Annotated in this window: 54 protein-coding genes, 2 pseudogenes and 1 riboswitch (2 of these 57 running past the window's edge); of the genes and pseudogenes, 27 read left to right on the plus strand and 29 right to left on the minus strand. The window is 68.3% G+C overall.

Going from position 1 to position 55,897, the window contains the following annotated elements; genetic code table 11:
- Both G6N37_RS15195 and G6N37_RS15200 read right to left on the minus strand, forming a co-directional pair.
- On the minus strand, positions 1-2,427 hold the 5' portion of the coding sequence (locus G6N37_RS15195; protein ID WP_163681535.1) for an MMPL/RND family transporter. The gene continues 483 nt to the left of window position 1, outside the view; only the first 2,427 of its 2,910 coding nucleotides appear in the window; it begins with the start codon at positions 2,425-2,427; its stop codon lies beyond the left edge, outside the window.
- A complete protein-coding gene (locus tag G6N37_RS15200; protein WP_067926027.1) occupies positions 2,424-2,816 on the minus strand; it encodes an MmpS family transport accessory protein in 393 nt (130 codons plus the stop codon). The genes G6N37_RS15195 and G6N37_RS15200 overlap by 4 nt, the downstream gene beginning before the upstream one ends.
- Before the next feature lie 222 nt (positions 2,817-3,038).
- Here G6N37_RS15200 and G6N37_RS15205 point away from each other — a divergent pair, with 222 nt between their 5' ends.
- The 3 genes from G6N37_RS15205 to G6N37_RS15215 all read left to right on the plus strand — a co-directional run bounded on the left by G6N37_RS15205 (position 3,039) and on the right by G6N37_RS15215 (position 6,190).
- Positions 3,039-3,626, plus strand: coding sequence for a TetR/AcrR family transcriptional regulator (locus G6N37_RS15205; RefSeq protein WP_102419644.1), 588 nt, complete (start codon positions 3,039-3,041; stop codon positions 3,624-3,626).
- A 338-nt stretch (positions 3,627-3,964) separates the two neighbouring features.
- Positions 3,965-5,812: a fatty acyl-AMP ligase gene (locus G6N37_RS15210; protein WP_068055130.1), complete on the plus strand. Its 1,848-nt coding sequence runs from the start codon at positions 3,965-3,967 to the stop codon at positions 5,810-5,812.
- Positions 5,813-5,992: 180 nt separating this feature from the next.
- Positions 5,993-6,190 carry a DUF4193 family protein gene (locus G6N37_RS15215; RefSeq protein WP_232075554.1) on the plus strand — a complete coding sequence of 66 codons (198 nt, stop codon included), beginning with the start codon at positions 5,993-5,995 and terminating at the stop codon, positions 6,188-6,190.
- 185 nt (positions 6,191-6,375) lie between these two features.
- Here G6N37_RS15215 and G6N37_RS15220 read toward each other — a convergent pair whose 3' ends face one another.
- From G6N37_RS15220 to G6N37_RS15230, 3 genes are all read right to left on the minus strand, one after another.
- Entirely contained in the window at positions 6,376-6,609 is a 234-nt protein-coding gene (locus G6N37_RS15220) for a hypothetical protein (protein ID WP_068055090.1), read from the minus strand.
- A 48-nt stretch (positions 6,610-6,657) separates the two neighbouring features.
- The gene (locus tag G6N37_RS15225) at positions 6,658-6,798 is read right to left on the minus strand and encodes a hypothetical protein (RefSeq protein WP_156751819.1); all 141 of its coding nucleotides are present in this window, start codon (positions 6,796-6,798) and stop codon (positions 6,658-6,660) included.
- A gap of 84 nt (positions 6,799-6,882) precedes the next feature.
- A complete protein-coding gene (locus tag G6N37_RS15230) occupies positions 6,883-8,358 on the minus strand; it encodes a DUF4185 domain-containing protein (RefSeq protein ID WP_102419642.1) in 1,476 nt (491 codons plus the stop codon).
- Between the two features lie 348 nt (positions 8,359-8,706).
- On the opposite strand from G6N37_RS15230, the gene G6N37_RS15235 reads away from it, so the two are divergent.
- The 4 genes and pseudogenes from G6N37_RS15235 (at position 8,707) to G6N37_RS15250 (ending at position 13,574) form a co-directional block, all read left to right on the plus strand.
- The gene (locus tag G6N37_RS15235) at positions 8,707-10,110 is read left to right on the plus strand and encodes an MFS transporter (RefSeq protein WP_102419641.1); all 1,404 of its coding nucleotides are present in this window, start codon (positions 8,707-8,709) and stop codon (positions 10,108-10,110) included.
- A 226-nt stretch (positions 10,111-10,336) separates the two neighbouring features.
- Positions 10,337-11,575, plus strand: coding sequence for an acetyl-CoA acetyltransferase (locus tag G6N37_RS15240; protein WP_102419640.1), 1,239 nt, complete (start codon positions 10,337-10,339; stop codon positions 11,573-11,575).
- Positions 11,565-13,092: pseudogene (locus tag G6N37_RS15245) on the plus strand (carotenoid oxygenase family protein). Before G6N37_RS15240 ends, G6N37_RS15245 begins: the two are co-directional and overlap by 11 nt.
- Positions 13,092-13,574 carry a VOC family protein gene (locus G6N37_RS15250; RefSeq protein WP_067926053.1) on the plus strand — a complete coding sequence of 161 codons (483 nt, stop codon included), beginning with the start codon at positions 13,092-13,094 and terminating at the stop codon, positions 13,572-13,574. The pseudogene G6N37_RS15245 and the gene G6N37_RS15250 overlap by 1 nt, the downstream one beginning before the upstream one ends.
- Before the next feature lie 5 nt (positions 13,575-13,579).
- Here G6N37_RS15250 and G6N37_RS15255 read toward each other — a convergent pair whose 3' ends face one another.
- From G6N37_RS15255 to G6N37_RS15285, 7 genes are all read right to left on the minus strand, one after another.
- Positions 13,580-14,014, minus strand: a complete 435-nt coding sequence (locus G6N37_RS15255; RefSeq protein ID WP_102419638.1) for a hypothetical protein — start codon at positions 14,012-14,014, stop codon at positions 13,580-13,582.
- Between the two features lie 64 nt (positions 14,015-14,078).
- Positions 14,079-14,552, minus strand: coding sequence for a type II toxin-antitoxin system Rv0910 family toxin (locus tag G6N37_RS15260; protein WP_067926058.1), 474 nt, complete (start codon positions 14,550-14,552; stop codon positions 14,079-14,081).
- A gap of 4 nt (positions 14,553-14,556) precedes the next feature.
- Positions 14,557-14,745, minus strand: coding sequence for an antitoxin (locus G6N37_RS15265; protein ID WP_163681539.1), 189 nt, complete (start codon positions 14,743-14,745; stop codon positions 14,557-14,559).
- Positions 14,746-14,813: 68 nt separating this feature from the next.
- Positions 14,814-17,186 (minus strand): cation-translocating P-type ATPase, encoded by a 2,373-nt coding sequence (locus G6N37_RS15270; protein ID WP_163681541.1) that lies wholly within the window; start codon positions 17,184-17,186, stop codon positions 14,814-14,816.
- Positions 17,183-18,769 (minus strand): serine hydrolase, encoded by a 1,587-nt coding sequence (locus G6N37_RS15275; protein ID WP_163681543.1) that lies wholly within the window; start codon positions 18,767-18,769, stop codon positions 17,183-17,185. Before G6N37_RS15275 ends, G6N37_RS15270 begins: the two co-directional genes overlap by 4 nt.
- 38 nt (positions 18,770-18,807) lie before the next feature.
- Entirely contained in the window at positions 18,808-19,920 is a 1,113-nt protein-coding gene (locus G6N37_RS15280; protein WP_163681544.1) for an MBL fold metallo-hydrolase, read from the minus strand.
- Between the two features lie 5 nt (positions 19,921-19,925).
- On the minus strand, positions 19,926-20,657 hold the full coding sequence (locus G6N37_RS15285) for an enoyl-CoA hydratase (protein WP_163681547.1): 732 nt from the start codon (positions 20,655-20,657) through the stop codon (positions 19,926-19,928).
- Between the two features lie 27 nt (positions 20,658-20,684).
- On the opposite strand from G6N37_RS15285, the gene G6N37_RS15290 reads away from it, so the two are divergent.
- The gene (locus G6N37_RS15290; RefSeq protein WP_163681549.1) at positions 20,685-22,157 is read left to right on the plus strand and encodes an acetyl-coenzyme A carboxylase carboxyl transferase subunits beta/alpha; all 1,473 of its coding nucleotides are present in this window, start codon (positions 20,685-20,687) and stop codon (positions 22,155-22,157) included.
- Positions 22,158-22,199: 42 nt separating this feature from the next.
- Here G6N37_RS15290 and G6N37_RS15295 read toward each other — a convergent pair whose 3' ends face one another.
- Positions 22,200-22,751: a TetR/AcrR family transcriptional regulator gene (locus G6N37_RS15295; protein ID WP_163681551.1), complete on the minus strand. Its 552-nt coding sequence runs from the start codon at positions 22,749-22,751 to the stop codon at positions 22,200-22,202.
- A gap of 102 nt (positions 22,752-22,853) precedes the next feature.
- Between G6N37_RS15295 and G6N37_RS15300 the strand changes: the two genes are divergently transcribed.
- From G6N37_RS15300 to G6N37_RS15320, 5 genes are all read left to right on the plus strand, one after another.
- The gene (locus G6N37_RS15300) at positions 22,854-23,996 is read left to right on the plus strand and encodes an FAD-dependent oxidoreductase (protein WP_163681553.1); all 1,143 of its coding nucleotides are present in this window, start codon (positions 22,854-22,856) and stop codon (positions 23,994-23,996) included.
- Positions 23,997-24,205: 209 nt separating this feature from the next.
- Complete coding sequence (prrA, locus tag G6N37_RS15305; protein ID WP_090418020.1) at positions 24,206-24,916, plus strand: two-component system response regulator PrrA; 711 nt, start codon at positions 24,206-24,208, stop codon at positions 24,914-24,916.
- 14 nt (positions 24,917-24,930) lie between these two features.
- Positions 24,931-26,271, plus strand: coding sequence for a HAMP domain-containing sensor histidine kinase (locus tag G6N37_RS15310; protein ID WP_163681555.1), 1,341 nt, complete (start codon positions 24,931-24,933; stop codon positions 26,269-26,271).
- A 64-nt stretch (positions 26,272-26,335) separates the two neighbouring features.
- Positions 26,336-26,599: a DUF2630 family protein gene (locus G6N37_RS15315; RefSeq protein ID WP_083167449.1), complete on the plus strand. Its 264-nt coding sequence runs from the start codon at positions 26,336-26,338 to the stop codon at positions 26,597-26,599.
- Positions 26,596-28,170 carry a phytoene desaturase family protein gene (locus tag G6N37_RS15320; protein ID WP_163685080.1) on the plus strand — a complete coding sequence of 525 codons (1,575 nt, stop codon included), beginning with the start codon at positions 26,596-26,598 and terminating at the stop codon, positions 28,168-28,170. Before G6N37_RS15315 ends, G6N37_RS15320 begins: the two co-directional genes overlap by 4 nt.
- Positions 28,171-28,387: 217 nt before the next feature.
- On the opposite strand, the gene G6N37_RS15330 is transcribed toward G6N37_RS15320, so the two are convergent.
- Both G6N37_RS15330 and pdxH read right to left on the minus strand, forming a co-directional pair.
- The gene (locus G6N37_RS15330) at positions 28,388-29,680 is read right to left on the minus strand and encodes a citrate synthase (RefSeq protein ID WP_163681564.1); all 1,293 of its coding nucleotides are present in this window, start codon (positions 29,678-29,680) and stop codon (positions 28,388-28,390) included.
- Between the two features lie 129 nt (positions 29,681-29,809).
- Positions 29,810-30,469, minus strand: a complete 660-nt coding sequence (gene pdxH, locus G6N37_RS15335; protein ID WP_163681566.1) for a pyridoxamine 5'-phosphate oxidase — start codon at positions 30,467-30,469, stop codon at positions 29,810-29,812.
- Positions 30,470-30,540: 71 nt separating this feature from the next.
- Here pdxH and G6N37_RS15340 point away from each other — a divergent pair, with 71 nt between their 5' ends.
- On the plus strand, positions 30,541-31,662 hold the full coding sequence (locus G6N37_RS15340) for a citrate synthase 2 (RefSeq protein ID WP_163681568.1): 1,122 nt from the start codon (positions 30,541-30,543) through the stop codon (positions 31,660-31,662).
- 132 nt (positions 31,663-31,794) lie between these two features.
- A complete protein-coding gene (locus tag G6N37_RS15345; RefSeq protein WP_163681571.1) occupies positions 31,795-32,253 on the plus strand; it encodes a VOC family protein in 459 nt (152 codons plus the stop codon).
- Here the strand turns inward: G6N37_RS15345 and G6N37_RS15350 are convergent.
- Positions 32,250-33,947, minus strand: coding sequence for a 4Fe-4S binding protein (locus tag G6N37_RS15350; RefSeq protein ID WP_163681573.1), 1,698 nt, complete (start codon positions 33,945-33,947; stop codon positions 32,250-32,252). The genes G6N37_RS15345 and G6N37_RS15350 overlap by 4 nt on opposite strands.
- Before the next feature lie 20 nt (positions 33,948-33,967).
- Positions 33,968-34,993 carry an AurF N-oxygenase family protein gene (locus G6N37_RS15355; protein ID WP_163681575.1) on the minus strand — a complete coding sequence of 342 codons (1,026 nt, stop codon included), beginning with the start codon at positions 34,991-34,993 and terminating at the stop codon, positions 33,968-33,970.
- 244 nt (positions 34,994-35,237) lie between these two features.
- Here G6N37_RS15355 and serC point away from each other — a divergent pair, with 244 nt between their 5' ends.
- On the plus strand, positions 35,238-36,356 hold the full coding sequence (gene serC / locus G6N37_RS15360; protein ID WP_163681577.1) for a phosphoserine transaminase: 1,119 nt from the start codon (positions 35,238-35,240) through the stop codon (positions 36,354-36,356).
- 118 nt (positions 36,357-36,474) lie between these two features.
- Positions 36,475-37,251 carry a septation protein SepH gene (gene sepH / locus G6N37_RS15365; RefSeq protein WP_163681579.1) on the plus strand — a complete coding sequence of 259 codons (777 nt, stop codon included), beginning with the start codon at positions 36,475-36,477 and terminating at the stop codon, positions 37,249-37,251.
- Positions 37,252-37,277: 26 nt separating this feature from the next.
- Here sepH and G6N37_RS15370 read toward each other — a convergent pair whose 3' ends face one another.
- Genes G6N37_RS15370 through G6N37_RS15380 form a run of 3 tightly spaced genes read right to left on the minus strand, consistent with a single transcriptional unit; the run spans position 37,278 to position 38,853 of the window.
- Complete coding sequence (locus G6N37_RS15370; RefSeq protein ID WP_163681580.1) at positions 37,278-37,550, minus strand: DUF2537 domain-containing protein; 273 nt, start codon at positions 37,548-37,550, stop codon at positions 37,278-37,280.
- On the minus strand, positions 37,547-38,425 hold the full coding sequence (locus tag G6N37_RS15375; RefSeq protein WP_163681582.1) for a TrmH family RNA methyltransferase: 879 nt from the start codon (positions 38,423-38,425) through the stop codon (positions 37,547-37,549). Before G6N37_RS15375 ends, G6N37_RS15370 begins: the two co-directional genes overlap by 4 nt.
- Entirely contained in the window at positions 38,422-38,853 is a 432-nt protein-coding gene (locus G6N37_RS15380) for an Rv0880 family HTH-type transcriptional regulator (protein ID WP_163681585.1), read from the minus strand. Before G6N37_RS15380 ends, G6N37_RS15375 begins: the two co-directional genes overlap by 4 nt.
- Before the next feature lie 194 nt (positions 38,854-39,047).
- Here G6N37_RS15380 and G6N37_RS15385 point away from each other — a divergent pair, with 194 nt between their 5' ends.
- Both G6N37_RS15385 and G6N37_RS15390 read left to right on the plus strand, forming a co-directional pair.
- Complete coding sequence (locus G6N37_RS15385) at positions 39,048-39,323, plus strand: DUF2530 domain-containing protein (protein ID WP_163681587.1); 276 nt, start codon at positions 39,048-39,050, stop codon at positions 39,321-39,323.
- Positions 39,324-39,354: 31 nt separating this feature from the next.
- Positions 39,355-39,810: an SRPBCC family protein gene (locus G6N37_RS15390; RefSeq protein WP_163681589.1), complete on the plus strand. Its 456-nt coding sequence runs from the start codon at positions 39,355-39,357 to the stop codon at positions 39,808-39,810.
- A 233-nt stretch (positions 39,811-40,043) separates the two neighbouring features.
- Here the strand turns inward: G6N37_RS15390 and G6N37_RS15395 are convergent.
- Positions 40,044-40,826, minus strand: a pseudogene (locus G6N37_RS15395) (DUF3027 domain-containing protein); the annotation flags it as partial.
- A gap of 130 nt (positions 40,827-40,956) precedes the next feature.
- Between G6N37_RS15395 and G6N37_RS15400 the strand changes: the two are divergent.
- Positions 40,957-42,609, plus strand: coding sequence for an MFS transporter (locus G6N37_RS15400; protein WP_163685082.1), 1,653 nt, complete (start codon positions 40,957-40,959; stop codon positions 42,607-42,609).
- Positions 42,606-43,094 (plus strand): DUF2771 domain-containing protein, encoded by a 489-nt coding sequence (locus G6N37_RS15405; RefSeq protein WP_163681593.1) that lies wholly within the window; start codon positions 42,606-42,608, stop codon positions 43,092-43,094. Before G6N37_RS15400 ends, G6N37_RS15405 begins: the two co-directional genes overlap by 4 nt.
- Positions 43,095-43,112: 18 nt before the next feature.
- Here the strand turns inward: G6N37_RS15405 and G6N37_RS15410 are convergent, their stop codons facing one another.
- The 3 genes from G6N37_RS15410 to G6N37_RS15420 all read right to left on the minus strand — a co-directional run bounded on the left by G6N37_RS15410 (position 43,113) and on the right by G6N37_RS15420 (position 46,587).
- On the minus strand, positions 43,113-44,117 hold the full coding sequence (locus tag G6N37_RS15410; RefSeq protein ID WP_163681595.1) for a glutathione S-transferase family protein: 1,005 nt from the start codon (positions 44,115-44,117) through the stop codon (positions 43,113-43,115).
- 28 nt (positions 44,118-44,145) lie between these two features.
- On the minus strand, positions 44,146-46,074 hold the full coding sequence (locus G6N37_RS15415; protein ID WP_163681597.1) for an acyl-CoA dehydrogenase family protein: 1,929 nt from the start codon (positions 46,072-46,074) through the stop codon (positions 44,146-44,148).
- A 105-nt stretch (positions 46,075-46,179) separates the two neighbouring features.
- Positions 46,180-46,587, minus strand: coding sequence for a cold-shock protein (locus tag G6N37_RS15420; protein ID WP_083167539.1), 408 nt, complete (start codon positions 46,585-46,587; stop codon positions 46,180-46,182).
- A gap of 163 nt (positions 46,588-46,750) precedes the next feature.
- On the opposite strand from G6N37_RS15420, the gene G6N37_RS15425 reads away from it, so the two are divergent.
- The 4 genes from G6N37_RS15425 (at position 46,751) to G6N37_RS15440 (ending at position 49,831) form a co-directional block, all read left to right on the plus strand.
- A complete protein-coding gene (locus G6N37_RS15425; RefSeq protein WP_163681599.1) occupies positions 46,751-47,152 on the plus strand; it encodes a YccF domain-containing protein in 402 nt (133 codons plus the stop codon).
- A complete protein-coding gene (gene moaA, locus G6N37_RS15430) occupies positions 47,149-48,225 on the plus strand; it encodes a GTP 3',8-cyclase MoaA (RefSeq protein ID WP_163681601.1) in 1,077 nt (358 codons plus the stop codon). The genes G6N37_RS15425 and moaA overlap by 4 nt, the downstream gene beginning before the upstream one ends.
- Before the next feature lie 4 nt (positions 48,226-48,229).
- Positions 48,230-48,508, plus strand: coding sequence for a MoaD/ThiS family protein (locus G6N37_RS15435; protein ID WP_163681603.1), 279 nt, complete (start codon positions 48,230-48,232; stop codon positions 48,506-48,508).
- Between the two features lie 237 nt (positions 48,509-48,745).
- A riboswitch (cyclic di-AMP (ydaO/yuaA leader) is annotated at positions 48,746-48,943 on the plus strand.
- Between the two features lie 12 nt (positions 48,944-48,955).
- Positions 48,956-49,831 (plus strand): transglycosylase family protein, encoded by an 876-nt coding sequence (locus G6N37_RS15440; protein WP_163681605.1) that lies wholly within the window; start codon positions 48,956-48,958, stop codon positions 49,829-49,831.
- Positions 49,832-49,908: 77 nt separating this feature from the next.
- On the opposite strand, the gene G6N37_RS15445 is transcribed toward G6N37_RS15440, so the two are convergent.
- The 4 genes from G6N37_RS15445 to G6N37_RS15460 are packed head-to-tail and all read right to left on the minus strand — an operon-like array spanning position 49,909 to position 51,546.
- Positions 49,909-50,334 (minus strand): molybdenum cofactor biosynthesis protein MoaE, encoded by a 426-nt coding sequence (locus G6N37_RS15445; protein ID WP_163681607.1) that lies wholly within the window; start codon positions 50,332-50,334, stop codon positions 49,909-49,911.
- Complete coding sequence (locus tag G6N37_RS15450) at positions 50,331-50,813, minus strand: MogA/MoaB family molybdenum cofactor biosynthesis protein (protein WP_163681609.1); 483 nt, start codon at positions 50,811-50,813, stop codon at positions 50,331-50,333. Before G6N37_RS15450 ends, G6N37_RS15445 begins: the two co-directional genes overlap by 4 nt.
- The gene (moaC, locus tag G6N37_RS15455; protein ID WP_163681611.1) at positions 50,813-51,337 is read right to left on the minus strand and encodes a cyclic pyranopterin monophosphate synthase MoaC; all 525 of its coding nucleotides are present in this window, start codon (positions 51,335-51,337) and stop codon (positions 50,813-50,815) included. Before moaC ends, G6N37_RS15450 begins: the two co-directional genes overlap by 1 nt.
- A gap of 8 nt (positions 51,338-51,345) precedes the next feature.
- Entirely contained in the window at positions 51,346-51,546 is a 201-nt protein-coding gene (locus G6N37_RS15460; protein ID WP_156744849.1) for a hypothetical protein, read from the minus strand.
- Positions 51,547-51,664: 118 nt separating this feature from the next.
- Here G6N37_RS15460 and G6N37_RS15465 point away from each other — a divergent pair, with 118 nt between their 5' ends.
- Positions 51,665-53,917 carry a helicase-associated domain-containing protein gene (locus G6N37_RS15465; protein WP_163681613.1) on the plus strand — a complete coding sequence of 751 codons (2,253 nt, stop codon included), beginning with the start codon at positions 51,665-51,667 and terminating at the stop codon, positions 53,915-53,917.
- 41 nt (positions 53,918-53,958) lie between these two features.
- Positions 53,959-55,608, plus strand: coding sequence for a DNA repair helicase XPB (locus G6N37_RS15470; RefSeq protein ID WP_163681616.1), 1,650 nt, complete (start codon positions 53,959-53,961; stop codon positions 55,606-55,608).
- 104 nt (positions 55,609-55,712) lie between these two features.
- Here G6N37_RS15470 and G6N37_RS15475 read toward each other — a convergent pair whose 3' ends face one another.
- Positions 55,713-55,897, minus strand: partial view of a thiolase family protein gene (locus G6N37_RS15475; RefSeq protein WP_163681618.1) — the end only. Its footprint extends 961 nt past the window's final position; the window shows 185 of its 1,146 coding nt (coding positions 962-1,146); its start codon lies off the right edge, out of view; its stop codon occupies positions 55,713-55,715.

Genomic DNA, 55,897 nt, shown 5'->3' on the forward strand with positions numbered 1-55,897 from the left:
CACCGCGCCGACGATCACCGCCGCCGCAATAATGGCCCGGGTGATGATCAGCATGATCAGGAAGATCAGCGCGAGCGCGGCGATACCCGCGATCATCAGATCGTACTTCGTGCCGTCGGCCATGTCTTTGAAGGTCGATGCGGTGCCGCCCAGGTAGATTCGTGCCCCCTCCAGCGGTGTGCCCTTGAGCGCCTCTTTGGCGGCTTGCTTGATGGCATCGATCTTCTCGATGCCCTCTGGCGACATCGGATCACCCTCGTGGGCGATGATGAATCGCACCGCGTTCCCGTTCGGGGACACGAATTGCTTGATGCCACGCTTGAAGTCCGCGTTGTCGAAGGCTTCCGGCGGCAAATAGAAGGAGTCGTCGTTCTTTGCTGCGTCGAACGCCTCCCCCATCGCCTGGGAATTCTGCTGCATCTCGGCGGTCTGCTGCTGCATCCCCTTCTGTGTCTGGTACATCGTCAGCATCATCTGCTTGACCGATTTCATCGCGTTGATCATGGCCGGCATCAACGCAACCATCTGCGGCATCAGGGAATTCAGCCGCTCCATGTCCGGGATCAAGTCCTGGATACTGTCGGTCATCGAGTCGATGCCGTCGAGCGCGTCGAACATCGAACGCAACGCCCAGCAGACCGGGATGTCGTAGCAGTGGCGCTCCCAGTAGAGGTAGCTGCGTAGCGGCCGGAAGAAGTCATCGAAATTCGCCAGCTGGTCGCGCACTTGGGCGAGCGTGACGGACATGTCCTTCATCTTGGTCACCATGTTGCTGGTGGTCTCGGCCATCTGGACCGTGATGCCTTGCATCTTCTCCATCGTGTCGATGTTCGTCTGCATGACTGCGGCTTGTTTGAGCATGTCGGCCGTCCGGTCACCTTGGTATTGCTCATTGAGCTTGCTCAACATGCTCTGCTGGGACAGGGCGTAGGGGATCGTGCTGTGGTCGATGGGCTGCCCGTCGGGCCGCGTGATCGTCTGGACGCGCCCGATCCCGGGCACCTTGAACACCGCCTTGGCGATCTTGTTGATCACCAGAAAGTTGGCCGGGTTCCGCAGATCGTGATCCGTCTCGATCATCAGCATCTCCGGGTTGAGCCGGGCCGGGGCGAAGTGCCGCTCGGCTGCTGCGTAGCCCTGGCTCGACGGGATGCTCGCCGGCAGAAACTTACGGTCGTCATAACTCGTTTTGTAGCTGGGCAAAGCGATCAGCCCGATCAGCGAGATCGCCAGGCTGGCAGCCAGAATCGGTCCGGGCCAACGCACCACCGCGGCACCGATCTTGCGCCAGCCGCGCGAGCGCAAAGCACGTTTGGGATCAAGCAGGCCAAACTTGCTTGCCACCACCACTAACGCTGCTCCGAAGGTCATCGCGAACGCGACCATCACGAGCATGCCAATGGCCAACGGCACACCGAGTGTCTGGAAGTACGGCAGCCGAGTGAAGCTCAGGCAGAACGTGGCCCCCGCAATCGTGAGCCCGGAGCCGACGATGACGTGGGCCGTGGTGCCGAACATGGTGTAGTACGCCGATTCTCGATCCTGCCCGAGGCTGCGCGCCTCCTGATAGCGGCCGATCAGGAAGACCGCGTAATCGACCGCGATGGCGATGGCCAGCGTCACCACGAGGCTGGTGGCGAATGTCGAGAGCCCGATGATGTTGTGATAGCCCAGGAATGCGATCGTCCCGCGGACGGTTGCGACGCTGATCCCGAGCGTTGCCATGATCAGCAGGGTCGTGATGATGGAGCGGAAGAACGCCAACAGCATGACCACGATGACCACCATGGTCAGTTTTTCCACGGACTTCATGCTGCTGTGGCCGATCGCTTGCTGCTCGGCGGCCAACGCCGCACCGCCGGTGAGATAGGCCTTCACGCCGGGGGGTGCCGGGATCTGGTCGATGATCTTGTGCACGGCTGCCACCGAGTCGTTGGCCTTGGCCTCGCCCTGGTTGCCAACCAGGTTGATCTGCGCGTACGCGGCCTTTCCGTCGCCGCTTTGCACGCCCGAGGCGGTCAGCGGGTCGCTCCAGAAATCCTGGACGTGCTCGACGTGCGCGGTGTCGGCGCGCAAGGCGGCGACCAGCTTCCCGTAATACTCACGCGCCTGCGGACCCAGCCGGTCCTTACCTTCGAGCACAATCATCGCCGAGCTGTCGGAACTGTATTCCTCGAACACCCGCCCGATCCGTTGCATGGCCACAGCCGCGGGCGCGCCCTTCGGGCTCATCGACACCGAGCGCAACTCACCGACCTTCTCGAGCTGCGGAGTCGAGACGTTCAGGAAGACGGCCAACCCAATCCAGGCAACGATGATCGGCACCGAGAGCTTGCGCATCACCAGCGCGATGCCCCCGAAATGCGCGCGAGGGTGGACCGGCACCCGGAGCTCCTCGGTCACCGCCTCCGACACCGGCGCGCTCATGCCGACTTCACGATGCAGTACGTCTGGGCGTTGTACCCGTCGACTACGCGCTCAGCGCGCAGTTGGTCATCGACATAGACGCGACAGCCGAGGGAGTCGGCATCACCTTGTGCGACCAGCGTCGCGGAGACCGATGGATCTGTTGTGGACAGGGTCAACGACCAGGGCAGGGCGACGTTACTCACCCGCTGCGGAAGCGCTTTGAGGTCGGTGTAGTTGATGTCGACGACCGCACCGGCGGGACCGGAGACCTCGTAACGCACCACCTTTGGGTTGAATCGCTTGGCGTCTCCGGCGAAGTTCATCGGCGCCACCAGCACCGGGTCCGAGCCGAAGATGCTCCGGATCCGGCTGACGGCCACACCACCGAGGGCGATGACCACCACCATCGTCAACGGCAGCCAAACACGTTGGAGCACTTTCAATTCAACCCCTCCCTACGGCCGCATGCCTCCCTCAGCAACAGCCGGTCGGCAGTCTGAACCTATACGATCGTTTGAGTTCAATCAACCGAAGGGTAGAGTATGTGAGCGGGACAACGTCGCCGCCGTCAGGGTGGTCCAAGTCACCATGCGTTCTGGGGGTAACCTGCACGAAAGGAGGCGTTCGGAATGGCCAAACCAGTGGCTGCTCGCGGTTTCGCGCGCGAGCGCGTGCTTGACGCGGCCCTTGAGCTGTTCGCCCAACATGGCATTCGCGGCACTTCCATCCAAATGATCGCCGCGCGGCTCGGCGTTACCAAAGCCTCGGTCTACTACCAATTCCAGTCCAAGGACGACATCGTTCTTGCAGTCGCCGAGCCGATATTCGATGACCTCGCACACATTCAGCGCATCGCCGACATGCTCCCCACGCCGCAAGCGCGCCGCGATGTCGCCCTGAGCGGTGTCGTCGACCTTGTCATCCGACACCGCCAAGTGGCCAACGTCGTCTACGGCGATCCGGTCATGACCGAGCTGATCAACACCCACCCAGATCTCCACCACATTGTCGACAGCTTCACCGATCTGCTGCTCGGCGCTCGAAGAACCGACTCCGATCTGGTGGCCATGACAATGCTCACCGCCGGGATCTATGGATGTGCGGCCGACTCGCGCCTGCGCGGCATCACCGACGACGACCTGCGGGATATGTTGCAGGATATCGTCAAGATCTTCACCGCTGCGCTATCGGCGCACTGCCAAACTGGGCCCCGGTAGCAAGTGGCGCAATAGCGCCGCGCGGCTTTCATCGGCTCAATCCGATCGGCCTCGTGGGTCGGCCCTCACATCCGCTCGGCACCAATAAGAACATTTGTCAGAATCGCCTGCAGCAGCGCAAAGTTCACTCAATCAGTTCGGACGTGACGGGAAATCGATTCCAACCAGATCGCGCCCCGCATATCCGCCACCCTCCACCAGTGCTGGGTCCACCAACCGAAGACGCGTGCTGTCACAAACGCCGCGCGGCAGTGGGTGTGATGGTTTTCACTGCTCTCCGAGAGGGTGCAGATCCTTAGCGCAGCTATATTCTGCTCGTCGTGGTCGACGATCCATTGGTGCGCAACGGCATTGGCAGTGAAGTTGGCGATCTCGCGGAATATGTTCTTGCCGATGGCACTATTGTGCTGCCCGAGGGCGTGACCCTGACTTCATTCCTCGACCGCAACCGGGCGGCTTTCGGCGACCAGCGTTCCTATCGCTTCATCGACTACGCCAGGGTGCGCGACGGCCTCGCCGTCGACCTGAGTTGGAACGATCTATGGTCACAAGTGCGCGCGATTGGCGCCCGGTTGCAACACGTCACCTCGCCCGGTGACCGGGTGGCGATCGTTGCACCGCAAGGTTTGCACTACGTTGCTGCCTTCTTCGCCGCAATCCACGCCGGCAACGTCGCGGTCCCACTTTTCGCGCCGACTCTGTCCGGACACGCCCAGCGGTTAGCGGCAGTGCTGGCAGACGCTCGACCCGCCGCAGTGTTGACCACCACCGCGGCCGCCGAGCCGATCCGCACGTTTATCAGGACGCTGCCACCACAAGCACGTCCGCGATTGATCGCCGTCGATGCAGTCCCAGAATCACTGGGCGCGACATTTTTCGACGTGACCCGTGACAGCGATGATGTGGCGTATCTGCAATACACATCAGGGTCGACGCGCACGCCGGCCGGGGTGGAGATCACCCACCGCGCCGTGTGCACCAACGTCATACAGATGATCCTCGCGGGCGGACTTGACCTCAAAATCCGTAGCGTGAGCTGGCTGCCCCTGTATCACGACATGGGTCTGATAATGATCATGTTCCCCGCACTGTTCGGAGAGTCCATCACGCTGATGGACCCCATGGCCTTCCTCCGGCGGCCCTACCGATGGATCAAGCAGCTGGGCGCTGAGGCCCGGTACGGGCGGACGTTTGCGGCCGCTCCGAACTTCGCCTTCGAACTGACCGCCGAACGTGGTCTCCCCCCACAAGGCGAGACCCTCGACCTGAGCAACGTCGTCTGCCTGCTCAACGGATCCGAGCCGGTGACGATGTCGGCCATCGACAAATTCACCAACGCCTTCGCCCCCTACGGTCTGCCGGCCGCGGCGATCAAGCCGTCCTACGGAATGGCGGAAGCAACCCTCTCGGTGGCCAGCATCGCCCAAGACGCCAAGGCGAGTGCAATCTGTTTGGATCGTGAGCAGCTCGGCGCCGGCCGGGCGATTCCCGTCGCCGCGACAAGCCCAGGCGCCGTCTCCCACGTCTCGTGTGGCCAACCGATCCCCAATCAGTGGGCGGTGATTACCGACACCGACGGGGCCGAAGTTCCCGACCGCATGATCGGGCAAATCTGGTTGCACGGTAATAATATTGGCCGCGGGTACTTCGGCCGCGCAGATGAAACACAGCGCGTATTCGCCAATAAGCTGCAATCGCGACTCCAACACGGCAGCCACGCCGAGGGGGCCCCCGACAACGGATACTGGCTGGCAACCGGAGACCTCGGCGTTTACATCGACGGCGAACTGTATCTCACCGGGCGGATCAAAGACCTCATCATCATCGACGGCCGCAACCACTACCCCCACGACATCGAAACCACGGTCAGCGACGCCTCGGCCGCCATCCGCAGCGGGTACGTCGCCGCGTTCTCCGTTCCCCGCGAGGCGATTGAATCGTCCGATGACCGCACCGGAGAACAGGTCGTCATCGTGGCCGAACGCGCAGCCGGTGCCGGGCGCGCGGACCCTGCCCCGATCCTCAACGCTGTGCGCGCCGCGATCGCACGACAGCATCACATCCGTGTCGCCGACATCAAACTCGTAGCCGCTGGTGCGATTCCCCGCACCACAAGCGGCAAGCTCGCGCGCAACGCCTGCCGGGCCGATTACCTCGCCGGGCGGTTCCACCCCAGCCAAGAATGAGCTCAGACGCATTCAGTTCTCACTTCTTCTGAAGGCGAATCTCCATGGCAACCGACTACGACCAACCACGCTCCAACCCTGAAGACCCAGAAAAGGATTCACTCGGCGTGCTGCGCCTCGCACGCGAAGCTGCCAGGATTCGCTTTTCAGCGAGGACATCGACACCGCCGAACCCTCGAGCTGCCGGGCGCCGACCTCTCCCGTGACGCACTCCAAACCCAGGTTCTCCCTCAACAAGTCGATGAATCTACTTGTGCCCATTGCTATCTGGTGCAGCACAAACGCCGATTGGCCAGCAACATCCATGCCCAACCCATATGCACCGATTGCGACCAACCACCACCCTCACACCCAGGGGCCTCACCGAAACGCCGCTGACGTCCGCACTACTTCGAGCCAAGCCGGGACCTGTCGCGCCGGCGATATCCCCGACCGCATGCCCTCCCGCCGTTCCACGATGGTGCGCGCGGCGCTGGCCAAGATCAGCGCCGATCTTTTCGCCGATCCTGGCCGGTAACAGGCGACGCATGACGGTCAAAGTGGGCGCCACTCACGGCGACAGCTCATGGCTTGATCCCATAACCCTCGCCATCGTCGGCCAGGTAGGTGACCACATACCACCGTCGATGCGGCTCCACGCTGTTGTCGTACTCCTCGGTCGCGGTCGCCCGCTCGAGCCGAACGTCCGTCAGTCCCGGATTGTGCACGCGGACATAGTCTTCGAGCTCGGCGAGCAACGCGTCGCCCGTCAGTGTCGTATCCGCGAGCGCCTTCGCCTCGCGCTTGGCCCAACTCACGCGTTACATCTTGCCCCGGCCAATGCGGCCGGCGGCCGACCCGTGGGGTTAGGTTGCCATCCGACCGTCGAGCACAATGCCCAACCGAACGGCGCCGCCCCTGCGGTGCACGCCCTCGATACGGACCTCGATGTCTGGCCGCCGCGGCTTGCTGGCGGTCGACGTGGCCGGGTTGTCGAAGGTGATCATCGGCGATCTCCTCTCTCGCTAGGCCCCCGCTCTATTCAGGGTGCGACACGTATACCGACTATTGGGGGTGCGACACGATCACGATTAGGGCAAGACGGTGTGCATCAGCATCACGTCGTACGCCGACCACAGCGACAGGTTGAAGTACAGGTCGCGCCCCGACGACCACGGGTGGATCATCGGCGCGTAGATGCCACCCGGCATCGAGAACGACGACACCAGCGGTTGCTCCGGGCTCCACGGCCCCTGCGGGGTCGGGGCGGTGCGTGCCACCACGTCGTTGCTGCCGCCGTTGGTGTAAAGCACCAGATACTGCTTGAGGTAGTTGTTGTACTGGGCCGACATCTCGCCCACCGGCCCCGGGAAGATCGGTGTGGCCGCACCCGGATTGTTCGGGACCCAGCGGCCGCCCTCGTCGCCGTTCCAGTACTGGTACTTGGTGAGGTCGGGCAGCTGACCCGGGGGCACGCGCGACAGGAAGGCCGCGCCACCGCGTCCCGATGGGGTCCCGAACTGGTAGAGGTAACCGTCGTTGCCCTTCATGAACGCACCCATCTGGAAGTTCTCGTTGCCAGGAGTGAACCCGGCTCCCGGGATGGCGTCCGCTGAGGCGGTGCGGATCGAGGTGGGAAAGATCCCCCAGTTCTGGCCGTTGTCGTTGGACCGCGCGATCGCCGAGTAGTTCGTCGACCATTCGCCGTCGCGGCCCCACTGCCGGATGGACATGTAGCTCATGTACTGCGTCCGGCCGATCGCGATGCCGGCGGTGGGAATGATCCCGGTCTCGTGGGCAGCCTTGTGGATGGTGTTGACGACCTGCTTGGACAGGCTCGGCGCCCACACCGGTGAACCCGAGTACCGGTCGTTGGGGACGCCTTCGGCGATGTGGATGCCGTGCGACAGATCATGGTCCGAGCTGCGGAAGAGTGTGTTGTAGCGCCACTGCTGGCCCTTGACCTTGCAGTAGCCGAAGGTGTCACCGAAGGCCATCAGCACCTGGCGGTTCGCCGGATCCCCGTTGTCCCAGGCGATTCCGAGGTCGGTACCGGAGATGCTGAACCGCTGCAGAGTCTTGTTCGGGCCGTCGGGCCCGGTCACCCAGTCGACCAGCGACGTCGGCGCCCCCGCGATCGAGGGGGGCGGCGCCGGCGCGGGTTGCGGCGGCGGGACCGGGGCCGCGTTCGGCTGCAACTGACCGGCGTTCGGCGGCTGTGCGAGGCCGGGGGCCGGCGGATTGGGACCGGGCGGTAACACCTCCGCCTGCGGCCTCATCGGGGCGACCTGCCGAGGGATCGCCGGCTTGAGGAACGACGAGATCAGCGGGCCCAGTTTGGGCAGCGGCGCCTGGTCGTTGGCGTGGCTGGGTCTGCGCCCGGTGGGTGGCTGGACGACCGGCTGGGGTGCGGGCATCGCCGGCGGCGCGGCGGGTGGGTCGACGTTCGCTTCCGGCGCGCCGCATGGGGTGGCATTGGCCGACGGTGCGGGACCGACCACGTAGACGAGTCCGACAGCGGCCGCCGACGCCATCGATAGCGACACACTTCGAAGAATCGCCGACATGTAACACCTTTCGAGCGGCGGGACACCGCATTGACGTCCGCAGTTGGCTCATGTGACGATAGTGATCAGCGCGGCAGTTGTGACTAGTGATGCGACGATAGGTACGCATCCGTGACCGTGTCGCAACGCAGCCCGCCCCCGGTCATCACCCGCCCGATCGCAGTGACCGCGCAGGCGCGTGCCTGACCGCCACGGAGCATCTCGCCGAACACCGTGCGATGGGCCCCTGGGGCCAGGTACGCTCCCATCCGCCAGCACACCCGTCATCGCCGTCGGCTAGCGCTGCGGCCAACCCCGGCAAACACGGCCCGGCTGCCCGGGTGCGCGGCCCGCCAAGGAGGGCGACCGATGACTGTGCGTAATGATCTGCGCGGCAAGCTGATCCAAAGCCCAGCGTATCTTCGCCGCGTGGTCGCCGCGTCCATGGCGGGCACGGTGGTGGAATGGTACGAATTCTTCCTCTACGGCACCGCCGCCACCCTGGTCTTCAGCAAAGTGTTCTTCCCCCGGGGCGGCAACGAGCTCGACGCGATCCTGGCCGCCTTCGTGACCTATGCGGTGGGCTTCGCCGCCCGCCCCCTCGGCGGCATCGTCTTCGGCCAGTTCGGCGACCGGTACGGCCGAAAAAAACTGCTGCAGCTCAGCCTGCTGCTGGTCGGCGTCTCCACGTTCGCGATGGGCTGCCTGCCCACCTTCGCCCAGATCGGCTACTGGGCCCCGGCGTTGCTGGTGGTGCTGCGCTTCCTGCAGGGCTTCGCCGTCGGCGGCGAGTGGGGCGGGGCGATCCTGCTGGTCGCCGAGCACAGCCCGAAGTCCCACCGCGGGTTCTGGGCCAGCTGGCCGCAGGCCGGCGTCCCCGGCGGGAACATGCTCGCCACCGTGGTGCTGCTGGTGCTCACCTCGACGCTCTCGGATGCGGCGTTCCTGGGCTGGGGCTGGCGCGTGGGGTTCTGGCTGTCCGCGGTCGTGGTCCTGATCGGTTACTACATCCGCACCAAGGTGACCGACGCGCCGATCTTCTACGAAGCGCAGCGTCAGGACGACCGCATCAACGCCAGCCGCCTCGGAGTTATCGAGGTGCTAAAGCGCTATCCGCGTGGCGTTTTCACCGCCATGGGCATGCGCCTCGGCGAGAACACCATGTACTACCTCGTCGTCACCTTCTCCATCACCTATCTGAAGGTCCACGTGCACGCCGACACCAAGACGATCCTGTGGTGGCTGCTGGCCGCGCACGCCGTCCACTTCGCCGTCATCCCGCTGGCCGGCAGCCTCAGCGATCGATTGGGCAGGCGGCCAATCTATTTCATCGGCGCGCTCTGCGCGTGCACCTGGGGCTTCTTCGCGTTCCCGATGATGAACAGCGGACGCAACGCCGTCATCATGTCGGCGATCGTCATCGGTCTGGTCTTTCACGGCCTGATGTACGCGGTCCAGCCGGCGGCCATGGCCGAGATGTTCCCCACCCGCATGCGGTATTCGGGGGTTTCCCTCGGTTACCAGGTCACCTCGATCTTGGCCGGTTCGCTGGCGCCGATCATCGCGGTTCGCCTGCTCGAGACCTACCGGTCCGCGGTGCCCATCGCGTGGTACCTGGCCGCAACCGCCGCGGTGAGCGCCCTGGCCGTCCTCGCCGCCGCCGAGACCAAGGGCATCGACTTGGCCGCCCTCGACTCCGCCGACGCCCGCAGACAACGGACCGATGCGGCGCTCCGATCGGACGGCAGCGAGCTCGTCGAGGGCGCCATCTGAACCCGTGTGCGACGCCGTCACGCGTAACCCGCATGTTTGTCCGCCGCGGTACGGGGCAATGTTCCATGAGAGGCGCACGCGTCGGCCGGCCTTCGCGTTCGCCTAGGTCCCGTCGGTTCAGCCCGAGAGCCGACGGGGCCGCCCTCATTTTGCGGGCCCTCCTTAACCATGACCCGCTCGCGGATACGACCCAACGACGAGGCCGTCCAGGAGTAGCCTGCGGCGTATGGATGGCTCAGCCGGCATCTGGATCCTGGGCGGCCGCCAAACCGATTTCGCCCGCAACCTCACCAGAGAGGGCCGCGACTTCGCCGCCCTGACCGCCGAGATCGTCGAGGCCACGCTGGCCTCGGCCAAGATCAACGCCGCCGACATCGAAGTGGTCCACGTGGCGAACGCCTTCGGTGAGATGTTCGCCCGCCAGGGTCACCTCGGGGCGATGCCCGCGACGGTCTGCCCCGATCTCTGGGACACCCCGGCCTCCCGGCACGAGGCCGCGTGCGCGTCGGGCAGCGTCGCCGCCCTGTCCGCGATGGCCGATCTGCGGTCCGGTGCCTATGACACCGCGCTGGTGGTGGGCATCGAGCTCGAGAAGACCGTGCCCGGTGACACCGCGGCGCAACACCTGGGAGCGGCAGCGTGGACGGGTCACGAGGGGGCCGACGCGCGGTACGTGTGGCCGTCGATGTTCGCCACGGTCGCCGACGAATACGACCGACGCTACGGCTTGGACGACGCACATCTGCGCGCCATTGCGCAGCTGAACTTCGCGAACGCCCGGCGTAACCCCAACGCTCAGACCCGGGCATGGACGGTCCCGGACCCCATCACGGACGACGACACCACCAACCCCGTCACCGAGGGCCGGTTGCGGCGCTTTGACTGCAGCCAAATGACCGACGGTGCCGCAGGATTGGTGTTGGTCGGGGATGCCTATCTGCGCGATCACCCGGATGCGCGCCCGATCGGCCGCATCGAGGGTTGGGGGCACCGGACGGTGGGGCTGGGCCTGCGGCAGAAGCTGGACCGAGCCGCGGACGACCCCTACATCCTTCCGCACGTGCGGGCCGCGGTGCACGATGCGTTGCGGCGCGCCCGGCTGACGCTCGACCACGTCGACGGCTACGAGGTGCACGACTGTTTCACGCCCAGCGAGTACCTGGCCATCGACCACATCGGGTTGACCGGCCCCGGTGAGTCCTGGAAGGCCATCGAAAACGGCGAGATCGAGCTCGGCGGCCGGCTCCCCATCAATCCCAGCGGCGGCCTCATCGGCGGCGGCCACCCGGTCGGGGCCTCCGGCGTGCGCATGCTGCTCGACGCGGCCAAACAGGTCAGTGGCGCGGCCGGCGAGTATCAGGTCGACGGGGCGAGGACGTTCGGCACCCTCAATTTCGGCGGCAGCACCGCCACCACCGTGAGTTTCGTTGTCGCCACGGCGGAAGGCGCGCGACATGGACGTTGAGCTCGTCGGCAAGTTCTTGTCCACACTGCCCGAAGACGACGACCACCCCTACCGCACCGGGCCGTGGCGTCCCCAGACCACCGAGTGGAACACCGACGACCTCACCGCCGTGGAAGGGCAGATCCCGCACGACCTGGATGGCATCTACCTGCGGAACACCGAAAATCCGCTGCACCCCGCCCTGAAGACGTATCACCCCTTCGACGGCGACGGCATGCTGCACATCGTCGGATTCCGCGATGGAAAAGCCTTCTATCGCAACCGCTTTGTGCGCACCGACGGCTTCCTGGCGGAGAACGAGGCCGGTGAGCCACTCTGGCCGGGGCTGGCCGAGCCCGTGCAGTTGGCCAAGCGCAAGGACGGCTGGGGCGCTCGCACCCTGATGAAGGACGCGTCGAGCACCGACGTCATCGTGCACCGGGGCGTCGCGCTGACCAGCTTCTACCAGTGCGGCGACCTCTACCGCGTCAATCCGTGGTCGGGTGAAACCCTGGGCAAGGAGACCTGGAACGGGCGCTTCCCCACCGAGTGGGGTGTGTCCGCGCACCCGAAGGTGGACAGCAGAACCGGTGAACTGCTGTTCTTCAATTACAGCAAGCGCGACCCGTACATGCGCTACGGCGTGGTCGACGAGAACGGCGAGCTCGTCCACTACGTCGACATCCCCCTGCCCGGGCCGCGGCTGCCGCACGACATGGCATTCACCGAGAACTATGTGATTCTCAACGACTTTCCGTTGTTCTGGGACCCCGTCCTGCTCGAGCAGGACGTGCACCTGCCGGGCTTTCACCCCGACCTGCCGTCGCGTTTCGCGGTCCTGCCCCGCCGCGGCGGAACCGGGGACATCCGATGGTTCGAGGCGGACCCCACGTTCGTGTTGCACTTCGTCAACGCCTACGAGGACGGTGACGAGATCGTGCTCGACGGCTTCTTCGAGGGCGACCCTTCGCCGATTGACCACGGTGGCACCAAGTGGGACAAGCTGTTCCGGTTCCTGGCGCTGGATCGGCTGCAATCCCGGCTGCACCGGTGGCGTTTCAACCTGGCCACCGGCGCCGTGCGCGAGGAGCGGCTGTCGGAGTCGGTCACCGAGTTCGGGACCATCAACCCCGACTACGCCGCAAGCGACTACCGCTACGCCTATGCCGCCACGGGCAAACCGGGCTGGTTCCTTTTCGACGGGCTGGTCAAACACGATCTGCGCACCGGTAGCCAACAGGAATTCTCCTTCGGCGACGGCGTCTACGGCAGCGAGACGGCGATGGCGCCGCGGCGCGGTGCCACCGGCGAGTGCCACCGGCGAGGACGACGGCTACCTGATCACCTTGACCACCGACATGAATACCGACGCCTCGTATTGCGTGGTTCTCGACGCCGCGCGCGTGGCCGACGGCCCGGTATGCAGAATTCAACTGCCGGAGCGCATTTCCAGCGGCACCCATGCGACGTGGGCGCCCGGCGAGCAGCTCCGGCGCTGGGACACCGCGGAGTCGGCGGCGACCGCGGTCGGGCTGTGATGGACGTCCACAAGCCCCGCCGGACCACGCACTGGCCGATGCAGCTGGCGTCGATCGGCGGCATTCGCTTCGCGCGCCGGTCGTCGAACTTCCAAGAGGCGGTGCGGTTTTACCGCGAGCTGGTGGGGTTGCCGCTCTACGAGACGTTCGGCGACAGCTACGGCAGCAACGGCGCGATCTTCGGCCTGCCCAGCTGGAACCTGACCCTGGAGATCGTGGAATCCGTCGAGCCCGTCGCGGTGGACCCCCACGAACAGCTGTGCCTGTACTTCCCCGACCGGCAGGCGCAGCAGGCGGCGATCGTCCGCCTGCAAGCGGCGGGCATCGAACCGGTCGAACAGCATCCGTACTGGGAGGCGACGGGCGCGATCACCTACCGCGACCCCGACGGCCGCGAAATCGTGTTCGCCCCGTTCGTGTTCGGCGTCAACGAGCCCGCCGACAGCTCCGCGTCGGGGACACACGAGTTCCCGTCGCCGTAGAGACCTCAGCGACCGGACCGACCGGAAGCCAGCGCCGCGACGACGGCGGCGATCGAACACACCACCGCACAGACCGCCGCGATCGCGGCGACGTAGAGGCCGTATTGGGCCGACACCGGCGGATTGACGTTGAGCTTGTAGTACCACACCGTCAGGGCGACGATGAGCAAGGAAATCACCAGCGCCGCAACCGAAGCGAGCCGCACCGCCAGGCCGCGACCCACCATCGCCCCGGTCACCAGCAGCGCCGAGGACAACAGCACGATGAGCTGGCCGGCGCCGAACCCCCGCGGAAGTTCCAAGTTGCCGTGAGCGCCCCCGATGCCGCTGGCCCAGCCCCCGCCGTTGACCGCCGTCGTCAGCCAGGGCAGCCACGCGCTGGCCGAGATCACCAGCGCGAAAAGCGCCACCAGCCAACCAGGGCGCAGCCGGCGAGTCATGTCAGCGAGATTAGCCGACCGGGGACCGGCCCCGTGGGCGTCACGCTAGCGTGGCGCTGCTCGGTCAGCGGTGGCCGCCGCCGGAACCGTTCATGCCGGGGTCGGGCCGAGTGAACACCGTGACGAAGTTCTGCAGCGACGTGTCGATGTCGCCGCGCAGCGCGGCGGCGACGATCATGCCGATCGGCCCGAACAGTGCCGGGCCACCGAGGTGGACGTCGAAGCTGACGACGGAGCCCTCCTCGGCGGGCTGAACTTTGGCCATGAGTTTGACCTTGACGCCACCGACGCCGTCGCCGTTGAGCGTCATGCCCTCCGGTGGCTTGTACCGAACGACCGTCCACCTGATCCGGTTGTACATGCCCTTGACTTCGACGATCGACTCCACGACCGTGCCCTTGTCGATGTCGTCGGGCAGTGTGCTGCGCCACACCCGGTGGATGGTCAGCCAGTCCTTGTACCGGGACAGGTCGGAGGCATGCTTCCAGGCCACCTCGGGTGGCAGCGGGACGTCGATGGATCCGGAGAGTTTCGCCATGAGCTCAGTCCTGGTGGTCGCCTTGTGCCGCCGATTCGGCCGCCTTCTTGGCCTGTTCCTGCACTTTGTGGATGGTGTCGGAGTACTTGCCCTGCGTCTTGTCGTCGACGAATTCGCCGGCCTTGTCGATCGCCGTCTCGACCTTGTCGGCGTTCTGCGACAACAGTTCTTTGGCCTTGTCCAGGAATCCCATGTACCCGTCCTTTCCCCGCCGAAATCCTACTTGCCCGGTGAAAGCCGGCCGGCGGGCGATCCGAGTGGTCAGCGCCACAACCGCGGGTGCACGCCCAGGATCCGGGCGCGGATCCACCACATCGCCTCGACCGCGGCGGCACCCAGGACGCCGACCCCCACGGCGGCCGACGTCACCGCCACATTGGACGGGTCGAGCAAGAATGCCTTGCGGGCCAGCGGCAGGCTGAAGATCACCACGTAGGCCAGGCCGGACCCGGCGACCAGCGCGATCCGCCACCACTGGTAGGGGCGCGCGACCACCGCGAGCACCCACAGCGCCGTCATCAGCAGCGTGATCAGCGCCGCGGTGGACGCCTGCTCCTGTTGCTGGAACGTCGCGTGCCGGCCGTGGTAGGCCAGCAGGTAGGAGGCGAAGGTTGCGGTGCCGACGATCAGCCCGGAGGGCAGCGCCGAACTGAGCACCCGCCGCACGAAGCCGGGATTGGCGCGTTCGTTGTTGGGGGCGAGCGACAGGATGAACGCCGGGATCCCGATGGTGAACCACGCGGCGATGGTGACGTGGATCGGCTGGAACGGGTACAGCAAGGGATCGGCCTTGAGCGGCTTGGCGAACAGGCACTCGATGCCGACCAGCAGCGCCAGCAGCACCGAGTAGACGGTCTTGGTCAAGAACAGGTTGGCGACCCGCTCGATGTTGCCGATCACCCGACGGCCCTCGCCGACGACATACGGGAGGGTGGCAAACCTATTGTCCAGCAACACGATCTGCGCGACGGCTCGCGACGCCGGGCTGCCGGCGCCCATCGCCACACCGATGTCGGCATCTTTGAGCGCCAGCACGTCGTTGACGCCGTCGCCGGTCATCGCGACGGTGTGCCCGTGCGACTGCAGGGCGTGCACGATCGCCCGCTTCTGGTCCGGCCGCACCCGGCCGAAGGTCGTGTAGGTGTCCAGCGTGTCGGCCAGTTGCGTGGCGTCCGACGGCAGCCGGCGCGCGTCCATCGTCTCGCCGCGCAGCCCGAGCTTTCCGGCGACCGCGCCGACCGACACCGCGTTGTCGCCGGAGATCACCTTCACCGAAACACCTTGCTCGGCAAAGTAATCCAGCGTTTGCGCGGCGTCCGGGCGCACCCTCTGCTCGAGGACCACCAGCGCGACGGGTGTGACGCGGCCCGGCGCGCCCGGGTGGTCGACGGCCACGTCACCGGTGCCCACGAGCAGCACCCGCAACCCCTGCGCGCCGATCCGCTCGGCTTGTTCGGCAGCCGCCGACGCCGGCTCGAGCAGCACATCCGGCGCCCCGATCACCCAGTTGCCGCGCTCGCCGAAGGACACCCCGCTCCACTTGGTGGCCGACTTGAACGGCGCGGTCGCCGTGGCGATCCAGTCGGGTGGCCGTTGATAGGCCTCGGCGATCGCCTGCATGCTGGCGTTGGGTCGCGGGTCGGCGGCGGCCAACGCCGCCAACGCGTCGGTGACCGTGTGCTGCTGTGCCGCTTCGAGTTCCTCGACACGCGCGACGCGCATGCCGTTTTCGGTCAGGGTGCCCGTCTTGTCCGCGCAGACCACGTCGACCCGGGCGAGCCCCTCGATGGCGGGCAGCTCCTGCACCAGGCATCGACGCTGGCCGAGCCGGATCACCCCGACGGCGAACGCGACCGACGTCAGCAGCACAAGGCCTTCGGGCACCATCGGCACCAGCGCACCCACCGTCCGCAGCACCGACTGCCGCCAGCCCACGTGGGTGGTGAACATTTGGGTGTAGATCGTCAGCAGACCGGCTGGCACCAGCAGGTAGGTGATGAACTGCAGGATCCGGTTGATGCCGTTGCGCAGTTCGGATTTGACCAGGGTGAACCTGCTGGCCTCCTCGGCGAGCCTGGCGGCGTAGGCCTGCGGCCCGACCTTCGTGGCGCGGTAGGCACCCGACCCGGCGACGACGAAGCTCCCCGACATCACCACATCGCCGGGGGCTTTGGCGACCGGGTCGGCCTCGCCGGTCAGCAGCGACTCGTCGACCTCGAGACTCGTCTCCTCGACGATCTGACCGTCGACCACGACTTGGTCGCCCGGTCCCAGTTCGATGATGTCGTCGAGCACCACTTCGGCAGGCAACCGGGTTTGGGTCCCGGAATGCCTGCGCACCAACGGTTTCGCCTGCCCGACGATGGCCAACGCGTCCAGCGTCCGTTTGGCCCGGATCTCCTGGACCATGCCGATGACGCTGTTGGCGACGATGAGCAGGCCGAACATCCCGTTGATCAGCGAGCCCGTCGCGAGCACGATCAGCAGCAACACCCCCAGGATCGCGTTGATCCGGGTGAAGACGTTGGCCCGCACGATGTCCGGGATGCTGCGGGTGGCGCGCTCCCGGACCGCGTTGCTCTTGCCTTCGGCGACCCGCTGCGCAACCTCGGCGTCGGTCAGTCCGGCGATCATCGGGTGAACGTTCCCAGCTTGTCCGAGTCGTAGTACTCCAGGTTCAAGGTAGTGGCCGGCGAACCGGAAAACGTGGCCTTGGAAATCGTTCCGGGTGGGGCGTTTTCGTCGGTCAATCCGAAGGTGAAGGTGTCGCCGTCCCAATGCGTCAGGGTGACCATCCGGTTCTTCGGGCCCATCGCAATGTGCAGCGCGCCGTCATGCTCGGTGACGACGGCCGGGCCCCAGTAGTCGCTGGCGTAGACGCCGGCGTAATCGCCGAGCGGCCTGGCCGGGGCCGGGTTGGCCGGTGGCTGCTTGCCGACCAGCGAGCCCTCCGGATTGTTCAGCCAGCCGATCGCCTTCTGGTACAGGGCTCCCCAGTCCTCGCGGATTTGGCCGTACTCGACGAGATCCATGAATTCGGCGGTCAGCGTTTCGGGGATGCCGTAGGGCGCGCCATTCGTCAGCGCGACGATGCCCAGGTCCTCCGAGGGCATGACCACGAAGTTCGTCGCGGCCCCCAGATCGAAGGCGCCGGAATGGCTGTATTCGGTGCGCCCCGAGGAATCCACCGAGGCGTTGAACCCGTATCCGTAGAACCCGGTGCGCGCCTTGGGTGTGGTCGCGGGCGCCGAGACCATCTGCGGGCTGGTGGCGGCCAGCAGGGATTCCGGTGAGGCGATCCGCCGGCCGTCGTAAGTTCCGTTGCCCAGCAACATCATCAACCAGCGGGCCATGTCGTTGACCGACGAGCTCACGCCGCCCGCGGGCGACTGGGGATCCGGGTCCCGCTGGAATCGAGCCTCCCACTTGCCGGCCGTCTTGACGTGATTGACCGCGCGGTTGGGCCTTGCGACGAAGTCGGCGAAGCGCGAGCTGGTCGACGTCATTCCCAGGGGGCGGTAGAGCACCTCGTCGGACAGGTCCTCCCACGACTTGCCCGCGGCGGCGGCCACCGCCTCGGCGGCGGCGGTCACGCCGTAGTTGGTGTAGGCATAGCTGATCCGAAAGGGCCCCAGCGGCAGGTACTTCAGCCGTTCGAGGGTCTGACGACGGTCGTAGCCCAGGTCTTCCAGTTTGTCACCGGCGTGGTCGGGCAGCCCGGAGCGATGCGAGTACAGGTCGCCGACGGTGACATGGCTGGTGACGTAGGGATCGCCGAGGATGAACCACGGCAGCTTGGACGCCACCGGGGTGTCCCATGCGACGACGTTGTCGCTGACCTCGTGCGCGACCACCGTCGAACCGACCGATTTGGACACCGAGGCCAGCTGGAAGACGGTGTCGGCGTCCACCCGGTTGTCCTGCCCCTGCCCCTTGGTCGCGTCCTTGACGCCGAATCCCTTGGCGTACAGCACCTTTCCCCCGTGCACGATGGCGACGGCCATTCCCGGGACGCCGGTGCTCTTCATCAGGTCGCCGACCAGGCCATCGACCTTTGCGACCGCCTCGTCGATGCGCCCGGCGGGAATCGCCACACCGGACACCTCGTTGGGCGGTGCGTCGGAGAGCGCGGGCGGGCTGGACACCGGTTGCGCGGGCCCACATCCGGTCATGCCCAGCAGCACGGTGACAGCGGCCGCGGCCGCGCGTTTCGTCATGGCGGAACTCTAGCCCGCTACGGGTGCCGGGCCCCGGATCAGAGCCGCCACCAGGGATTCGATTTCACCGCAGCGGAGGGATCGATGCGTTGGCCGGGGGCGGGAACCGCCACCTCGACCCGTGCCGGCGCCGCGGCCGCGAGCAGACGTTCGACCGGCTCGGCCCACGGATGGGGGGCCAGCCGGAAGGTGCCCCAGTGGATCGGCACGAGCAGCCCCGCGTCGGTGAGGTCCAGATGCGCCCGGACCGCCTCCTCGGGGTTCATGTGGACGTCCGGCCACGCGGTGTTGTAGGCGCCGATGGGCAGCAGCGTCAGGTCGAACGGTCCGTGGTCGGCGCCGCTCTGCGCGAAGCTCTTGGTGTAGCCGGTGTCGCCGCCGAAATACGCGCGGTGGTTCGGGCCGATGAACGCCCACGACGCCCACAGTGTGGTGTTGCGGTCCAGGAATCGGCCCGAAAAGTGCCGGGCCGGAAGGCAAGTCACGATGAGCTCGTCGACCCGGCCGCTCTCATGCCAGTCGAGCTCGATGATGCGATGCTCCGGTATCCCCCAGGCGCGCAGGTGCGCGCCGACACCGAGCGGCACGAAGAACGGCGCCCGCTGCGTGCGGGCCAACGCGAGCACGGTGTCGATATCGAGGTGGTCGTAGTGGTCGTGGCTGATCACCACCGCGTCGACGGCGGGCAGCCCTTCCAGTTGCACCGGCGGCGGGTGGAGCCGCTGCGGCCCCACGATGTCCGACGGTGAACAGCGATTGCTCCACACCGGGTCGGTGAGCACCCGGTAACCGTCGATTTCCAGCAGCGCCGTGGAGTGGCCGAACCAGCTGACGGCGAGCCGGCGGGGATCGCCGTCGAAGAGCGCCGGCGCGGCCAACGGGATCGGCGCCGCCGGCCGGCTCACGCCACGGTTGCCGATCAGGTCCCACGCGACGAGCCGCATCTCCTCGCGATTCATCGCGATATCGGAGCCGGGGTCGAGGTTGACGAAGACGCCGTCGCGGCAGTTCGGTGATCCCTGCGTCACCGCCCTGATCGCGGCGGGGTGGGCGCCGAGCGCCGCCGGTGCGCCGTGCAGCGCCCTCACCAGCCAGCTGCCGGCCGCCAGCGACGCCGTGCCGGCGGCCAGCCGCAGCGCCCCCCGCAGCATGGCTCTCAGGCCCCCTGGAACTTCGGCGGTCGCTTCTCGATGCGGGCGACCTGGGCTTCGATGACGTCCTGGCTGCCCCAGGCCTTGTCGAAGAGCTCCTTGTGCACGGGCCAGGGCTCCTCGATGGAACCGTCGTCGTTGAGCACCCGCTTCGCGTGCTGAATCGCCAGCGGCGCCAGGCCGGCGATCTCGGTCGCCCAGGCCTGCGCATCGGCGAGCGTGCCCGCTCGGTTGGCCAGCCCGGTCTGCAGCGCCACCTCGGCGGTCAGCTTCTCGGCGGCCAGCAGCATCGCGCGGGCCCGGCCGTGACCGACCAGCGACGCCAGCCGCCGAATGCTCCAGTTATCAAGCGCCAGGCCGTATTTCGCCGTCGGAAACTGGAAAAACGCCTCCGGCGCGACGACCCTTAGATCGCATTGCATGGCCAGCTGCAGCCCGGCGCCGATGGCGGGGCCGTTGATGGCGCCGATCACCGGTATCGGCGTGGCGTCCAAGACCTTGTGCAACTCGACGAGCCGGTCGGGATAGTCGGCGGCGAAGGCGTCGCCGCTGAGGTCGGCGCCGGCGCAGAACACGGTGCCCTGGCCGGTCAGGACGATCGCGCGGGTCGCCCCGTCGCCCGCCTTCAGCACGGCCTCCCGCAACTCCTCGACCAGCTGCGAATTCAGGGCGTTGCGGCGCTCGGGACGCTGCAACTCGATGGTCAGCACGGCTTCGGCCTGGGTAACACCGATCATGGCTGCCACCCTATATAGCCTCGTGTCGTGAGTCGTATTACGGCTGCTCAGCTGCGCGACGCGGTGCTGGACGAGGGCTCCTTCATCCGATGGGACAGCGAGCCGGTCGCCGTGCCGGTCGGCGAGGAATATTCCCGGGAGCTGGCCGCCGCGCGGGCGGCCACCGGCCTGGACGAATCGGTGCTGACCGGCGAGGGCCGCATCGTCGGGCGCCGGGTGGCGGTGGTGGTCTGCGAGTTCGGCTTCCTGGGCGGCTCGATCGGGGTGGCGGCCGCCGAACGGATCACCGCGGCGGTGCGGCGGGCGACCGCCGAGCGCCTGCCGCTGCTGGCCTCGCCGAGCTCCGGCGGCACCCGCATGCAGGAGGGCACGGTCGCCTTCCTGCAGATGGTGAAGATCGCCGCCGCCGTCCGGCTGCACACGCAGGCCCACCTGCCCTACCTCGTCTACCTGCGCAACCCGACGACCGGCGGGGTGTTCGCGTCATGGGGATCGCTGGGCCACGTGACGGTCGCCGAGCCGGACGCCCTCATCGGCTTCCTCGGGCCCCGGGTGTACCAGCTGCTCTACGGCGAACCCTTCCCCGAAGGAGTCCAGACGGCCGAGAACCTGCGGCGCCACGGCGTGCTCGACGACGTCGTTCCGCTCGAGGGGCTGCGGCGGATGCTCGACCGCGCGCTCACGGTCATCGCCGACCCGCCCGGGCCCCTGCCCCCGGCGGCCCCGCCCGAACCGGTACCCGACGTCCCGGCGTGGGACTCGGTGGTGGCGTCGCGACGCCCGGACCGGCCCGGTGTCGGGCTGTTGCTGCGCCACGGCACCACCGACCGGGTGCTGTTGTCGGGGACCGGGCACGGAGATGCGGCGACCACCCTGCTGGCGCTGGCCCGCTTCGCCGGCCAGCCCGCGGTGGTGCTCGGGCAGCAGCGGGTGACGGGCGGGATGGTGGGCCCCGCGTCGCTGCGCGAGGCCCGGCGGGGCATGGCGCTGGCGGCCGAGCTGCGGCTGCCCTTGGTGCTGGTGATCGACACCGCGGGCCCCGCGCTGTCGGCCGAGGCCGAACAGGGCGGGCTCGCCGGACAGATCGCCCGGTGCCTGGCCGAGCTGGTGACCCTGGACACCCCGACGGTCTCGGTGCTGCTCGGCCAGGGCAGCGGCGGGCCCGCGCTGGCGATGGTGCCCGCCGACCGGGTGCTGTGCGCGCTGCACGGGTGGCTGGCTCCGCTCCCGCCGGAAGGCGCGAGCGCGATCGTCTTCCGCGACACCGCGCACGCCGCCGAACTCGCTGCGACACAGGGCATCCGGTCGGCGGACCTGCTGGCGTCGGGCATCGTCGACGCCATCGTGCCGGAGCATCCCGACGCGGCCGACGAACCGGTCGAGTTCTGCCAGCGACTCTCGCGCGCCATCGCGGCCGAGGTGCACGGGCTGCGCGCGCTGCCCGCCGGCGAGCGGCTGGCCACCCGGTTGCAGCGCTACCGGCGCATCGGCGTGCCCTGAGCTCCACGCCGTAAAACGTGACCGCGGTTTATCTCTCGCGAGTCATCCCTGCGGCAGCCCGAGGTAGCGCTGAATGGTCGGGCCGAGCCAGTCGACGATCTCGTCGCGGGTCATCTCTACGACCGGAGGAAGACGTAACACGAAGCGGCACAACGCCATTCCCAGGATCTGCGTGGCAATGAGGCCGGCGCGCACACCGACTTCCGCCGCGGGCACGAGCGAGCTCACCAGCGGCCGGATCTGGTTCCCGAAAATCTCGTGCATCCGTTGTGCGGCTTCGCCGTTGGTGGCGCTGGACCGCAGCAGGATCACCAGCGCCTCGTCGCCCTCCCAGCGTTCGAGAAAGTGCCGCACCAGCGACCGTCCGACCTGCGTCGGGTCCGTCGCGGCGAAGTCGGGAAACCGGAGGTCGAACTCGGCCGCCGCGGCGAACAACTTGTCCTTGCTGCCGTAGTACCGCATGACCATCGCCGGGTCGATCCCCGCGTCCGCGGCGATGGCCCGGATCGTCGCCCCCTGGAACCCGACCGCGCCGAACCGCTCGCGGGCCGCCGCCAGGATCGCCGCCTTGGTTTCGTCCGATGATCGCCTCATGTCAACAATTGTAGGCCAACAACTGTTGACATAGTGCAAGCGGCGCGCCAGCATGGAGTTATGCCAACAAGCGTTGACTAACCCCTTAGAGAGGAGCCCGCCATGAAAGACACCGACGTCCTGGTGGTCGGCGCAGGCCCTACCGGCCTCACGCTCGCCGCCGCGCTGCTCGTCCGCGGGATTCGCGTGACTCTGGTCGACCAGGTGGCGGAAGGCGCCAACACCTCGCGCGCCGCCGCCGTCAACGCCCGCACCCTCGAGGTGCTCGGAGAGCTCGATGTGGCCCGGCGCATGGTCAAGGCGGGCCTGATCGCGCCGCGATTCACCATGCGGGAGGGCGAGCGCATCCTGTTCCCCGTCGACTTCAGCGAGCTCCCGACGGAGCATCCGTACACCCTGATGCTCTCCCAGGCCGACACGGAGCGCCTGCTGCTCGAGCGACTCCAGGAGCTGGGCGGTGACGTGGTGCGCCCCAAGGCGCTGCGCCACATCACCCAGGACGCCAGCGGTGTGACCGCCACGTTCGACGACAACGACACCGTCAGGGCCCGCTACGCCGTCGGGGCGGATGGCATGCACAGCACCGTTCGTGCCGAAGCCGGAATCGGCTTCGCCGGTGGGGAATTCGCCGAGTCCTTCACGCTCGCCGACGTGCGGGTGACCGGCGAGGCGCCCCGCGACGAGGTGATCCTGTTCTACGCCAAAGACGGACTGACGGTGCTGGCGCCGCTGCCCGGCGACCTCTTCCGCGTCGTCGCGCCGACCGCCGACGCGCCGCAGCTGCCGTCGGCGCAGTTCGTGCAGGCGCTGCTGGACACCCGGGGCTTCGGGCCGGGGCGGACGGTCGTCACCGAGCTGGTGTGGGGGTCGCGGTTCCACATCCATCACCGCGTCGCCGACAGCTACCGGGCGGGCCGATTGTTGCTGGCCGGCGACGCGGCCCATGTGCACAGCCCGGCCGGGGGCCAGGGCATGAACCTCGGGATCACCGACGCGGTGGCGCTGGCCGATGCGCTCGCCGAGGTCCTGCAGGGCGGCCCGGACGCCGCGCTGGACGCCTACAGCGCCACGCAGCGCCGACGCGCCGAGCGGGTGCTACAACTGACCGGACGGCTGACCCGGGTCGCGACGCTGCCGCGTCCGCTGCGCCCCCTGCGCAACACGGGAATGCGCCTGGCCGCCGAGGTTCCAGCGGTGCGACGGCAGCTGGCCGTGCGGTTGAGCGGGCTCGCAACGGAGCGATGAAAGCCGCGCGGCGCCAACGGAACCGCCGGGCCCGCTAACGCCCCTCGCCTGACACCGCGCCCCAGCGGACGCGAATAGCAAACCCCCGCAACATGTTTCGGTGCCGACCAGAGGACATCACCGGCCAGTCGCGGCGCAGCGTCGAAAACGTAACCTTTTGGGCACCGGCGGCCCGGCCACGGCGCCGCCGCGATCGGCAATCAGGCAAAATGGGCGGCATGGACACTGCTGGGACCTCACCCCGCGTCTTGGTCGTCGACGACGACTCCGACGTGCTCGCCTCGCTGGAACGCGGCCTGCGGCTGTCCGGATTCGAGGTGTCGACCGCGGTCGACGGCGCGGAAGCCTTGCGCAGCGCCACCGAGACCCGGCCGGATGCGATCGTGCTCGACATCAACATGCCCGTGCTGGACGGCGTCAGCGTCGTGACGGCGCTGCGGGCCATGGACAACGACGTCCCGGTCTGCGTGCTGTCCGCGCGCAGCTCGGTCGACGACCGGGTGGCCGGCCTCGAGGCCGGCGCCGACGACTACCTGGTCAAACCCTTTGTGTTGGCCGAGCTCGTCGCGCGGGTGAAGGCGCTGCTGCGCCGCCGCGGCGCGACCGCGACCTCCTCCTCGGAAACCATCACCGTGGGCCCGCTGGAGGTGGACATCCCCGGCCGGCGGGCCCGGGTCAACGGCGTCGACGTCGACCTGACCAAGCGGGAGTTCGACCTGCTGGCGGTGCTGGCCGAGCACAAGACCGCGGTGCTGTCCCGCGCGCAGCTCTTGGAGCTGGTGTGGGGCTACGACTTCGCCGCCGACACCAACGTCGTCGACGTGTTCATCGGGTACCTGCGCCGCAAGCTGGAGGCCAATGGCGGTCCCCGGCTGCTGCACACCGTCCGAGGAGTTGGGTTCGTACTGCGCATGCAGTAGCCAGTCGAGCGGCCATGAATGTTCTGTCCCGAATTTTGACGCGTACGCCCTCGCTACGGGCCCGGGTTGTGGTCGCGACGGTCATCGGCGCCGCAATTCCCGTGCTCATCGTCGGCGTCGTCGTCTGGGTGGGCATCACCAACGACCGCAAGGAGCGGCTGGACCGCCGGCTCGACGAGGCCGCGGGATTCGCGATCCCCTTCCTGCCGCGCGGTCTCGACGAGATTCCGCGCTCCCCCAACGACAACGACGCCATCATGACGATCCGCCGGGGCGACCTGGTCAAGTCGAACTCCGACGTGACGCTGCCCCAGCTGGGCGTCGACTACGCCGACGCCTATGTCAAAGGCGTGCGATACCGGGTGCGGACGGTGGAGATTCCCGCGCCAGAGCCCACGTCGCTGGCCGTCGGCGCGACGTACGACGCGACCCTCGCCGAGACCAACAACCTGCACCGCCGGGTGCTGCTGATCTGCAGCTTCGCCATCGTCGCGGCGGCGGTGTTCGCCTGGTTGTTGGCCGCTTTCGCCGTGCGGCCCTTCAAACAGCTCGCGCAGCAGACCCGGTCGATCGACGCCGGCGACGAGGCGCCGCGCGTGGAGGTACACGGCGCCACCGAGGCCGTCGAGATCGCCGAAGCCATGCGGGGCATGCTGCAGCGCATCTGGAACGAGCAGAACCGGACCAAGGAGGCGCTCGCTTCGGCCCGCGACTTCGCCGCCGTGTCCTCGCACGAGCTGCGCACGCCGTTGACCGCGATGCGCACCAACCTCGAGGTGCTGTCCACCCTGGACATGACCGACGACCAACGCAAAGAGGTGCTGAGCGACGTCATCCGCACCCAGTCGCGGATCGAGGCCACCCTGAGCGCCCTCGAGCGGCTGGCCCAGGGCGAACTGTCGACGTCCGACGATCACGTGCCGGTCGACATCACCGAGCTGCTCGACCGCGCCGCCCACGACGCGATGCGCATCTACCCCGACCTCGACGTGTCGCTGGTGCCGTCGCCGACGTGCATCATCGTCGGGTTACCGGCCGGGTTGCGCCTGGCGGTGGACAACGCGATCGCCAACGCCGTCAAGCACGGTGGTGCCACCCGCGTGCAGCTCTCGGCGGTCAGCTCGCGCGCCGGGGTGGAGATCGCCATCGACGACAACGGCAGCGGCGTGCCCGAGGACGAACGCGACGTGGTGTTCGAGCGGTTCTCCCGCGGGTCGACCGCCTCGCATTCGGGGTCGGGGTTGGGGCTGGCCTTGGTGGCCCAACAGGCCCACTTGCATCGCGGGACCGCTGCACTGGAAAGCAGTCCGCTGGGTGGCGCGCGACTGGTGCTGCGCCTCCCCGGACCGAGCTAGCGGCGGGTGCCGGGGCGACGGCGCCCAGGGCTTCGGCCGCCGCCGGGTCGGGCACACTGGAGCGATGGGCAACGGCAAGAAACCGACCGACAGCGACACCCTGGCACACATCCGCGACCTGGTCGCCGAGGAGAAAGCCCTGCGGGCGCAGCTACAACAGGGCGACATCTCCGAATCGGACGAGCATGATCGCCTGCGCCGGCTGGAGGTCGAGCTCGACCAGTGTTGGGACCTGCTGCGGCAACGGCGGGCGTTGCGCGAGACCGGCGGCGACCCGCGCGAGGCCGAGGTGCGCCCGCCCGACGAGGTCGAGGGTTACCTGAGCTGAGCCCCCAATCGGGAGACGTCGACGTCGTCGTCATCGGTGGCGGTCACAACGGCCTGGTCGCGGCGGCTTACCTGGCGCGGGCGGGCATGCGGGTGCGCTTGCTGGAGCGGCTGGGACACGTCGGCGGCGCCGCAATCTCGGCGCAGGCCTTCGAGGGTGTCGGGGTGCGGCTCTCGCGGTACTCCTATCTGGTCAGCTTGTTGCCGCCCCGCATCGTCGAGGACCTGGGCGCCGCCGTACGGCTGGCCCGACGCCGGTATTCCTCCTACACGCCCGACCCGGCCACCGAGGGCCGCCGCGGGCTGCTGATCGGGGCGGACGGTGCCACGTTCGCCGCGATCGGCGCCGGCCCCGATGAGCCGGCGTTCGCCGCCTTCTATCGACGCTGCCGGCTGGTGACCCAACGGCTGTGGCCGACGCTGCTGGAACCGCTGCGCACCCGCGAGCAGACCCGCCGGCACGTCCTGGGAAGCGGTGATCACCAGGCGGCGGCCGCGTGGCGCGCCCTGATCGACGAGCCGATCGGAAATGCCATCACCGCCGCCGTCGGCAACGACGTGGTGCGCGGGGTGATCGCGACCGACGCGCTGATCGGAACGTTCGCGCGCCTCGGCGACCCGTCGCTGATCCAAAATGTCTGCTTCCTGTATCACCTGCTCGGCGGCGGGACGGGCGACTGGGACGTTCCCGTCGGCGGGATGGGCGCGCTGACGGCGGCCCTCGCAGCGGCCGCCGCCGGTCACGGTGCCCAAATCAATACCGGCGCAGAGGTTTACGCCGTCGAGCCGGACGGCGTCGTGCGCTATCGCGCCGGCAACAAGGAGCACCTGCTCCGCGCCCGGTTCGTCCTCGCGGGTGTCACGCCGGCGGCACTGGCCGGCCTACTGGGCGAACGAACCGCGCCACCCGCTCAGGGCGCACAGGTCAAAGTGAACATGGTGCTGCGGCGCCTACCCCGGTTACGCGACGACAGCGTCACCCCCGAACAGGCCTTCGCCGGGACGTTTCACGTCAACGAGGCATGGACGCAACTGGATACCGCATATTCGCGGGCGGCCGCCGGCGAAGTGCCCACTCCCCTGCCGTGCGAGGCGTACTGCCATTCGCTGACCGACCCGAGCATCTTGTCGGCCGGACTGCGTGATGCGGGGGCGCACACGATGACCGTGTTCGGTTTGCACACGCCGCACTCGCTGTTCGACGGCAGCTACTCCGGCGCCCTGCGGGACCGGCTGTCCGATGCGGTGCTGGCGTCGCTGGATTCCGTTCTGGCCGAACCGATTCAGGACGTCTTGATGAGCGACGCCCACGGCCGGCCGTGCATCGAGACGACCACGACCCTGGACTTGCACCGCACACTGGGGATGACGGCGGGCAACATCTTCCACGGCGGCTTGTCGTGGCCCTTCGCCGAGGACGACGACCCGCTGGACACCCCGGCGCGGCAATGGGGGGTGGCCACCGCGCACGAGCGGATCATGCTGTGCGGCTCGGGCGCCCGCCGCGGCGGCGGGGTGTCGGGCATCGGCGGGCACAACGCCGCCATGGCGGTGCTGGCGTCGCTCGGTTAGCCAATCGGTGGCGACCCGCTTCGCCCGGCTGGCGCCGCGCTCGCGATCGCCACTAACCCGACGGTGGCGACCCGCTTCGCCCGGCTACGCCGCGCTCGCGATCGCCACTAACCCGACGGTGGCGACCCGCTTCGCCCGGCTACGCCGCGCTCGCGATCGCCACTAGCCCGACGGTGGCGACCCGCTTCGCCCGGCTACGCCGCGCTCGCGATCGCCACTACCGCGCGTCGATGGTCGTGTAGTCGCGTTCGGTGTAGCCGGTGTAGATCTGGCGCGGGCGGCCGATCTTGCTGTCACCCTCGTCGTGCATCTCCCGCCAGTGCGCGATCCAGCCCGGCAGCCGGCCCAGCGCGAACAGCACGGTGAACATCCGGACCGGGAAGCCGAGGGCCCGGTAGATCAACCCGGTGTAGAAGTCCACGTTGGGGTAGAGCTTGCGCTCGATGAAGTAGTCGTCGGTGAGCGCCGCCTCTTCGAGCTCCTTGGCGATCTCCAGCAGCGGGTCGCCGCCGAGCTTGGCCAGAATCTTGTCGGCCTGTTCCTTGACGATCCGTGCCCGCGGGTCGTAGTTCTTGTAGACGCGGTGGCCGAAGCCCATCAGCTTGACGCCCTCTTCGCGGTTCTTCACCTTGCGGACGAACTCGCTGACGTCATCGCCACTTTCGCGGATCTGCTCGAGCATCTCGAGCACCGCCTGGTTGGCGCCGCCGTGCAGCGGCCCCCAGAGCGCGTTGATGCCACCGGAGATCGAGGTGAACAGGTTGGCGCGCGACGACCCCACCAACCGGACCGTCGACGTCGAGCAGTTCTGCTCGTGGTCGGCGTGCAGGATGAGCAGCATGTCCAGCGCCCGCACCACCTCGGGGTCGGCCTGGTAGGGCTCGGCGGGCAGCCCGAACGTCATCCGGAGGAAGTTCTCCACCAGCGACTGCGAGTTGTCCGGATAGAGGAACGGCTGGCCGACGGACTTCTTGTAGGCGTACGCGGCGATGGTGGGCAACTTGGCCAGCAGGCGGATGGTCGACAGCTCGACCTGGGCGTTGTCCATCGGGTCGAGGGCGTCGGGATAGTAGGCACTCAACGCGTTCACCACGCTGGAGAGCACCGGCATGGGGTGCGCATTGCGCGGGAAGCCGTCGAAGAAGCGCTTCAGGTCCTCGTGCAGCATGGTGTGCAGCTGGATCCGCTTGGTGAACTCCGCGAGCTGGTCCTTGTCCGGCAGCTCGCCGTAGATCAGTAGGTAGCTCACCTCGATGAAGGTCGACTTCTCGGCAAGCTGCTCGATCGGGTAGCCGCGGTAGCGCAGAATGCCGGCGTCGCCGTCGATGTAGGTGATGGCGCTCTTGCAGGCGGCGGTGTTGACGAAGCCGTTGTCGAACGTGGTGTGCCCGGTCTTGGACAATAGCGAACCGAGCGCGATCCCGTCAGCGCCCTCGGTGGCGCGAACGATCTCCAGGTCGATCTCGCCCCCTGGGTACTTCAGAGTTGCGGTGTCGTCGGTGTCGGCCACGAGAACCCCTTTGCGCTCTGGCTGGTATGGCTGCCCTGACTAGGTGCTTATAGGTGAAGGTAGTCGTTGTTGCGTTCGCGTGCCTGCCCGGGGTCGGCTCCGTCGCGTCGCAGCGACCCGCGGGGTCGGCTAGGGCTGGAGCCGCTCGATCCGGCCGCCGGTGACCCGGATCCGGTTATGCAAGCGGTTCTCCCGGCCTTGCCAGAATTCGACCGACTCCGGAGCAAGGAGATAGCCGCCCCAACCCGGTGGCACCGGCACGCGCTCGCGGTCGGCGAAGCGCGCGGTCACCTCTGCGAGCTGGTCGAGCAACGCCGCGCGCGACGCGATCGGACGGGACTGGTGCGACGCCCACGCGCCCAGTTGAGAGCCGCGCGGCCGCTTGGACCAGTAGTCCTCGGTGGCCTCCGGCGTGACCTTGGTCACCGGACCGCGAAGGTGAACCTGCCGGCCCAGCTGATACCAGGGGAACGTCACCGACGCGTACGGCGTCGCCGCCAGCTCGGCGCCCTTGGCCGAGTCATAGTTGGTGAAAAATGTGATCCCGGACGCGTCCACGCTCTTGCACAACACCGTCCGGCTGGTCGGCCTGCCGTCGGCGACGGTGGCCAGCACCATGGCGTTGGGCTCGGCGACGCCGGCCCGCTCAGCGTCGTCGATCCAGTTGCGCAACAAGGCAACCCAACCGTCGTCGAGCCAATCGGTGTCGAGATCGGGACTGCCGTCCTTTTCCGCCGACCCGTATTCCACGCGCATGCGCTGTAGGCGTTCGGAGTCTGGTCCTGCCATCGCGCCAACGCTACCGGGGCTTGCTACCGGCCGGTAGCGTCGGCCCGAGAGTGGGGTGCGAGAATTTTCCTATGACTGTGGTCCCCGAAGACTTCGTCCCCGGCCTCGAAGGCGTCGTCGCCTTCACCACCGAGATCGCCGAACCGGATAAAGACGGCGGCGCGCTGCGCTACCGCGGCGTCGACATACAGGACCTGGTGGATCAGCAGGTCACCTTCGGTGACGTCTGGGGTCTGCTCGTCGACGGCAAGTTCGGCCACGGCCTGCCGCCGGCCGAGCCGTTCCCGCTCCCCATCCACACTGGCGACGTGCGGGTGGACGTGCAGGCGGGCCTGGCGATGCTGGCGCCGATCTGGGGGTACCGGCCCCTGCTCGACACCGACGACGCCACCGCCCGCGACCAGCTGGCCCGGGCCTCGGTGATGGCCCTGTCCTACGTGGCGCAGTCCGCCCGCGGCATTTACCAGCCCGCTGTCCCGCAGCGGGTGATCGACGAATGCGACACCGTCACAGCTCGTTTCATGACCCGCTGGCAGGGCGAGCCGGACCCGAGGCACGTCGAGGCGATCGACGCCTACTGGGTCTCGGCCGCCGAGCACGGGATGAACGCGTCCACGTTCACCGCGCGGGTGATCGCCTCGACCGGCGCCGACGTAGCCGCGGCGTTGTCCGGGGCGATCGGGGCGATGAGCGGGCCGCTGCACGGTGGAGCGCCTGCGCGGGTCCTGCCGATGATCGAAGAGGTCGAGCGCACCGGTGACGCCCGCGGTCTGGTCAAGAAGATCCTGGACAGCGGCGACAAGCTGATGGGCTTCGGGCACCGTGTCTACCGCGCAGAGGACCCGCGGGCGCGCGTGCTGCGCGCGACCGCCGAGCGGCTGGGGGCGCCGCGCCACGAGGTCGCGGTCGCGCTGGAGCAGGCCGCCCTGGCCGAGCTGCGCGAGCGCCGCCCGGACCGCGCCATCGAGACCAACGTCGAGTTCTGGGCGGCGGTGATCCTGGACTTCGCCCAAGTGCCGGCCAACATGATGCCGGCGATGTTCACCTGCGGGCGCACCGCGGGCTGGTGTGCGCACATCCTCGAGCAGAAGCGGCTCGGCAAGCTGGTGCGTCCGTCGGCGATCTATGTGGGACCGGGTCCGCGCAGCCCGGAGTCCGTCGAAGGTTGGGACCGCAGCCTCACCCACGCCTGAGGCGGCCCCAGTTGTCGGTGCCCGGCGATTAAATGATGTCGCCGCGATGAGTTTGTGTCGCGGGGGAAGTCATAACTCGCGAGCCTGCCCGTCCCGGGCGGGCCTGGGAGACCGACAGCAAGGAGAATCACAATGGCGATCACCGTCGAACCGGCCCTGTCCCCGCACCTTGTGGTGGATGACGCCGCCGCAGCGATCGACTTCTACGTCAAGGCGTTTGGCGCCGAGGAGCTGGGGCGCGTGCCGCGCCCAGACGGAAAGCTCGTCCACGCCGCGCTGCGCATCAACGGCTTTCTGGTCATGCTCAACGACGATTTCCCCGAGATGTGCGGCGGCAAGTCGATGACACCGACGTCACTCGGCGGCACCCCGGTGACGATTCACCTGACCGTCACCGACGTCGACGCCAAGTTCCAGCGCGCGCTGGACGCGGGCGCCACCGTGGTCGCCCCGTTGGACGATCAGTTCTGGGGCGACCGCTACGGTGTGGTCGCCGACCCGTTCGGCCACCACTGGTCGATGGGCCAGCCGGTCCGCGAGGTCGGCTACGACGAGATCCAGGCCGCGATGGCAGGGCAGGGCGCGGGTTAGCCGAGCAGCCGGTCCAGCAGCCCCCGCCGCGCCGGCGGTGCCGGCGCGGCGGCGGCAGCTGCGGCCAGCATGTCGGCGACCTGGGTGAATTTGCTCCTCGGCCGCCCGTCGGCGCCGCCGCGCGCGAGCTCGGCGGCGTCGATGGCCTGCCAGCCGCGGGCATCGACGGCGTCGGGCTGCCGGGCCCGCACCAGCTCGGCCAACGCGTCCGGTCCGGCCACCGGGTCGCTCAGCTCGCCGGCGTTGAAATCCGCTACCAGGGCGTGCACGGTCTGCAACGAACACGACTTGTTGGTGCCGATGAACCCGCTCGGCCCCCGCTTGATCCAGCCCGCGACGTAGGCACCTGACACCGGCACCCCTGAGTCGGGATCGACGACGCGGCCACCGTCGTTGGGGACGACGGCCGCCGAGTCGTCGAACGGCAGGTCGCGAATCGGCTTGCCGCGGTATCCAATTGACGTCAACACCAGGCCCGCGCTCAGTTGGCACAGCTCGTCGGTGCCGGTGCGGGTGAACTCCACGCCGGTGGCGCGGTGCTCACCCAGCACACGGTTGGGGGTGAGCTGATAGGCCAACCTGACTCGCGGGCGTCCACCGTGTCGGGCCGGTGCCGCATCGTCACCGAGTGTGCTCAGGATGTCCAGCTTGCGCTTGGTCAGGCTGTCCGTGACGGTCGCGAGATCGGCCGCGACCAGTTGGTGGTCGGCCGCGCTGAGCACGACGTCGGACGAGCCCGTGAGTCCGATCAGTTCGGGCAGCGTGAATGCCGACTGGGCGGGGCCGCGCCGCGCGGCGACCACCACTTCACGGACCGCGGAGGCTCGTATCGCCGCCAGGGCACGATCGGAGATGTCGGTGCGGGCCAGGTCGTCAGGATTGGCGGTGAGCACACGGGCCACATCCAGTGCGACGTTTCCGTTGCCGATGATCACCACCCGCTCTTGGCCGAGATCGACTGGGACATCGGCGAAGTCGGGATGGCCGTTGATCCACGCGACTAGTTCGGTAGCGGTTCCGGTGCCCGGCAGGCCCATGCCCTCGATCTCCAGGCGGCGGTCATCGGGGGTGCCGACGGCGTACACCACGGCGTGGTGGTGGGCCAGCAGATCGGCGTGACTGAGGTGGGTACCGACCTCGACGTTGAGGTAGAAGCGGAATCGGCGATCACCGGCGACCCGATCGAACAGCCGGGTGACCCGTTTGGTGTTCTGATGATCGGGAGCCACCCCTGCGCGCACCAGCCCGTAGGGAGTGGGCAGCTTCTCAAAGACGTTGACCCGCACTCGATCCTGGGTGAGCAGCTCGTCGGCGGCATACATCGCCGCCGGCCCGGATCCCACGATGGCCACGGTCAGCGGCCGACGGCCCGCCCGTACCTGCGCGGCCGGAATCACCGGGGCCAGCTTCGACGTCGGGGGCAACTTCTCACCGGCCGGCCGCGGCGGGTAGAAGGACGCGTTGATCTCGACGAACGGCAGCTGCTTGGTATCCAGCCGGGTGTCCGGCGCGATCGCGCCGACGGGGCAGGCGCTCACGCACGCACCGCAGTCCACGCAGGCAACCGGATCGATGTAGAGCATTTCCGAGGTGGCGAAGCCGGGCTCGTCGGGCGTGGGGTGAATGCAGTTCACCGGGCACGCGAAAACACAGGACCCGTCGTTACAGCACGACTGGGTAATAACGTGCGGCATAGGCGATTACCCGTGCGGTCCTAGGCGGCCGGCGCCGCGGCCAGGTGCTGGCGCTGCGGCTCGCTGCGGTAGCGCGACGGCTTGCCGTCGATTTTGCAGAGCCGCCACATGAGCCGCGCCGAGCGCGTCTCCATCAGGCCGGTGTCGTGGGCCAGCATCCGGACGTCGGCGAACATGTCGCTCAACCACTTTCGTGATTCCGGCGACCGGAAGAACAGCTCCTTCTTGACGTCACGCGGGATGTCGAACTCCTGCCAGAACGCCTTGGGTGGCACCACAATGGCCCGGCACAGCATCTTCATCGTCAGCGGCAGATACAGCGCCGTCCAGAACCTTTGCCGCTTGGTCAGCTGCGGCACCCGCCTACGCAGGAACTCGTGGGCAAACGAGATGTGTCGCGCCTCTTCGGCCACGTGAATGGCCATCACCCGCTCCATGATCGGGTGCAGCGACTTCCCTTCGCGGAGAATGTTTTTCTGTGTGTGGTCGATGGGTTCCTCGCCGGCGAGCACCCCGATGAAGAACGCCACCGGCAGCGGGCCGGCCACCAGTGGAACCAGCGGCGAGAGCCACTTGAGCGTCCGCGGCATGCCCGGCACGTCGGCGCCGACGCGGTTCACCATCTCCTGGAACATCATGGTGTGGTTGCACTCTTCGACCGATTCGTGCAGGCAGTACCGGTATTCCGGGGAGCCGTTCGGCACCCAGAACGTGTAGTTCATCAGCCCGCGGATCAGGATCGACTCGAAGTGCAGGCCGACCTTGGCGACGTTGGCCTGGCGCCACATCCCGATCTTGATCTTGCGTTCGTCGGGCTGTGCCAGGTACCAGGGGTGGCGCCCCAACGGGTCGGTCGCCGGCAAAATCCACCGCGGATCGTTCTGTGTGACAGCGAATTCCGGTGCGTCCCAGTCGATGTCGGTGTACGGGTTGAAGTTTCGCCGCACCGACCCCTCGGACAGTGTGGCAAGCGTGTTGACGTATTCGGTGTCGTCGCGCACTTCCATATTGCGGCGCCAGCGCCGAACCATGCGTGTCCTGGCCATATCCAAGCCTCCCCAGCGAGGTTTACATTTGGACGTGCTGTGTCCAGACAGTACCGCAGGTACCGGATATCTTCTAGACCCCCCGCGGACACTGTGTCCTGACCAGTGGTCAGGCTTGTGGTGTGCCCTGCCTCACAGTGCGTGAAACACCGCGGCGGCACGGCCAGGCGTTTTGCGCGGGTCACGGGCCCGCACCATCGGACCGCCGCGTCGCCGGTCACATCGGCTCACTACCCTGATGAGCATGGCTGACCAGCTCGAGGTTCCCGCTGACATCAAACCCCGCGACGGCCGCTTCGGATGCGGCCCTTCCAAGGTCCGGCCCGAACAGTTGCAGGCGCTGACGACCACCGCGGCCCCGCTGTTCGGCACGTCGCACCGGCAGGCGCCCGTCAAAAACCTGGTGGGCCGGGTCCGGGCGGGGCTGGCCGAGCTGTTCTCCGTGCCGGACGGTTACGAGGTCATCCTGGGCAACGGCGGCGCGACGGCGTTCTGGGACGCCGCGGCGTTCGGGTTGATCGAAAAGCGCTCGCTGCACCTGTCCTTCGGCGAGTTCAGCGCGAAGTTCGCCTCGGCCGTCGCCAACAACCCGTTCGTCGGCGACCCGATCGTCATCAAGGCGGAAGCCGGCGGCGCACCGGAGCCGCAGAGCGATCCCTCGGTCGATGTGATCGCCTGGGCGCACAACGAGACGTCGACCGGGGTGGCGGTGCCCATCCGGCGTCCGGCCGGCGCGGGCGACGCCCTGGTCGTCATCGACGCCACCTCCGGCGCGGGCGGACTGCCGGTGGAGATCACCGAGACCGATGCCTACTACTTCTCGCCGCAGAAGAACTTCGCCAGCGACGGCGGCCTGTGGTTCGCCATCATGAGCCCGGCCGCGCTGGCGCGAGTCGAGTCCATCGCCGCGTCGGGCCGCTGGGTTCCCGACTTCCTGTCGCTGCCGATCGCCGTCGACAACAGCCTGAAGAACCAGACGTACAACACCCCGGCGGTCGGCACGCTGGCGTTGATGGCCGAGCAGATCGACTGGATGCTGGGCAACGGCGGGCTGGAGTGGGCCGTCAAGCGCACGGCCGACTCGTCGCAGCGGCTGTACTCCTGGGCGCAGGAGCGGACCTACACCACGCCGTTCGTCGCCGATCCGGCCTTGCGTTCCCAGGTAGTCGGCACCATCGATTTCGTCGACGACGTCGACGCCGCGGCCGTTGCGAAGACTTTGCGGGCCAACGGCATCGTCGACGTCGAGCCGTACCGCAAACTCGGGCGCAACCAGCTGCGGGTCGGGATGTTCCCGGCGGTCGACCCCGACGACGTCAGCGCCCTGACGCAATGCGTCGACTGGGTGGTCGAGCGCCTGTAACCCCCTCGCAATCAGCACGCAACCGCCCAGCGTGTCAGCACAGGTTATCGGTGTTAGCTGCACTAGAGTGCGCACGTGACGGGTCCGTCGACCTGCACGGAGCCTGCGAGGAGAAGCCATGCGGGAACTCAAAATGGTTGGGGTCGATGCCGGCGGCAAACACGTCATCTGTGAGGCCGGCGATCCCGTCGAAACCTTCAAGCTCGCGGTCGACGATCAGCTGAAGGCCGTCGTGCGCGGCGAGATCGTGCCGCCTGAGCAACCGCCGCTCGACATCCAGGTCACCAACATGCTGAGCCCCAAAGAGATTCAGGCCAGGATCCGCGCCGGCGCGTCCGTGGAACAGGTGGCCGCGGCGTCGGGCTCCGACGTCTCGCGGGTCCGCCGCTTCGCGCACCCGGTGCTGCTGGAGCGCGCTCGCGCCGCGGAGTTGGCAACCGCGGCCCACCCGGTACTCGCCGACGGACCCGCGGTGCTCAGCCTGCTCGAAACCGTGAGCGCGGCCCTGGTGACGCGCGGCCTGGAACCCGACCGGCTCAGCTGGGATGCTTGGCGCAACGAAGACAGCCGCTGGACCGTGCAGCTCGCCTGGAAGGCCGGCCGGTCCGACAACATCGCGCACTTCTGCTTCGCCCCCGGCGCGCACGGCGGAACGGTCACGGCGATCGACGACGCGGCCAAGGAATTGGTCGACCCGAACTTCGACCGTCCGCTACGCCCGCTCGCGCGGGTCGCCCACGTCGACTTCGAGGAGCCGGTGAAGCCCGCTGCCGCCGCCGCTCCGCAAGAGGAGCCGGCGCCGCAGGAGCCGCCGGTGCACACCCGGCGCGGCAAGCCCGTGATCCCGGCTTGGGAAGACGTGCTGCTCGGGGTGCGCTCGGGCGGACAGCGCTAGGACGATGGTGGCGACCCGCCACGGCGCTACCGCGCAACCGTCATCGCGAGCAGCGTCAGCCACGCCCCCGCGACACCGATTCCCGCGCCCAGCAGGAACCAGCGCAGCACCGGCTTGTGCCGCCAACCCCACAGCGTCGGCGCCAGCCCGCCTGCCGCAACGATGTTGAGCCCGACCGCCAGCAGCGGATGCACCCGGATAAGCCCCAGACTGAGCACCACGATGGCGGCCCCGGTCACTGCGGCGACGAACCCGGCGACCGTCAAACCCGTTGCCCAGGGCGGGGAATCGTCGGTCACCCGCCGAGCCTAACCTGATTGCCGGGCCACTCCGCGGACCGCATGGTCGCCGAGCGGCCCCGTTCGTAGAACGCCAAAGCGGCCGCCGTGGCGACGTTCAGGGAGTCGGTTCCGCGCGACATCGGGATGCGCACCCGCACGTCGCTCATGCGCAGCGTCGCCGGCGTCAGCCCAGGCCCCTCGGCGCCCACGACCACCGCGACACGTTCGTCGCCAGCGGCCGCCATGGCTTCCGCCAGGGTGCAGGCATCGCCCTGCGGGGTCATCGCGAGAAGCCGGAATCCGTTCTCTTTCAACAGTTTCAGATCGGCGGGCCAGTCGCTCGCCCGGGCATACGGGACCAGCAAGGCGTGGCCCATGGAGACCCGGACGGCGCGACGGTACAGCGGGTCGGCGCAGCCGCTGCCGAACACCACAGCGTCGACACCCAGTCCGGCGGCGTTGCGGAAGACCGAGCCCAGGTTCTCGTGATCGTTGACGCCCTCGAGCACCGCGACGGTCCGGGCGCCTTCGACCAGTTCGGCGACGCTGGGCTCCGGCACGCGGCGGGCGGCCGCCAGCACACCACGATTGAGGTGAAAGCCCACCACGCGCGCCATCACGTCCGCGGAGGCCCGATAGAACGGCACGGGATTACCGGCCAGGTCGTCCGCGAGCTCGCCGAGCCGGCGATCGGTGCCCAGCAGGGCGTGCGGGGTGAACCGCGATGCGAGCATGCGCTGGACGACGAGCACCCCTTCGGCTATCACCAGGCCTTTGCCGGTCGGCAGATCGGGGCGGCGATCGACGCTGTTCAGGTCCCGGAAATCGTCGAGCCGGGGGTCGTCGGGATCGTCGACGTCCTGAACGTTCGGGCCAGCGGTTGCATCGCTCACGGGCTTTCGTCGACCAGGGCCAGCATCAGGTCGGCCGCGTTGCGCAGAGTGTCACGCTGTTCGCTGTCCAGCGTCGCCAGCCGTTTGGCCAACCATTCCTGACGAGCCCGCCGCGTCGCCTTGACGAGCTCGGCGCCGGACTGCGACACCGAGACCAGCACCTGCCGGCCGTCGACGGGATGCGGGGCGCGGTCCACCAGGCCCATGTCGGCCAGTGACGCGATCACCCGGGTCATCGACGGCGGCCTGACCCGTTCGCGGATCGCCAGCGCGCCGGGCGTCATCGGACCCTCGTTGGCAAGCATCGCCAGCGCCGACAGCTGGGACAGCGACACCGGCGATGACGGGTTCCGGAACCGGAGTTGGCGGGCCAGCCGCATGACCGCCAGCGACAGGTCGCTCGCCAGCCGCGCATCGCTGTCAGGCATGGCGCGAGGTTACACGGAAGCTCAAGCAATCGGGATACGAACCGGTGAACGACGGCCTTTGGTCCGCGAGGCCGCATGGACCGACGATCTCCGAACCGATTTTTGGACCGGAAACCGCGCTGCCAGGCATTTCGGTCACCAGGCGCGGGTGGGCGGCAGGGCGCCCGCGCGGGGCGGGGGCTATGTTAATCGCGATGTCCGACGAAACCGGCCAGAACCGCGAGGCGCCGCCGCTGCCACCCGCGCTGCTCAACGCATGGCCCTTCATCGCCCTCGGCGCACTCGGCTGGCTGGCGGCGGCGGCCGCCGCATTCTTGGTGCCGGCCCTGCACAGCTGGCGTCCGCTGACGCTGGCCGGGCTCGGAGTGGGCGTGCTCGGGACGGGCATCTTCGTGTTCCAGCTCGCCGCGGCCCGCCGCGGCGAGCGCGGCGCACAGACCGGACTCGACAACTATCTCGACCACGGCTAGTTCTCGCACCCATCACGAACCGGGAGGACCGATGGTAGCCCCGCTACTGCAAGCGCAAATCGATATCGACGCACCGGTTTCCACGGTGTGGGGGCTGATATCCGATCTTCGGCGGATGCCGGAGTGGAGCCCGCAATGCCGTTGGATGAAGACCTTCGGGCCGCTGCGCCAGGGCATGCGCAGCCTCAACATCAATCGCCGTAAGCGGATGTTCTGGCCGACCACTTGCACCGTCGTCGAGGTGATCCCGGAGACCAAGCTCGCGTTTCGCGTCGACGTCAACCACACCATCTGGAGCTACGAGCTCCAGCCCACCGGCGCCGGCACCCGGGTGATCGAGAGCCGTCACGCCGAGAACGGCGTGACCGCCTTCTCGAACCTGTCGGTGAACACACTGTTCGGCGGGACCACCAACTTCGAGCGCGAGTTGGTCGAAGGCATGAACACCTCGCTCGCCAGGATCAAGGCGGCCGCCGAAAAGAGCTAGTCCGCCTCGGGCTGCTCGGGCTGAGCCTCCGACGCCTCGGGCTGCTCGGCCTGCTCGGCCTGAGCCTCCGACGCCTCGGGCTGCTCGGCCTGCTCGGGCTGGGCCTCCTGTGCCTCGGGCGCCGATGCCTCCACCTCGGGCTCGATCTGCGAGCGCACGTCCGGCTCGGCCGGCTCGGGCGCCTCAGTCACCACGGCGGGTTCCTCCTCGGCCGGCGCGATCGCCTCGGCCACCTCGGTCGGCGCCTCGACGACGTCGAGCACGCCATCGTCGTACGGCTCGTACACGGGCGAACCGGTTCCCGCCGGAGCCGGCGTATCCGAATGCGCGCCGCAACCGTACTGCTTGTCGACGACCTGACCGTCGGCCGACAGCACGTTGCCGCACACCCCGAACATCGCGCCGAGCGAGCCCGCCAACGGCAGGAAGAAACCGCAGTCGCGGCACACCCGCTTGGTGGAGCGCGCCATCGGCGAATCGGGGCCGTGATCGCCGGTGTGCCATCGCTCGGCAGCCTCCGCACGGCCCCAGGCGCTCATCACCCACCGCCGGCCCAGCCCGATCTCCACGGCGGTCTCGTCGACCTGTGCGTCACCGGTGGCCAGGTAGCCGGGAACCAACCGCGGGTCGTCGGCCGCGGGGGCGAGCAGGTCCCCCGGGCTCAAGTCCCCAGGGCGGACCCGCTGGTCCCACGGGACCCACTGCGGCGCGAGCAACGCCGTCGGGCCCGGGATCAGCACCACTTCGCTGACCGTGGCGTGGTCGGCGCCGGGATGCGCGGCGACGACGACGGCCCATTGCCAGCCCTGATAGCCGGGCAAATGCGCCAGGAACCGGTGCGTGGCAGCGGCCGAATCCTCGTAGCTGACGCCCAGGTAGTCGCCGACCGCCTCTGCCCCGCTGAACTCCACGACGGCGGCCCTGGCCTGGTCCAACGCGCCCGTGAGCACGGCGGCCAACCCCTCAGGCCACTCGGCCACGGTCGCCACGGCGGATTCCTCGATGGGCCCGGTCACCCTGTCCCCTTCCTGCATTGCGTTTCCAATACTAGGTTGGCGAGCCACGCCCCGTTACCTGCAGACGCATGTCGTCGGCATAGGGGAGAATCGGAACGTGTCTGGACGGCGGCGTGACGATCCGGGCCGCGTGGCCTCCAGTCCGGGTCGCCGGCCCCGCAACGGAGCGGGCAAACAACACCCGGGCATGGCCAATTACCCCGCCGACGACGCCGATTACCGCCGGTCGCGCCGCCCGCCGCCGATGCCGAGCGCCAACCGCTACCTGCCGCCCATCGGTCATCAGCCGGAGCCGGATCGAAGCGACAGCACACCCCCACGCACCGCCCCCACGGGCGAACGCATCACCGTCACCCGCGCCGCCGCGCAACGCAGCCGCGAGATGGGTTCGCGGATGTACTGGATGGTGCAACGCGCCGCCACCGCCGACGGCGCCGACAAGTCCGGTCTGACCGCGCTGACGTGGCCGGTGGTGGCCAACTTCGCGGTGGACGCCGCGATGGCGGTCGCACTGGCCAACACGCTCTTCTTCGCGGCGGCCACCGGGGAAAGCAAGGGCCGAGTCGCGTTGTATCTGCTGATCACCATCGCGCCGTTCGCGGTCATCGCGCCGCTCATCGGCCCAGCGCTGGACCGGTTGCAGCACGGCCGGCGCGTCGCGCTCGCCGCGTCGTTCGCCCTGCGGACGGGGTTGGCTCTGCTGCTGATCATGAACTACGACGGCGCCACGGGGAGCTATCCGTCGTGGGTGCTTTATCCGTGCGCGCTGGCCATGATGGTGTTCTCGAAGTCGTTCAGCGTGCTGCGCAGCGCGGTGACGCCGCGGGTCATGCCGCCGACCATCGACCTGGTGCGGGTGAACTCCCGGTTGACCGTGTTCGGCCTTCTCGGCGGCACCATCGCCGGCGGGGCGGTGGCGGCGGGCGTTGAGTTCGTCTGCACCCACCTGTTCAAGCTGCCGGGCGCATTGTTCGTCGTCATCGCGGTCACGATCGTGGGGGCCTCGCTGTCCATGCGGATTCCGCGCTGGGTCGAGGTGACGGCGGGCGAGGTGCCGGCCACGTTGAGCTACCGCCAGGACAGCGAACCGCATCGCCGGCACTGGCCCAGCGAAGTCAAGAAGGTCGGCGGAACGCTGCGACAACCGCTGGGCCGCAACATCATCACCGCGTTGTGGGGCAACTGCACCATCAAGGTCATGGTCGGCTTCCTGTTCCTGTACCCGGCGTTCGTCGCCAAGGCGCACCAGGCCAGCGGCTGGGTTCAGTTGGGCATGCTCGGAATGATCGGCGCGGCGGCCGGCATCGGCAATTTCGCCGGCAACTTCGCCGCCGCACGCTCGCAGCTGGGTAGGCCGGCCGTGTTGGTGGTGCGCTGCACGCTGGCGGTCTCCGCGGTCGCGCTGGCGGCCTCGGTCGCGGGAACCCTGGCGGCGGCCGTGATTGCCACCCTGGTCACGTCGGGCTCCAGTGCCATCGCGAAGGCCTCGCTGGACGCCTCGTTGCAGAACGACCTGCCCGAGGAATCGCGGGCCTCGGGTTTCGGGCGTTCGGAGTCGACGCTGCAGTTGGCCTGGGTGCTCGGCGGCGCGGTCGGCGTGTTGGTCTACACCGAATTGTGGGTCGGCTTCACCACGGTCACCGCGCTGCTGATCCTCGGGTTGGCGCAGACACTCGTCAGCTATCAAGGGAATTCGCTGATCCCCGGCCTCGGCGGTAACCGCCCCGTCATGGTCGAGCAGGAGGGCGCGCGCCGCGGCAGCCCGGCGGTGGTGCCCGAGTGAAACGCGGTGTGGCCGTGCTGCTCGCCGGCCTGGTGACTGTGGCGTGCGTGGCCGTCGGTGTCGGCACCTGGCTGCTGGTGCGCCCGTCCGGCCCGCAGCGCCCCGAGATCAGCGCGTATTCGCACGGCCACCTCGCCAGGGTGGGGCCCTACCTCTACTGCAGCGTCCTCAACCTCGACGACTGCGACACGCCTCAAGCCCAGGGCGAGCTGAAGGTCAGCGAGCGCTACCCCGTGCAGCTCTCGGTGCCCGACGCGATCTACCGGGCACCCTGGCGGCTCCTGCAGGTATACGAGGACCCAACCAACACCACCAGCACCATCTTTCGGCCGAACACCCGGTTCGCGGTGACCATTCCCCCCGTCGACCCACAGCGTGGGCGCCTGGTCGGGATTGTCGTGCAGTTGCTGACGCTCGTGATGGACCCCGGCGGGGAACTGCGCGATGTGCCGCACGCGGAATGGTCAGTGCGCCTGACCTATTGAGCGCTGGCCGCCCACGAGTCAGGCGCCGTGCCCGGCGGGCACCCGCTCCCCTTCGACCGGCGGGCCGGGCGGCGTTCCGTCGCCGAAAGGCTTGCCGCCCAAGTCCTCCCGACCATGCGGTGACAGCCAACCCGCTAGGTCCGGCCCCTTGGGCACGATGCCGGTGGGGTTGATGTCGGAGTGCACGATGTAGTAGTGCTGCTTGATCTGGACGAAGTCGATGGTGTCGCCGAATCCGGGCGTCTGGAACAGGTCGCGCGCATACGCCCACAACACCGGCATCTCGCTCAGCTTGCTGCGGTTGCACTTGAAATGCCCGTGATAGACGGGATCGAAGCGGGCCAGCGTGGTGAACAGTCGCACGTCGGCCTCGGTTATGGTGTCGCCCACCAGATATCGCTGACTGGCCAGGCGATCACTTACCCAATCCAGCGCGGTGAACAACCGGTCGTAGGCCGCCTCGTAGGCCTGCTGCGAGCCGGCAAAACCACACCGATACACCCCGTTGTTGATCTCGGTGTAGACCCGTTTGTTCACCTCGTCGATCTCGGCGCGCAGCCCCTCGGGGTATAGGTCCGGTGCGCCGTCGCGGTGGTAGGCCGTCCACTCGGTGGAGAGATCCAGGGTCATCTGGGCGAAATCGTTGGTGACCACCGCCCCCGTCGGCACATCCACGATCGCGGGGACGGTGATGCCTTTGGGATAGTCGGGGAAGCGCTTGAAGTATGCGTCCTGCAACCGGGGGATTTTCAGCACCGGGTCGACACCGCCCGGATCGAGATCGAACGTCCAACTGCGCTCGTCGTGGGTCGGACCGCAAAACCCAATGGAGAGAACGTGTTCCAGCCCCAGCAATCGTCGCACGATGATGGCGCGGTTGGCCCAGGGGCACGCTCGGGCGACTATCAGCCGATAACGGCCGGGCTCAACGGGATAGCCGTCTCGCCCGTCGGCGGTGATGCGGGTGGTGATGTAGTTGGTGTCGCGGGTGAATTCACCCGCCCCGGCAACGTAGGTGGCCATATCTCCCGTGTTTCGCTAAAAACGTCGGCTAGGAACTCAGAAATCGCCGAGCCAGATTCGTCTCGGTGGAGGCGCCCTGCTCCCAATGGGCGATCCACGGGCCGGTGCCCTCCGACTGGTCGATGATGCCTTCCTCGAGCCAAGCGTAACGGCCCTGCATCACCTCGCGGGTCAGCCGGACGTCGCAGCTGTCGGTATTGGTCCACAACGCCTCGAACAGCCCCTCGACCCGCAGGGTGGCCTGCCGGCAAAACGTATCGGCCAGCTCGTAGACCTGTTGACCGACCGCCGGGTCCACGGCGCGCTGGGCCTCGGCCCGCACACAGGCCGCGGACATCGCGAACAGCTCGGCACCGATGTCGACGATGCGCCCGAGGAACCCCTGACGCTGCTCCAATTTGGCCTGCCAGCGCGCCATCCCGTAGAAGGTGTTGCGGGCCAGCTTGCGGCTGGAGCGTTCCACGAACCGCAGGTGCGACGCCAGCGGTCCGAACTCGCTGTAAGCCCTGGGTCGCTGCCCTTCTCCAAAAACGAGCTGCGGCAACCACTTTGCGTAGAATCCGCTGGCCCCGACCGCCGCGGCGGCCTTCTGCCGCAACCCGGCGTCCGGCTTGGCGAGGTCACCGGCCGCGGACAGGTGGGCATCGACCGCCTCCCGGGCGATGAGCAGCCTCATGATCTCGCTGGATCCTTCGAAGATGCGATTGATCCGCAGGTCCCGCGATACCTGTTCGACCGGCACGGCGCGTTCGCCGCGCGCGGCCAGGGACTCCGCCGTCTCATAACCGCGGCCGCCGCGGATCTGCATGACCTCGTCGGCGATGATGCACGCCATCTCGCTGGACCACAGCTTGGCCAACGCCGCCTCGATCCGGATGTCGTTGCGCCCTTCGTCGGCCATCTGCCCGGACAGTTCGAGTACCGCGTCGAGCGCGTAGTTGGTCGCCGCGATGAACGAGATATTGCGGGCCACCGCTTCGTGCTCGGCCAGCGGCTTGCCCCATTGCACACGCTCCCCCGACCACTCGCGTGCCACCTTCAGGCCCCACTTCGACGAACCGGTCGCGTTCGCGGGAATCGACAGCCGCCCGGCGTTGAGCGTGGTCAGCGCGATCTTCAAACCGTCGCCCTCGCGGCCGATCAGGTTTTCGCTGGGCACCCGAACGCGGTGCAGCCTGGTCACCCCGTTCTCGATGCCGCGCAACCCCATGAATGTGTTGCGGCGCTCCACGGTGATCCCGGGTGAGTCGGCCTCGACGACGAACGCGCTGATGCCGCCGCGGTGCCCATCGCTGCGGGGCACTCGGGCCATCACGACCAGCAGTTCGGCGACCACGCCGTTGGTGGTCCACAACTTCACGCCGTCGAGCTCGTAGGCCGTTCCGTCTTCGACGGGTGTCGCGGTCGAGGCCAGCCGGGCCGGATCGGAGCCGACGTCCGGTTCGGTCAGCAGAAACGCCGAGATGGCGCCCGCGGCGCACCGGGGCAAGAACTTCTTCTTCTGCTCCGGGGTTCCGGCGAGTTTGAGCGGCTCCGGCACCCCGATCGACTGATGGGCCGACAACAGCGCACCGAGGCTGGGATGAACGGAGGAAACCATCATCAGCGCCCGGTTGTAGGCCACTTGCGACATGTTCAGGCCGCCGTATTCCGACGGGATTTTCATGCCGAAACAACCCAGCTCGGCCAGACCCTTCACATACTCGTCGGGAATTCGGGCGTCGCGTTCGATGACGCTGCCATCGACGCCGCCAAGGAAGTCGCGCAATTTGCCGAGAAACGCGCGGGTGCGCGCCTCGTCAGCATCGGACGGTTTGGGAAACGGGTGGATGAGCTCCAACGGAAAACGACCAAGGAACAGCTCCTTCGCGAAGGATGGTTTATCCCAACCGGTTTCGCGAGACTCCTCGGCCAGTGCCCTGGCTTGCTCCTCGGTGACGTGCGCTTGCTGTGCCATCGCAGCCTCCTCGCTCGACGACTGTGGCGAGGTGGGAGTACCCCGTGACCGGCACTTCCTCACCCCCTCCTGCGGGCGGGCGGCACTCGGGCCGGCGGCGACGAGCTAGGCGTCGAGCTCCCGGGCGACCGCCCGAACCACCTCGGAGACCCGTCGAGCCGTCTTGCGGTCCGGGTAGCGGCCCTTGCGCAACTCGGGCTGCACGGCGCTTTCCAGCAGCGTGATCATGTCCTCGACCATGCCGTGCAGTTCGTCGGGGCTGTGCTTGTGCTCGGCGGGCACCTCGCGGCGCGCCTTGGTGAGGCTGGGCGGCGGCTCGATCAGCTTCAGGCTCAGCGCCTGAGGCCCGCGCCGCCCGGAGGCGATGCCGAACTCCACGCGCTGGCCCGCCTTGAGCCCCTCGACCCCAGCGGGCAACGCCGACGAGCGGACGTACACGTCTTCGCCGTCCTCTTGCGACAGGAAGCCAAACCCCTTGTCGGCGTCGTACCACTTAACCTTGCCGGTCGGCACTGGTCTCACCTGCTTGTCTAACGGATTAATAGAATGGCCAACACAATAAGCGTCCCGCCTGCGCAGGACGCCGTTTGGTCTGTAGATCCTACTCGGATGCTCACCTGACGAGCACCCCCGTTATCTCCCACTCGGTAGGCTGGGCAGCAACGGTGGAGGAGATATGCGCCTGATCCTGAACATCATCTGGCTCCTGTTCGGCGGCCTGTGGATGGCCGCCGGGTACGTGGTTGCGGCGCTCATCAGCTTCTTGCTCATCATCACGATCCCCTTCGGCTTCGCGTCGCTGCGCATCGCCTCGTACGCGTTGTGGCCGTTCGGCCGCACGATCGTCGACAAGCCGACCGCCGGGACGGTGACCCTCATCGGAAACGTCATCTGGGTGCTGTTGTTCGGGCTTTGGCTGGCGATTGGCCACGTGCTCAGCGCGCTGGCCATGGCGATCACGATCGTCGGCATTCCGCTGGCGCTGGCCAACCTGAAGCTGATCCCGGTGTCGTTGATGCCGCTGGGCAAGCAGATCGTTCCGGTGGGTTCGCCGTCGTCCCAGGTGATGGCCGCATGACCGTGACAACGCTGGGTGTGCCGACGGTGCCGGGCAGCACCGCGCGGAACACGCCGGACGCGCCGATGACGGGCCCGTTGCTGGACACCTACGGACGGGTCGCGACCGATCTGCGGGTCTCGCTGACCGACCGCTGCAACCTGCGGTGCAATTACTGCATGCCGGCCGAGGGCCTGGATTGGCTGCCCGGCGAGCAACTCCTGCGGCCCCACGAGCTGGCCCGGCTGATGCACATCGCCGTCACCCGGTTGGGCATCACCAGCGTGCGGTTCACCGGTGGCGAGCCCCTGTTGGCACGGCACCTCGAAGAGGTGGTCGCGGCGGTGGCCGCCCTGCGGCCGCGCCCGGAGATCTCGTTGACCACCAACGGCATCGGGCTGGCGCGGCGCGCCGCCGCCCTCGCCCGGGCCGGCCTGGACCGGGTCAATGTGTCGATGGACAGCGTGGATCGCGACCACTTCGCGGCGATCACCCGCCGCGATCGGCTCGACGACGTGCTCGCCGGCCTGGCCGCCGCTCACGACGCCGGCCTGACGCCGGTCAAGGTGAACGCCGTCCTGGACCCGGTCACCGGGCGCGAGGACGTCGTCGAACTGCTGCGGTTCTGCCTCGAGCGAGGCCACCAATTGCGGGTCATCGAGCAGATGCCGCTGGACGCCGGGCACCAATGGCGCCGGGGAGCCGCGCTGAGCGCCGACGACGTGCTCGACACGCTGCGCCCCCACTTCCGGCTACGTCCCGACCCGGCGCCGCGCGGTTCGGCGCCCGCCGAGCTCTGGCTGGTCGACACCGGCCCGGGCACGCCGAGCGGCAAGTTCGGTGTCATCGCATCGGTCTCGCACGCGTTCTGTTCGGCCTGTGATCGCACCCGGCTCACGGCCGACGGTCAAGTCCGCAGCTGCCTGTTTTCGGCCGAGGAGACCGATCTTCGGAGCCTGCTGCGCAGCGGCGCGTCCGACGATGCGATCGAAAGGGCGTGGCGGGTCGCGATGTGGGGCAAGCCCGCCGGTCACGGGATCAACGACCCCAGTTTCGTCCAGCCCGACCGGCCGATGAGCGCGATCGGTGGCTAGCCCCATGGGTCAAACGTCCGTCCAGCAAGACGGGGTTCAGGTGACGGTGCGTTACTTCGCGGCCGCGCGGGCGGCGGCGGGCGCCGAGGCCGAGACGGTGGTGGTGCGGCCCGGCACCACGGTGGCCGAGCTGGTCGAGCGCCTCTCCGTGCGCGGCTCACAACTCGCCGCGGTGCTGGGCAGATGTTCCTATCTCTGCGACGGCGTCGCCGTCCGCGACGAGACCGCACCGTTACGTACCGGCAACACGATCGACGTCCTACCCCCCTTCGCGGGCGGCTAAAACTGTGAGTTATCTCACGTAACGGAACGATAACGACGGAATCACGCTCCGATATCGGGTGCTATGACCTGCGTGAATGCCGCGTGTTCCTTGGGTTTTCGCAGGTGGCCGAGAGGGAAACGCCGGGTTTCGCAGAACGTGACGGGATCGACAGAAACCGCTACGTTTCTCCGAAGGCTCGCCAAGACAACCGAATTGGCGGACCTCCCCTCCCTATCGCGCCGAGCTCCATCCAGTAGGCAGGGGCCACCGACCTACGTGGATGGAGACGGGGGACCCACCGGTCCACCGTGATCGGATTGGGGCCGCGTGCGGCCCCTAGGGGTGAAGCCGACGTCGTTTCACAGCGGATACGCAGTGCATTCGATGACGGCCGGGTGGCCTCTCCAACCCGAACCCGACAGCTGACCTCGCAGGCGCGTGACGAGAGAGGATTTTTTACGGCCTATGAGTGGACGTCACCGTAAGCCCAGCACGTCAAACATCAGCGTCGCCAAGATCGCCGTCACCGGCGCGGTCCTCGGTGGCGGCAGCATCGCCCTGGCCGCCCAGGCGGCCGCGGCCACCGACGGCGAATGGGACCAGGTAGCCCGTTGCGAATCCGGTGGCAACTGGGGAATCAACACCGGCAACGGCTACCACGGTGGCGTGCAGTTCAGCTCGAGCACGTGGGCCGCGCACGGCGGTGGCCAATACGCCCCGTCGGCCGAATTGGCCACCAAAGAACAGCAGATCGCCGTCGCCGAGCGCGTGCTGGCCACCCAGGGCCGCGGTGCGTGGCCGGTGTGCGGTGGCCCGCTGTCGGGCCCGACGCCGCGTGAGATCCCCGCGCCGGCCGGCCTGGACGCTCCCCTGGATGCGCCCGGTATCAATGGCCAGCCGGCACCGCTGGCTCCGCCGCCCGCCGACGCGCCCCCGCCGCCCGCGCCGCCCGCGCCGGTCCAACTGACCGGATTCGACCAGCCGGCACCTCCGGCGGAGCTGCCCCCGGCTCCTCCGGCCGAGGTACCGCCGGCGCCGCCCGCCGACGCCATGCCGCCGGCGCCGCCCGCCGACGCCATGCCGCCCGCGCCGCCCGCCGACGCCATGCCGCCCGCGCCGCCCGCCGACCTGCCGCCGGCGCCCCCGGCGGACCTACCGCCCGCACCGCCGGCGGACGCGCCCGTCGTCGACAACGACTTCCACGGTTTCGTCCCGGCCAACATGCCGCAGGAGGTTTCCTCGGTTGGCTACACGAAGCAGCTGTGGGAGGCCATTCGGGCGCAGGACATCCAGGGCAACGACGCGCTCGACGCGATCGCCCAGCCGGCCCCGGCCACCTGAGTCCCGCCCGCCAGACTGCCCGGCACGCCTCGAACATCTGCGCTTCGGGGCGTGCCGGCATTCCAATCGCTACGGCGTTACGCCGAGCCCACCCATTCTTCGGTCCCGTCGTCGAAGAACTGGTGCTTCCACACCGGTAGCAGCGCCTTGATGGTGTCGACGAGAAGCGCGCAGGTGGTGAACGCCGCCTGACGGTGGTCAGCCGCAACCGCGGCCACCAGCGCCGCCTCCCCGATGCGCAGCACCCCGATCCGGTGGCTGGCCGCCACGGCGCGCACCCCGCTCGACTGTTCCGCGACATCGGAGACCACCTTGGCCAAGACCTGTTCAGCCGACGGATGCGCGGAGTACTCCAGCCGCACCACGCGCCGGCCGCCATCGTGGTCGCGAATCATGCCGACGAAGCCGACGACGGCCCCGGCCGACTGATGGGCCACGAGTTCTTCGTGCTCGGCCAGGAAGATCGGGTGATCGGTCATGGCCGCGCGGACGACGAGCGTCATCGCTGGTGGTCTCCACCGGCGAGCTGATCGAGCGCGTGATCGAGCACGTCGGCGAGCACGCCCAGGCCGTCACGCACGCCGCCGGGGGAACCCGGCAGGTTGACGATCAGGGTCCGGCCCGCCACGCCACACACTCCGCGCGACAACACCGATGTCGGCACCTTCGGCAGCCCCGACCGGCGGATGGCGTCGGCCAGCCCGGGGATCATGTAGTCGAGCACCGCCACCGTCTGGTCGGGGGTGGTGTCGCTGGGCGAGATGCCGGTGCCCCCGGAGGTGATGATCACGTCGACGCCGTCGCCGACCGCCGCGCGCAGCGCCTCGCCGACCGGCTCACCGTCGGCCACCACCTCCGGGTCGGCGAGCGAAAACCCCCGCTCCCCAAGCCATTCGGCGATGATCGGCCCACACCGGTCGTCGTACACCCCCGCCGAGGCGCGGGTCGAGGCGATGATGACGCGGGCGGATCGGGCGCCCATCACCGCTCCCACGTTCCGGTCTTGCCGCCTTCCTTGCGCAGCACGCGAATGTCATCGATGCGCGCGGCGGGGTCGACCGCTTTGATCATGTCGTAGAGCGTCAGACCGGCCACACTGACCGCGGTCAGCGCCTCCATCTCCACACCCGTGCGGTCGGTGCTGCGCACCGTCGCGGTGATCTCGATGTCGGATTCCCCCACGATGAACTCCACGTCGACTCCGGTGAGCGCCAACTGATGGCAGAGCGGGATCAGGTCACTGGTGCGCTTGGCGGCCAGGATGCCCGCCACCCGGGCGGTGGCCAACGCGTCGCCCTTGGGCAGTCCCCCGGCCGAGATCAGCTCCACGACGCGCGGCGACGTGTGTAGGGCACCCGCGGCGACCGCGGTCCGCTTGGTCGCCCCCTTGCCGCTGACGTCGACCATGTGCGCCGCACCACGCTCATCCAGGTGCGACAGTGCGCCCGCAGGGGATTCTCCCGACGCCCAGCTCGCCGGGGGCTTGGCGGCGTCGGCCCTGGCCATCCTGGCGCCTACCGGTTAACGACCGTGACCGGGTGCAGGTAGGGCAGGTCGGTGGAGGGCAGCGGGAACACCAGCTCGCCGAAGGGCGACAAGGCGCCCGTGCGGTCGGTCGCGAGTTCGCTCACCGCGTGGTCGTCGTGGTCCGTCGTCGGCCACCCGTTGTCGACATACCTGGTTTTGCGGGCTTTGCCCTCAGCAGTGTCAGCCACGCCGTCCATTCTGACAGGTCGCTCTCGCGCGCGTGGTGCAAGACCGCCAGTTCCAGCGGCGAGGCGGCGACTCTCGTTGCCTGCTCAGGACCCGCCGACTGCTTTACGCTGGTCAGCAATGACCGACAACACCCCGGATATCCCGCTGGGGTCGTGGCTGGCCGACTTGTCCGACGAGCGGCTGATCCGCCTGCTAGAGCTGCGGCCGGACCTCGCCCAGCCGCCTCCCGGGAGCATCGCCGCGCTGGCCGCCCGCGCGCAGGCCCGCCAGTCGGTCAAGGCCGCCACCGACGAGCTCGACTTCCTGCGGCTCGCGGTGCTCGACGCGCTGTTGGTGCTGCAGGCCGACGCCACTCCGGTGCCCACCACGAAACTGCTGGCCCTGATCGGTGAACGGGCTCACGAGTCCGACGTGGTGACGGCGTTGGACGATCTGCGGGAGCGCGCCCTGGTCTGGGGCGATGCGGCGCTGCGCGTGGCACCCGACGCCGGCACGGCGCTGCCGTGGCACCCGGGCCAGGTCACCCTCGAGGATGCCTCCCGCACCGGCGAGCAGATCGCCGGCCTCATCGACGAGTTGAACCAGGCGCAGCTCGCCGTGCTGGAGAAGCTCCTCGAGGGTTCTCCGATGGGCCGCACCCGTGACGCCGCGCCCGGCGCCCCCGTGGACCGGCCGGTGCCCCAGCTGCTGGCGATGGGCCTGTTGCGCCGCATCGACGCCGAGACGGTGATATTGCCGCGCCACGTGGGGCAGGTGCTGCGCGGCGAACAGCCCGGGCCCATGCGGCTGACGGCGCCCGACCCGGTGGTGTCGACCACCACCAGCGACGACGTCGACGCGGCGGCGGCCGGGGCCACCATCGACCTGTTGCGAGAACTCGACGTCCTGCTCGAAACGCTGGCCGCCGCACCGGTTTCCGAGCTGCGCAGCGGCGGGCTGGGAATCCGCGACGTCAAGCGGCTCAGCAAGTCGACCGGCATCGACGAGTCGCGCCTGGGGTTGATTCTCGAGGTGGCGGCCGGGGCCGGCTTGATCGCGAGCGGGATGCCCGACCCGGAACCGGTCACCGGCGAGGCGCCGTACTGGGCGCCGACCGCGGCCATCGACCGGTTCACGGCGATGCCCACCGCCGAGCGCTGGCAGCTGCTGGCCAGTAGTTGGCTTGACCTCCCGAGCCGGCCGGCCCTGATCGGAACCCGCGGACCCGACGCCAAAACCTATGGCGCCCTTACGGATGCGCTGTACTCGACCGCCGCGCCGCTGGACCGTCGGCTGTTGCTGGGCACGCTGGCCGAATTGCCGCCGGGGGCGGGCGTCAACGCGCTCGAAGCGTCGGCGGCGCTCATCTGGCGGCGGCCACGCTGGGCCAAGCGGCTGCAGCCCGGCCCGGTGGGCGATCTGCTGGCCGAGAGCCAAGCGCTGGGGCTGGTGGGACGCGGCGCGCTCAGCACGGCCGGCCGGGTCCTGCTGCGCGAAGACGCCCAGTCCGCGATCGACACCATGGCGCGGTCCCTGCCCAAACCGATCGATTACTTCGTCATCCAGGCCGACCTGACCGTGGTCGTACCCGGCCCGCTGCAGCGCGACCTGGCCGAGCAGCTGGCCGCGGTGGCCACCGTCGAGTCGGCCGGCACCGCGATGGTGTATCGCATCAGCGAGCAGACGATCCGGCATGCCCTCGACGTCGGCAAGACCAGCGACTGGATGCACGCCCTGTTCGCCAGGCACTCCAAAACGCCCGTCCCGCAGGGCCTGACCTATCTCATCGACGATGTCGCACGCCGGCACGGCCAGCTGCGGATCGGCATGGCGGCTTCGTTCATACGGTGCGAGGACCCGGCGCTGCTGGCCCAGGCCATAGCCGCGCCCGCCACCGGAGGGGTGCAACTGCGCGCCCTGGCCCCGACGGTCGCGGTATCCCCGGCGCCGATCGGGGAGGTGCTGGTCGCGTTGCGGGCGGCGGGCTTCGCCCCGGCGGCCGAGGACTCCACCGGCGCCATCGTCGACGTCCGTCCCCGGGGGGCTCGCGTGCCCGCGCCGCAGCAACGGCGGCCCTACCGCCCGATGCCGCGCCCCAACATCGAGAGCCTCAACGCCGTGGTGGCGGTGCTGCGCAAGGTGACGGCCGCGCCGTTCGGCAACATTCGCGTCGACCCGGCGGTGACGATGTCGTTGTTGCAGCGCGCGGCCAGGGAACAAGACACGCTGGTGATCGGTTATCTGGATGCCGCCGGCGTCGCCACCCAGCGGGTCGTGTCGCCGATCACCGTCCGGGGCGGTCAGCTGACCGCCTTCGACTCGGCCTCGGGGCGGCTGCGTGACTTCGCCATCCACCGCATCACGTCGGTGGTGTCGGCCAACGGCCGATAATGGACCGGTGATCCGGCGAGAAATGAGGAGGAGCGGCGCCCTTGACTGACGGCCCGTTGATCGTGCAGTCCGATAAGACGGTGCTGCTCGAGGTCGACCATGAGCTGGCCGGTGCCGCGCGTGCCGCCATCGCACCGTTCGCCGAGCTCGAGCGCGCGCCCGAGCACGTGCACACCTACCGCATCACGCCGTTGGCGCTGTGGAATGCCCGCGCCGCCGGCCACGACGCCGAGCAGGTGGTCGACGCCCTGGTCAGTTTCTCGCGCTACGCGGTGCCCCAGCCGCTGCTGGTCGACATTGTCGACACCATGGCCCGCTACGGCCGCCTGCAGCTGGTCAAACACCCGGCGCACGGCCTGACCCTGCTCAGCCTCGACCGCGCGGTGCTCGAGGAAGTGCTGCGCAACAAGAAGATCGCCCCCATGCTCGGCGCCCGTATCGACGACGACACCGTCGTCGTGCACCCCAGCGAACGCGGCCGCGTCAAACAGATGTTGCTCAAGATCGGTTGGCCCGCAGAGGATCTCGCGGGCTACGTCGACGGCGAGGCCCATCCGATCAGCCTGGCGCAGGACGGCTGGCACCTGCGCGACTACCAGCAAATGGCCACCGACTCGTTCTGGGCCGGCGGGTCCGGGGTGGTGGTGCTCCCGTGCGGGGCGGGCAAGACACTGGTGGGCGCGGCCGCGATGGCGAAGGCCAGCGCGACGACGCTGATCCTGGTCACCAACATCGTCGCGGCGCGGCAATGGAAGCGCGAATTGGTGGCGCGCACCTCGCTGACCGAGGACGAGGTCGGCGAATATTCCGGAGAGCGCAAGGAGATTCGGCCCGTCACGATCTCGACCTATCAGATGATCACCCGCCGCACCAAGGGCGAGTACAGGCATCTGGAGCTCTTCGACAGCCGCGACTGGGGGCTGATCATCTACGACGAGGTCCACCTGCTGCCGGCGCCGGTGTTCCGGATGACCGCCGACCTGCAATCCAAGCGACGCCTCGGCCTGACGGCCACTCTGGTCCGCGAAGACGGCCGCGAGGGCGACGTGTTCTCCCTGATCGGCCCGAAGCGTTACGACGCGCCGTGGAAGGACATCGAAGCCCAAGGCTGGATCGCGCCGGCCGAGTGCGTCGAGGTGCGGGTCACCATGACCGACAACGAGCGGATGATGTACGCCACCGCGGAACCCGAAGAGCGCTACAAGCTTTGCTCGACGGCGCATTCCAAGATCGCCGTGGTCAAGTCGATTCTGGACAAGCACCCGGGCGAACAGACGCTGGTGATCGGCGCCTACCTCGACCAGCTCGACGAGCTGGGTGCCGAGCTGAACGCCCCGGTGATCCAGGGGTCGACGCGGACCAAGGAACGCGAAGAACTGTTCGACGCGTTCCGCCGCGGCGAGGTGTCCACCTTGGTGGTGTCCAAGGTCGCCAACTTCTCCATCGACTTACCGGAAGCCTCGGTGGCGGTTCAGGTTTCGGGAACCTTCGGGTCCCGCCAGGAGGAGGCGCAGCGGCTGGGCCGGCTGCTGCGCCCCAAGGCCGACGGTGGCGGCGCCATCTTCTACTCCGTGGTGGCCCGCGACAGCCTGGACGCCGAGTACGCGGCGCACCGGCAGCGCTTCCTCGCCGAGCAGGGTTACGGCTACATCATCCGCGACGCGGACGACCTGCTGGGACCGGCGATCTAGACGAAAGCTCTTCGGACCATGCGACACGCGTCGAATGTGATATCACGGGCGATATCACATTCGGGAAGACACGCATGGCCCATGCGTGGCGGCGCGGTGGCAGATCAAAGCGACAGGATGGTCGCCGAGGCGGTGCCCGGCGCGCCGTACACCTGAGCCAGGCCGACGCGCGGGTTGCCGGGCACCTGACGCTCGCCCGCCTCACCGCGCAACTGGCGCACCAGTTCGTGCATCTGCCGAAGCCCCGACGCCCCGATCGGCTCGCCGTTGGCGATCAACCCGCCATCGG

It is taken from the genome of Mycobacterium seoulense (assembly GCF_010731595.1).
Taxonomy (GTDB): Bacteria; Actinomycetota; Actinomycetes; order Mycobacteriales; family Mycobacteriaceae; genus Mycobacterium; species Mycobacterium seoulense.

What these genes read in the sequence shown, in the direction of transcription:
- serC (WP_163681577.1), top strand. Translation starts at nt 35,238, where the DNA reads ATGGCTGACCAGCTCGAGGTTCCCGCTGACATCAAACCCCGCGACGGC.
- G6N37_RS15340 (WP_163681568.1), top strand. Translation starts at nt 30,541, where the DNA reads ATGACTGTGGTCCCCGAAGACTTCGTCCCCGGCCTCGAAGGCGTCGTC.
- G6N37_RS15235 (WP_102419641.1), top strand. Translation starts at nt 8,707, where the DNA reads ATGACTGTGCGTAATGATCTGCGCGGCAAGCTGATCCAAAGCCCAGCG.
- G6N37_RS15315 (WP_083167449.1), top strand. Translation starts at nt 26,336, where the DNA reads ATGGGCAACGGCAAGAAACCGACCGACAGCGACACCCTGGCACACATC.
- G6N37_RS15265 (WP_163681539.1), bottom strand. Translation starts at nt 14,745, where the DNA reads ATGGGATTCCTGGACAAGGCCAAAGAACTGTTGTCGCAGAACGCCGAC.
- G6N37_RS15440 (WP_163681605.1), top strand. Translation starts at nt 48,956, where the DNA reads ATGAGTGGACGTCACCGTAAGCCCAGCACGTCAAACATCAGCGTCGCC.
- G6N37_RS15355 (WP_163681575.1), bottom strand. Translation starts at nt 34,993, where the DNA reads ATGGCCAGGACACGCATGGTTCGGCGCTGGCGCCGCAATATGGAAGTG.
- moaA (WP_163681601.1), top strand. Translation starts at nt 47,149, where the DNA reads ATGACCGTGACAACGCTGGGTGTGCCGACGGTGCCGGGCAGCACCGCG.
- G6N37_RS15385 (WP_163681587.1), top strand. Translation starts at nt 39,048, where the DNA reads ATGTCCGACGAAACCGGCCAGAACCGCGAGGCGCCGCCGCTGCCACCC.
- G6N37_RS15300 (WP_163681553.1), top strand. Translation starts at nt 22,854, where the DNA reads ATGAAAGACACCGACGTCCTGGTGGTCGGCGCAGGCCCTACCGGCCTC.
- G6N37_RS15380 (WP_163681585.1), bottom strand. Translation starts at nt 38,853, where the DNA reads ATGCCTGACAGCGATGCGCGGCTGGCGAGCGACCTGTCGCTGGCGGTC.
- G6N37_RS15260 (WP_067926058.1), bottom strand. Translation starts at nt 14,552, where the DNA reads ATGGCGAAACTCTCCGGATCCATCGACGTCCCGCTGCCACCCGAGGTG.
- pdxH (WP_163681566.1), bottom strand. Translation starts at nt 30,469, where the DNA reads ATGGCAGGACCAGACTCCGAACGCCTACAGCGCATGCGCGTGGAATAC.
- G6N37_RS15280 (WP_163681544.1), bottom strand. Translation starts at nt 19,920, where the DNA reads ATGCTGCGGGGGGCGCTGCGGCTGGCCGCCGGCACGGCGTCGCTGGCG.
- G6N37_RS15410 (WP_163681595.1), bottom strand. Translation starts at nt 44,117, where the DNA reads ATGGCCACCTACGTTGCCGGGGCGGGTGAATTCACCCGCGACACCAAC.
- prrA (WP_090418020.1), top strand. Translation starts at nt 24,206, where the DNA reads ATGGGCGGCATGGACACTGCTGGGACCTCACCCCGCGTCTTGGTCGTC.
- G6N37_RS15255 (WP_102419638.1), bottom strand. Translation starts at nt 14,014, where the DNA reads ATGACTCGCCGGCTGCGCCCTGGTTGGCTGGTGGCGCTTTTCGCGCTG.
- G6N37_RS15310 (WP_163681555.1), top strand. Translation starts at nt 24,931, where the DNA reads ATGAATGTTCTGTCCCGAATTTTGACGCGTACGCCCTCGCTACGGGCC.
- G6N37_RS15425 (WP_163681599.1), top strand. Translation starts at nt 46,751, where the DNA reads ATGCGCCTGATCCTGAACATCATCTGGCTCCTGTTCGGCGGCCTGTGG.
- G6N37_RS15445 (WP_163681607.1), bottom strand. Translation starts at nt 50,334, where the DNA reads ATGACGCTCGTCGTCCGCGCGGCCATGACCGATCACCCGATCTTCCTG.
- moaC (WP_163681611.1), bottom strand. Translation starts at nt 51,337, where the DNA reads ATGGCCAGGGCCGACGCCGCCAAGCCCCCGGCGAGCTGGGCGTCGGGA.
- G6N37_RS15250 (WP_067926053.1), top strand. Translation starts at nt 13,092, where the DNA reads ATGGACGTCCACAAGCCCCGCCGGACCACGCACTGGCCGATGCAGCTG.
- G6N37_RS15390 (WP_163681589.1), top strand. Translation starts at nt 39,355, where the DNA reads ATGGTAGCCCCGCTACTGCAAGCGCAAATCGATATCGACGCACCGGTT.
- G6N37_RS15350 (WP_163681573.1), bottom strand. Translation starts at nt 33,947, where the DNA reads ATGCCGCACGTTATTACCCAGTCGTGCTGTAACGACGGGTCCTGTGTT.
- G6N37_RS15230 (WP_102419642.1), bottom strand. Translation starts at nt 8,358, where the DNA reads ATGTCGGCGATTCTTCGAAGTGTGTCGCTATCGATGGCGTCGGCGGCC.
- G6N37_RS15435 (WP_163681603.1), top strand. Translation starts at nt 48,230, where the DNA reads ATGGGTCAAACGTCCGTCCAGCAAGACGGGGTTCAGGTGACGGTGCGT.
- G6N37_RS15345 (WP_163681571.1), top strand. Translation starts at nt 31,795, where the DNA reads ATGGCGATCACCGTCGAACCGGCCCTGTCCCCGCACCTTGTGGTGGAT.
- G6N37_RS15225 (WP_156751819.1), bottom strand. Translation starts at nt 6,798, where the DNA reads ATGATCACCTTCGACAACCCGGCCACGTCGACCGCCAGCAAGCCGCGG.
- G6N37_RS15285 (WP_163681547.1), bottom strand. Translation starts at nt 20,657, where the DNA reads ATGATCGGTGTTACCCAGGCCGAAGCCGTGCTGACCATCGAGTTGCAG.
- G6N37_RS15275 (WP_163681543.1), bottom strand. Translation starts at nt 18,769, where the DNA reads ATGACGAAACGCGCGGCCGCGGCCGCTGTCACCGTGCTGCTGGGCATG.
- sepH (WP_163681579.1), top strand. Translation starts at nt 36,475, where the DNA reads ATGCGGGAACTCAAAATGGTTGGGGTCGATGCCGGCGGCAAACACGTC.
- G6N37_RS15465 (WP_163681613.1), top strand. Translation starts at nt 51,665, where the DNA reads ATGACCGACAACACCCCGGATATCCCGCTGGGGTCGTGGCTGGCCGAC.
- G6N37_RS15295 (WP_163681551.1), bottom strand. Translation starts at nt 22,751, where the DNA reads ATGAGGCGATCATCGGACGAAACCAAGGCGGCGATCCTGGCGGCGGCC.
- G6N37_RS15200 (WP_067926027.1), bottom strand. Translation starts at nt 2,816, where the DNA reads ATGGTGGTGGTCATCGCCCTCGGTGGTGTGGCCGTCAGCCGGATCCGG.
- G6N37_RS15415 (WP_163681597.1), bottom strand. Translation starts at nt 46,074, where the DNA reads ATGGCACAGCAAGCGCACGTCACCGAGGAGCAAGCCAGGGCACTGGCC.
- G6N37_RS15450 (WP_163681609.1), bottom strand. Translation starts at nt 50,813, where the DNA reads ATGGGCGCCCGATCCGCCCGCGTCATCATCGCCTCGACCCGCGCCTCG.
- G6N37_RS15270 (WP_163681541.1), bottom strand. Translation starts at nt 17,186, where the DNA reads ATGATCGCCGGACTGACCGACGCCGAGGTTGCGCAGCGGGTCGCCGAA.
- G6N37_RS15205 (WP_102419644.1), top strand. Translation starts at nt 3,039, where the DNA reads ATGGCCAAACCAGTGGCTGCTCGCGGTTTCGCGCGCGAGCGCGTGCTT.
- G6N37_RS15240 (WP_102419640.1), top strand. Translation starts at nt 10,337, where the DNA reads ATGGATGGCTCAGCCGGCATCTGGATCCTGGGCGGCCGCCAAACCGAT.